Origin of the sequence: Sphingobium sp. OAS761 (genome assembly GCF_024168485.1) — a bacterium.
Taxonomy (GTDB): Bacteria; Pseudomonadota; Alphaproteobacteria; order Sphingomonadales; family Sphingomonadaceae; genus Sphingobium.
Window position 1 is genome coordinate 167,515 of sequence record NZ_JALJVY010000001.1, and the last position, 54,551, is coordinate 222,065.

Sequence of the window (54,551 nt, forward strand, 5' to 3'; positions counted from 1 at the left end):
ACCCCCGACGGGCCGATGAGGGCGATCAGCCGCGCCTCGGCCCGGCATTCCAGGGCAATGGCGCGGCCGCCCAGATCACGGCGCAGGCTGATTTCAAAGGCCATGCGCGACCCGCTTTCGGCCGACACGGCGGGCGAGCATTTCCGAAAGGAGCAGGGCGCCAAGCGACAACAGGATGGACAGGATCGCGAAGCGGGTGACGCTGTCCTCTGCCCCCGGCACCTGGAGCGCGGCGTAGATGGCGATCGGCAGGGTGCGGGTCTCGCCCGGCACGTCCGACACGAAGGTGATGGTCGCGCCGAATTCGCCGAGCGAGCGCGCGAAACCGAGCATCATCCCCGCCAGAATGCCGGGCAGCGCCAGCGGCAGCGATATGGTGAAGAATGTCCGCGCGCGCGAGGCGCCAAGCGTTTCGGCGGCTTGTTCCAGCCTTATGTCGATCGTTTCGATCGACAGGCGGATCGCCCGGACCATCAGCGGCATCGCCATGATCGCGGCAGCCAGCGCCGCGCCGGTCCAGCGGAACAGCAGCGTGATGCCGAAGCTGCGGTCCAGCCAGGCCCCGACCGGCCCGTTGATCCCGAACAGCAGCAGCAGCAGCCAGCCGGTCACCACCGGCGGAACGACCAGCGGCAGATGGACCAGCGCGTCGAGCAGCAGCTTGCCCGGGAACCGCCAGCGGGCCAGCGCCCAGGCGAGCGCGAAGGCGACCGGCAGCATCGCCGCCACCGCGACCAGGCTGACCTTGAGCGACAGGCCGATGACCGACCAGTCCTCCGGCGAGAGGGCAACATCCATGCCCCGGACGGGTGCGGCATATGCGGCGCATCGTCAAGCGGCGGCAAATGGTTAGCGTGGTTGCCCACCCGGCCTGAGCAGTGTAGCGCCGCGTCCAGTCCAGTCCAGGGAGCAGCCGGGCATGAAGCAACTGATCGCATTCGACCTCGACGGAACGCTGGCCGAGAGCAAGCAGCCGCTCGGCGACGCGATGGGGGATGCGATCGCGGACCTGCTGGGTGTCGCCCATGTGGCGGTGATTTCCGGCGGCGACTGGCCGCAATTCGACAAGCAGGTGGCAAGCCGCCTGCCTGAGAGAGCGGATCTTTCCAGGCTGTGGCTGATGCCGACGACCGGCACGAAGCTGTTCACCCATGGAACCGGCGGCTGGTCTCCGGTCTATGCCGAATTGTTCGACGCCGCGCAGAAGGCTCAGATACTGGCGGCCTTCGACGCGGCGCTGGAGGCAACCGGCTTCGTGCCCGAACAGACCTGGGGGGATCGGATAGAGGATCGGGGCAGCCAGATCACCTTCTCCGCGCTGGGGCAGCAGGCGCCGATCCATGCCAAGGAAGTGTGGGACCCGGATTTCGCCAAGCGCAAGATCATTCAGGCCGACCTGCGCACCCGACTGCCTGGCCTGTCGATCAACATGGGCGGCGCGACGTCCATCGACATCACGCGCGAAGGCGTGGACAAGGCCTATGGCCTGAAAAAACTGCGCGACGCCAGTGGTATAGCGCTGGACGCGATGATGTTCATCGGCGACGCCATTTTCCCGGGCGGGAACGACTATCCCGCCAAGCAGCTTGGGCTGGACACGGTCCGGGTGCGCGATCCGCAGGAAACGCTGGCCGTCATCGCGGCGATTGTAGCCTGCCAAAAATAGCCGGGGATCAGGGGGTACCGAACCCGTATCGGGTGAGGAGCGCACGGCCAGCCGAAGACAGCAGAAACCGGCGGAAACCTTCCGCGTCGGAATGGCGACTGGCCTTGAGGCGGGCGAGCGGATAGCGGATCGGCGGATGGCTGGCAGCCGGGAAGGTGCCGACGACGCGCACCTGGCGGCTGGCGCGGGCGTCCGTCGCATAGACGATGCCCAGCGGCGTCGCGCCGCGTTCGACCAGGGCCAGCGCGGCGCGTACATTGTCGGCGCGCGCCACCTTGTTCTCGACCGATGGCCACACGCCGAGGGCGGTCAAAGCCGCCTTGCCATATTTGCCGGCCGGCACGCTGTCGGGATTGGCCATGGCCAGCCGCCCGTCGCCCAGCGCGCGCGCCAGCGGCATGTGGCGGCCGACGCGCAGTCCGACCCTGCGCCCGGCCGGCGCAACCAGCACAAGCCGGTTGCCGGCCATCTCTGCGCGCGATCCGGGGGCGATGAAGCCTGCGCGTTCGACATCGTCCATCCAGTCTTCGTCCGCCGACAGGAAGAGGTCGGCGGGCGCTCCGGCGCGGATCTGGCGGGCCAGCGTCGACGAACCGGCGAAGGACAGGACAGGGCGCGCATGCCCGCGTGCCGCCCACGCATCGGCGGCAGCGACCATCGCTTCCTGCATGCTCGCCGCCGCCAGCAGCAGCGGACCGCGATCGTTCCTGGCCGCATGGGCGGCAGGCGAAAGGAGCAGCATGAGCAGCGCGAGAGCGCGTGAAAGGCGCAAGATCATGGCCGCCCTTCTGCCCGTTGGGCCTGTGTCGAACAAGAGGGGGGCAGGGCCGCTTTTGTCTGTCGCCACAATAAGCTAGTGCCGCACCATGAACGACAGTACCGGGAACAGGCGCTAGGCGAATGGCGATTGTACGGGGCCAGTGCGGACAATGTTCCATGGGATGCGGGCTGCGCGTCCTGACCGGCACGGACCGGACCTTCCGCACCGAAGGCGATCCCGCTCATCCGGCGAACGGGGGCTTGCTGTGCCACCGGGCGGCGGCTTTGAAAACGCAGGCCGATCTGGAAGGGCGCCTGCTCCATCCGATGGTCGACGGGAGGGGGCTCGGCTGGGACAGGGCGATCGCCACCGTTGCCCGCCGACTGGCGACAGTGTTGGCCCGCCATGGGCCGGGCAGCGTCGCCCTGCATGTCGGCGGCGCATTGCTGACGGAAGATTACTATGTCGCGAATAAGCTGATGAAGGGTTTTCTGGGATCGGCCCACATCCATGCGCCTTGGCTTGGGACGGCGCACGTTGTCCAGCGTACCGCTTTCGGCGAGGATGTCATGCCCGCCACTCTGGAGGATATCGATCGCGCCGACCTGATCCTGATCGCCGAGATGCAGGCTGTCGAAACGGCGCCGGTCCTGATGGATCGCATTCAGGCAGCACGCGCCGAACGGGGCACGCGGCTGGTGGTGCTGGGATCGGGACGTCCGGCCCCGAACATGGATGCGGACCTGTGGCTCAACGTCGGGCCGGGCGGCGCCGCGCGCTTGCTGGGCGGGTTGCTGGGGCACGTGGCGACGGCGGAGGGCGGAAACGGCGTTCTTTCAGCAGCGCATGTCGCGCCGTCGTCGCGTGTCGCCGGGCCGTTGGAGCAGGGGCATGATCTGTGGTCGGTGGCGCGCGCCTGCGGGCTTACAGCGGGCGCCGTGCGCGATCTTTACGACCTGTGGATGGCAACGGACAGTTGCGTAACGCTGGTCGGGGATGGGGAGGTGTCGTTGGTAGCGGCCGCCGTCAACCTGCACCTGGCGACCGGGCGGATCGGCCGGCCGGGTTCGGCGCCATTCATCGTCACGGGCGCCGCCAACGGTATGGGCGCGCGGGAAGTGGGATGCACGCCCGACATGCTGGCGGCGCACCGGCCTTTCGACGCAGCCTCGCTGGAACAGGTGACGCGGTTCTGGGGCGCGCGATCCATGGCGGTGGCGCCGGGACTGGAGGGGGAATCTCTGCTGGATGCGATGCGCACGGGCACGATTCGGGCGCTATGGAGCATCGGCGCCGACGAGGAGGCCTTGCCCTGGCTGGACGCCGCCCGCGCGGCAGTTCCGCTCTCGATCCGCTCGACATGCTTCGCCGACGAAGCCGCGGCCGGATGGACCATCGCGCTGCCCTCGCCGGTCTGGATCGAAAAGGACGGAACCGTGACGGGAATGGATCGGCTGGTCAGCCGGCATCGCAGGCTGTTCGACCTGCCGGGCGAAGCGCGGCCCGATTGGTGGGCCGTGACCAAGGTTGCGCAGGCGATGGGCTGGGCCGATGCCTTCCCCCATATCTGGGCGGCGGATATCTATCGGGAGCATGCACGGCTGACCGCCTATGGCAATGACGGGATGCGGATACTGGACCTGAAGCGCCACGCCGCGATTTCCAACCCCGCCTATGACGAACTGACGCCCTGGCGCTGGGGGGACGTGCCGTTCGACGAGGGACGGTTCGCGACGCCGGATGGGCGTGCCAGCCTGGTGCCGATGGACTTTCGCGAAACAGTCGGGGAGGCCGGGTCCTGACGGGATGAGTGCGCTTCGTGCCGTTCAAGGTCGAAGCGGTCGGTCCGGCCGGTCAGCCCGCGGCGATCATGCCCGATCCAAGCAGCAGGAGCAGCTTTACGTCCATCGCATAGCCCTCCGCGCGCCAGCGGGCGATGTGGGCGGCGATATCATCGATCGGGACGCGGTGGACACGAATATCCTCCTCCGCCACGCCGCCGCCTTCGCCCGTCCTTACAAGGTCGTGGGCACGGAACAGGGTGAAACCTTCCGACACCATGCCGGGTGAGCTGAAAAATTCACCCAGTCTTTCCAGGTGGGCGGCGCGATAGCCGGTTTCTTCCTCCAACTCGCGCGCGGCGGCGATGCCGGCATCCTCGCCTTCCTCCTCGTCCCCGACGAGGCCTGCGGGCAATTCGATGCACCGGCGGCCCAGCGGCACGCGATACTGGTCGACGAGCAGGACATGGCGACCGTCCGCCGCTTCGTCGATCGCCAGGATGACGGCGGCATGAATGCCGCGCGCCCGGGCGACATATTCCCATTTGCCCCGTGTTTTGGCGGTGATGAAGCGACCGGTCCACCGGACCTCTTCGGGGGCGGTGCGATCCGGGTCGGTCATAATTCGATCAACCTGTCGGGAAGTTCGTTGATGTCGTCGGCGTCGCGCGGGAAATGCTGGCTCAGGATCAATCCCACCTGTCGTACGGCGGCGGCAAGGCCTTCGCCGGGACGGCCGTCGCGGATCGCATCGATCAGGGTGGCCATGGCATCGCCCCACACCTCAGCCGCAACCTTCGCATCGATGGCGCTGTCCGCGACAAGTTCGGCGCGATGTTCGTCCAGTGAAAGGTAGATGAGAACCCCGGTGCGCCCGCGTGTCCGGGCTTCGGCCGCGGTTCGGAACAGCAGGATGGCGCGGCGCCGGACCCGCCGCGCCTTGGTGGCGCGCGGGGTCACCAGCATCCGCAGCGGCATGACGGCGAGGAGGTAGCGTACGGCAAGGAATTTGACGATCAGGAGGGCCATAAGCCCCATCAGCAGCTTCCAGTCGGCCAGTTCATGCTCCCAGTCGAGCAGGAGGGCCGACAGGAAGCCCCGCAGGTGCCCCGGGAACGCGGCGGCAAAGGCGAGGGCCACGAACACCGCGGCCACGGCCCAGCTCAGCCCAACGTCATGATAGGAATCCGACCGCCGGGCGACGATCGTGACGATCTCGCCCGACGTCTGCGTCTCCGCCTCCGCGACTGCCGCGGATACCAGCGCATGATCGGCCTGTGTCAGATATATGTGCATCACCAGCCCCCCGACGCGCCGCCGCCGCCGAAGCTTCCGCCGCCGGAGAAGCCGCCGCCGCTGCTTCCGCCGCCGCCACCGCCCCAGCCGGACCCGCCGCCAGACCCCCAGTCCGATCCGCTCCCCGGTCCCCAAATGATCACGGGACCGTGGCCACGGCGATAGCGCCGTCCGCCGCGTGCGCGCGACATCATCGGCAGGACGATGAAGAAGATCACGAACAGGATGATCCAGAATGCAGCGATGCCGCCACCGTCGTCCTGGCTTCGCCGCGCATCATCTTCGGCCTTGACCGCCAGCGCCCGCGCCTGATCTGGCGGCAGGGCGAGGAGGGTGGTGATGGCATCGACCCCGGCGTTGATGCCGCCGGCCATGTCGCCGGCCTTGAAGCGTGGGGTGATGTCGCGGCGGATGATCTGGGAGGACAGCGCATCGGTCAGAATGCCCTCCAGCCCGTAACCCACCTCTATGCTCAGCTTGCGCTCGGACGGTGCGACGATCAGCAACGCGCCCTGGTCCTGCTTGTCGCCGATCCCCCAGGCGCGTCCGAGCCGGTAACCGTAATCGGCAATGTCATAGCCCTGCAGGTCCGGAATGGTCGCGACCACAAGCGCCCGGCCGCTTGCTCGCTTCTGTGCGATCAGTTTCTGACTGAGCGCCTGTTTCTGCGCGGGGTTTAGAATGTTTGCCGCGTCGACCACGCCGCTGTCGTCGAATTTCGGAAATTGCTGCGCCTGTGCGGCCGGCGCGGATGCCAGCAGCAGAAGGGTCAGGAGCAGCCGAAACAGCATGGGATCAGCTACCGAAATCGACCTTCGGGGCCTCTTCCGCGCCCGGCGTGGTCGCTTCGAACGGCGCCATCGGCTTGGCCCCGTGGATCAGCTTTGCGCCGATGGCATCGGGAAAGGTGCGGATGCGGACATTATAGGCGCGCACAGCCTCGTTATAATCGCGGATGGCGACGGCGATGCGGTTTTCCGTGCCCTCCAGCTGGGACTGGAGCTGAAGAAAATTCTCGTTGGTCTTGAGGTCGGGATAGGCTTCGACCGAGGCGAGCAGGCGGCCCAGCCCCTGGCTCAGTTGCGCCTGCGCCGCCTGATATTGGGCGACCTTCGCGGGATCGGACAGGTCGTCGGCGCTGACCTGGATCGACGTGGCCTTGGCGCGCGCCTCGGTCACCTTCACCAGCGTATCCTGTTCCTGTTTGCCCGCGGCCTTTACCGTTGCGACCAGATTGCCGATCAGGTTCGCGCGGCGCTGATATTGCGCCTGGACGTCGGCCCATTTGGCGTTTGCCTCTTCCTGCGCCGTCGGGACGCTGTTGATGCCGCAGGCGCTGAGCGCCAGCGCGCCCAGCAGCGGCAGCAGGATGGAGCGGACACGATGCAGCTTAGCCATGGAACATCCCCGATAGTGTTTCGCCGTGGAAATAGGACGTTGCTCCCGGCGGTGCAACGGGCCATGCTGACAATGGCGAATACATGCACGAGGGGCGCGCCCATGGGACTGATTTCGGAATTCAAGACATTCATCAACCGGGGCAACGTGATGGACCTGGCCGTCGGCGTGATTATCGGCGGCGCTTTTGCGACCATCACCAAATCGTTGACCGATGACCTGATCATGCCTGTGGTCGGATATATATTCGGCGGCGCCGACTTCTCCCGCTTTTTCGTCCGGCTCGGCGAGATACCGCCCGATTTCAAGGGCAATCCCGCCAGCTATGCGGATCTGAAGGCGGCCGGCGTCGCGATGTTCGGCTGGGGCGCTTTTCTGACTGCGCTGGTAAATTTCCTGATTCTCGCCTTCATCATCTTTCTGATGGTCCGGGCGATGAACCGCCTCACGCACAAGGAAGAAGTGAAGCAGGAGGCAGCGCCGCCTCCGCCGACGCCCGAAGACATCATGCTGCTTCGCGAAATCCGCGATTCGCTCAAAAAATAATCGTTATGCGACGAAACGAGATGGGGCACGGAACTATCGAGGGCGCGACCGGTTGATCGGCGTCAGGGCCTTGGGGCGCGTAGTGCGCGACCCGGCGGCCTTGTCGCAGACGTTTGCCCAAAAGGGGGCGCAACAGGAGAAACACGCCGTGAAACGCTTCGTCACAGTCCTTGGCCTCACCAGCCTTATCGCGCTCGCCGCTTGCGATTCCGCGAAGGAGAATGCGGTTGAGAATGCGTACGACAATCGGGCGGACGCCATCGACAATCAGGCCGACAAAATGGAAGACATGGCCGACAATCTGAGCGGCAGCGCTGAAAATGCCGCGGAGCATGCCGCCGACGCCCTTGAAAACAAGGCCGATGCGACGCGCGAAGCCGGCGAGAAGGCAGAAGACGCCGTCGAAAACCATATGTGACTTGCACGTCACGTGCAGCATGGAAGGGGTGCCGCGAACGGTCGCGGCGCCCCTTTTTCATGTGCTGCTATGTGGCTTTAACCGGCTCTTAACCACGTCTCGCCATGGTGCCCCGGCGCGCAGCCTATGGGGCCTGGTGGGAATGGACGAGCTACTTCAGGAATTCATCTCGGAAACGCAGGAAACGCTGGAGGCACTGGCGGGGGAGGTCGTGGCCTGGGAGGCTGATCCGTCAGACCGGGACCGGCTGGACGCGATTTTTCGCTTCTTCCACACCGTCAAAGGCAGTTGCGGCTTTCTCAACCTTCCGCGTTTCGAGCGTCTGAGCCACGCGGCCGAGGATGTGTTGTCGGACATACGTGCCGGCGAACGGAAGGCCGACGCCGGCACCGTGACCGCCGTGCTGGGGTTGATGGACCGGATCGGCGAACTGACCGACGCAATCGCCACCGGTGTCGCCCTGCCCAGCGAAAATGACGAATTTCTGATCGCCGCGCTGACCGCGCAGACGAAAATGGCTGAGGAGGCGCCCATGCCCGCTCCGGTGGAAGGGACAGAAAGCTCGGGCACCGGCGTGGCGGTTTCGCGCCAGGGCGGGCAATCGGGACCGCGCACCATCCGTCTGCCCCTGACCCTGATCGACCAGTTGATGAACGGCGTGTCGGACATGGTGCTGGCGCGCAACGAATTGTCGCGCAAGCTGCGCGAACGGAGTGCCGATCCTGAACTCGACAATGTATTCGAGCGGCTGTCTACCTGCGTCGCGGACATGCGCGATGTGATTTCCAAGACGCGGATGCAGCGTGTCGAGCGGTTGTTTGCCGCCATTCCCCGCATGGTGCGCGACATCAGCCGCGATCTTGGGAAGCGGATCGACCTGACCCTGGAGGGTGGCGACGTCGAAATGGATCGCGAGATGGTGGAGATGGTGGTCGATCCGCTCACCCACATCGTGCGCAACGCTATCGACCACGGTATCGAAACGCCCGAGCAGCGCCGGGCGGCGGGCAAGCCCGAAACCGGATCGCTGCGGCTCGAGGCGCGCCAGTCGGGCAACCAGATCGTCATTGTCGTCAGCGACGACGGTCGGGGTATAGACACCGGCCGGCTGGTCGAAAAAGCGTTGGCCGCTGGCCGAATCTCGATGGAGAACGCCGCCCGCATGAGCGCCGATGAAAAGCTGGACCTGATCTTTCAGGCTGGCCTGTCGACGGCGACGCAGGTCACGGCGATTTCCGGGCGTGGCGTCGGCATGGATGTGGTCCGAGCCAATGTAGAACGGATCGGCGGCGTCATCGCGCTGGACAACCACCCGGGCAAGGGCCTGACCATCACCCTGCGCGTACCTCTGACGCTCACCATCATTCCAGGACTGATCTTGCGCGGCGGAGGCCAGCATTTCGCCATTCCACGCGCTGCGGTGGTGGAAATACTGCATGACAACAACGACATGCTGGAAATCGGTTCGGTCGGGGGCGCCAAGATCGCCACGATCCGGGGTATCCGCCATTCCATGGTCGACCTGGAAGATGTTCTGGGTCTCGCAAAGGTCGACCAGACTGGGCCGCGGGCGATCATGGTGGTGCGGTCGGCGACGGGTATACCCTTCGCGATGGGGGTCAGCGCGGTCGATAATCACGAAGAACTGGTCATTCGTCCGGCTTCGCCGCTGGTTATGGCGACCGGCCTGTATGCCGGCATGACCCTGCCCGACAATGGCCGCCCCATGTTGCTGCTGGACGCTGCGGGGCTCGCCAACGCGGCGCGATTGCCGAATATTCTGGATGATCGCGCCGCCCGGCAGTTGAAGGACGAGGTCGATGCGCAGGCGGGTGTCGAAATGGTCGCGGCCCTGCGGTTCGAGGAGATTTCGGGCGAGAGGCGATTGCTCCAGTTGTCGTTGATCGAGCGGGTCGAGGACATCGATGCGCATCTGTTCGGCCGATCGGGCGGTCGCGTCTTCGCCCGCCTTGAAGGGCGGCTGGTGCCCGTCGCCAACGGACTGGTCGAATTCGACCGGGAAAAGGTCTCGGCGCTGCGCCTGCGCGACGGCAGCAGGGAAGCCTGTTACCCCGTCGCGGCAGTGCTCGACATCGTGCAGATGCCGCTGGTGCCCGACATGGTGGCGATGCACGGCTTGCTGAGCGGGGTCAGTGTCATTGACGGCGTTCATCTCGAAGTCGTCAATCCCTTCGCTCTTTTCGCTTCCCTGCCTGATGACCCGGTCTTCGAACGAAGCCGCGGACGCTGCCTTCTGGTGGACGCCGAGGATGGCTGGACACGGGAAATATTGGCGCCGTTGCTGCGCCAGGCCGGGCACGATGTGATGCTGGGTTTGCCGAACGATGCCGCGGTAGATCCGCAGGATGTGATCCTGTGCAGCAACGATGACACGGCGCAGGCCGCCGGCATGATGGGGTGCCGCGTCGTTCGTCTCCGCGCCTCGCCCCGCGCCGCAGGGCCTCAGGATGCAAGCATCTATCGCTATGACCAGGATGGTCTGATGGCGGCTCTTACGGGCACTCGGGGATAAGACATGGATAATCTCTATCTTTTCGCCATGCTTGCCGGAACGCGGGTGGCGGTCGAAGCCAGCGAGGTGGAGGCCGTCGTTCGCCTGTCCGACATCTCTCCGGTTCCTGGCATGGGCGCGCATGTCGCGGGCCTTTCCGCATTGCGCAGCCGGGTCCTGACCGTCGTCGACGTCGCCGCCCTTATCCATGGCCGCGCCACTCCGGCACAGGAACGCGGGCTGGCGATCATCGCCAACATCAGCGGTCACAGCTACGGCCTGATGGTCGAGAGCGTTTCCGACATCTGCAACGTGCTTGAGGGCGAGTTGCCACTGCGCGGACAGATCGACCCGGCCTGGGCGCCATATGCCCGTGCGATAGTCGAATATGACGGCATGCCTTGGCTGCTTGTACCGCTGGCCCGCTTCATCGAGGGCGGTGGGCAGCAACAGGCTGCCTGATTTAACCGCCTTGTTTACCAAATACTTGGTTTTGCAGATTATCCCTGCAAATCCGGGACGCAAGAACCAGAGGAATGTTTCATGAAGAATTGCCTGGTCGTCGACGATTCGAAAGTCATCCGCAAGGTGGCGCGCCATATTCTCGAATCGCTGGACCTGTCGGTGAGCGAAGCTGTCGACGGACAGGATGCCCTGTCCCAATGTCAGGCATCGCCGCCCGATGTCGTGCTGCTCGACTGGAACATGCCGGTGATGAGCGGCATGGAGTTTCTCCAGGCACTGTCGTCCGCGAGGATGGCGGCGCGCCCGAAAATCATCTTTTGTACCACGGAAAATGGCATCAGCCATATCAAGGCCGCGGTAGAGGCGGGTGCCGACGAATATGTCATGAAACCGTTCGATCGCGAAACGCTGGAAAGCAAGCTGTCCATCGTTGGAGTCATCTAACCCGGCAAGCTGCATGGCCTCCGCCCCCGGGGGTCCATATTCCTCGTCTCTTTTCGTGCAGAAAGCCGCATGATGACCGCTACGGTGCCGATCATGACAAATCACAACCGCGATCCGGAAGGGGTTCGCACGTTGGTCGTCGATGATTCGGTCGTCGTGCGGACGGTGATCGAACGCATTCTGAGCGCCGACCGACGTTTCAATGTGGTTCACAAGACCAACAGTGCCGAACAGGCGCTTGCCTATCTTGCGGGCAATCCCGTCGACCTGGTGCTTCTCGACATAGAATTGCCCGGACAAAGCGGCCTCGCCGCCTTGCCCGATATTCTGCGCGCGAGCGCCGGGGTGAAGGTCGTGATCCTGTCGGGCAAGTGCGATGAAGGAAGTGCCGCGGCGATCGAGGCCCTGGCGCTCGGCGCGAGCGACATCCTGTCCAAACCTGGCAGCGGCAGTTTCGGCGAACAATTTCCGCAGGCCCTGATCGATCGTCTCAACCGCCTTATCGAAGGCGGCCAGGCATCGGCGCCTGTTTCATCGTCGCGTCCCACGACGCCATGGTGCCGTCCGGCGACGGCGCCGCTCTCTTGCCTGGGCATTGGAGCATCGACCGGCGGCATCCATGCCCTTAGTCAATTATTCCAGGGCCTTCAGTCGCCGCTGGGCGTACCGGTTCTGTTGACGCAGCATTTGCCGCTCAGCTTCACGGTCTATTTCGCCCAGCAGCTTTCGCGCATGACCAGCCTGCGTGTCCGGGTCGCGGCGACCGGGGACCTGCTTGCACCCGACACCATATATGTCGCGCCCGGTGACGCCAATCTGCTGGTGCGCCGCGGCCTGCACGGGCGCGTGACGATCGCCCTCAACTCCGATCGAACGCCTGCCGGCAATCTGCCTGGAGTAGATCCCATGTTTACGAGTATGGCCGAAGTCTATGAGGATGGCGCGGCCGGAATCGTCCTTACCGGCATGGGACGCGACGGCACGGCGGGCGCGCGCGACATCGTCGCAGGCGGAGGCTGGGTCGTTGCTCAGAATGAGGCCAGCAGCGTCGTATGGGGGATGCCGGGGTCGGTCGTGGCAGCGGGATTGAATTGCGCCATCCTGGAACCGAGCGCGATCATGGATTTCGTGACCCGGCGCGGGCGGGCGGGCTTTTGATGGTGCGGTCGTCCGTCGAAACCGACAGTGCGCTCGAAGGCGCTGCCCGTATTCTCGCGGGATTGCTGGAATCCCGCACCGGACAGGCCCTGACAGAGGCGCGCGCCTGGCGGATGGAGACGGCGCTACGGCCGGTGCTGCGGCAGCATGGCCTGGCGGACATAGACGCGCTGGTAAGCCGTTTGACGCGCAAGGGCGATGCGGCGCTGGAGCAGGCCGTGGTCGATGCGCTTCTGAACAACGAAAGCAGTTTCTTTCGCGATTTCCAGATATTCGACATGATCCAGCGGCAAGTGCTGCCGCACATCCGGACCCAGCGCAAGGACCGCGTTCTGCGTATCTGGAGTGCCGGTTGCTCAACCGGGCAGGAGGCCTACTCGCTGGCGATATTGTTGCGCAACAAATGGCCGGAATGGGCCGGCTGGCGCATCGAGATACTGGCTACCGACATTTCCGCGCATGCTGTCGACCAGGCCCGTTCGGGCATCTTTTCCCAGATGGATGTTCAGCGCGGGCTTGCAGTGGGCGATCTGATCAAATGGTTCGAACCCCATGGAGATAATTGGCAGGCCAATTCGCATCTGCGGCGGATGATCGACTTCCGGCAGGATAATCTTTTCGATCCCACAGCCCCTGCGGGCACATATGATCTGATCCTTTGTCGCAACGTCCTGCTCTATTTCAACAGGGAGCGGCGGCAGGCCGTGTTGAACCTGATCGCCCGGCATAGTCACGAGGGATCGATCCTCCTCATGGGGGCGGGCGAAACGCTGATCGGGCAAGGGGAAGAATTTGTCGCCCATGCCGAATTTCGTGGCGGCTATGTCAGGCAATCGCCGGCATCCGCCCCGCCGCTCGGGCTGGCTCGCCGGGCGTTCTGAACGCCTCATTTCCTCAGCCTGCTTGATTGCCGCGGCGCTGTCGGCCATTGTCGCATACGTCCGGCGCAACGCGGCGGGCCGAAAGGGCATGATGATCGAACAGCAGGCAGCGAACGGCCTTTCCCAATGACCGACAGTCTCATGATCGAAAGACCTTCGCCAAATTTCGACGAGCGGCGGTCGCCCGTGTCCATGCTCGTGCTCCACTATACCGGCATGCCCGATGCGGCGAGTGCGATCGAATGGCTGGCGAACCCGGAATCCAAGGTGTCGGCGCATTATGTCGTGACCGAGGACGGGCAGATCGTTCGCATGGTGGACGAGAGCAAGCGCGCCTGGCACGCGGGGCGATCACACTGGCGTGGCACCGACGACGTCAATTCCGCGAGCATCGGCATAGAGATTGTCAATCCCGGTCACGAATGGGGATATCGTCCCTTTCCTGACGCGCAGATGGGGGCGTTGATCCCCCTGATGCATGAAATCGTCCAAAGGCACGGGATCACACGCGGCAATATTGTTGGCCATAGCGACGTGGCGCCGGCACGCAAACTGGACCCGGGGGAGCTTTTTCCATGGGGACAACTGGCGCGGCTGCGCCTGGCGCTACCGCGTCCGACCAAGCATCTGATGGACCCGTTGTGGAGCGACAGCGCTTTCATGCTGGCGCTTGAACGCTTCGGATACGACATCGCTGAGCCCGATGCTGCCGTGGTCGCATTCCAGCGGCGCTTTCGTCCGGAACTGATCGATGGCGTGATCGATGGCGAATGCCGGGCGATCCTGCTGGCGCTGCTGCTGCCCAAACCGCAGGGCGATCAATAACCGGGATGACGACGCGCGCGCGACCCGCTATAGCGGCGGCGCCAGAGGGTCGGGCGGCCGCGGCGTGGCGGGTAACTTCCACGGCGAGGAAAGTCCGGGCTTCACGAAATGACGGTGCCGGCTAACGGCCGGCTGGAGCGATCCAAGGGACAGTGCAACAGAAAGCAGGTCGCGCAGGTTTCGACCCCGCGAAATTGAAAGGGTGCGGTAAGAGCGCACCGCGCCCCCGGCAACGGGTGGCGGCACGGTAAACCCCACCGGAAGCAAGACCGAATAGGGGCGGCGCGCAGCGGGTTCGCAAGGACCGGCTGCTAGGCATGTTTCGGCCGAGACCGCCCGGGTTGGTTGCTGGAGGAACGGAGCGATCCGTTCCCTAGAGGAATGGCCGCCCATCCCCGAAAGGGGTGGACAGAACCCGGCTTACAGACCCTCTGGCATAGCCGTGTTGCAAAAAGCGACCGGATGGGCTGGCGCTCGACGCGCCAAATCCCTAATCTTGCTGCATGGCACGCAATCGGCGATCTGACGACTGGGGATTTCCCCGCTGGCGCAGCTATGGCTCCGCGCGCGAGGCACAGCAGGTGCGGCTGTGCGACCGGCACGGGTGCGACCGTCCGGGCGATTGCCCCGCACCAAAATCGCCCAACAGTAGGGAGCGCTGGTATTTCTGCGCCGACCATGCTGCGGAATATAATCGTAACTGGGACTATTTTCAGGGCCTGGACGAGGAAGACCGGGCGCGGCGCGCGCATGACGAACGGCGCGACGCGGGGGGCTATCAGTCCAGCGCCTATCATGGCTGGGGCGGGCCGGGCGACGGTAGCCGATCACGCGATGAACTGCATGCGCTCAAGGCACTGGAACTCGAGGATGACGCCGATTTCGAGGCGGTGAAGCGCAACTGGCGCCGCCTGGCCAAGGAAAATCATCCGGACGTCAAACCCGGAGACGCGCAGGCGGCGGTGCGCTTCCAGACGATTCAGGCCGCCTATGAAGTGCTGCGCGCGGCCGAAGAACGGCGAACCTGGAAGCCGCGCGACATGGCGGAGTGACTGGCGCAGTGACGTGGCAGCCGTGAAAGATCATGTTCGTTCCAACTGGCAGAATGCCGTGCTGGTGTGTCGCAAATGCTCGAAGAAAATGGACGGCGGTTTCGGCGTGGACGGCAGCCAGCGTTTGGCCAAGGTGCTGCGCAGGCACCTGACGCTCGGCAAGGGGCGCAAGGCGGCGGCGGGCATCGTTGAGGTGAATTGTCTGGGCGTCTGTCCCAAGGGCGCGGTGACAGTGGTAAATGGAGCGCGCGCGCGGGAATGGCTGTTGGTGCGCCCGGATGCGGATCTGGACGAACTGGCCGAAATGCTGGACCTCCCCTCGACCTGATATCGTTAACAGCTTTGTTACCATCTGTGCCGTATCGGGATGGAATGACTATCCGTTGGCCATTCGGAACGATTTTGCCGCTTATCCTGCAATGCGGGCTCATTCTCTTGGGCATGGTCGCGCTCTACGTCGTTCCGCCAGCCGAAGGGCTGATGTTGCTTGTTCCGATCACGCAGAATAGTCGCGCGTGGCTTGCCAGCGAAGCGGTTGCACATGGTGCGCGGCTGGTCGCCGCCGGGCCATGGGCCGGGACGCTGGTCGTCGAGGGGCGGCGTGATCGGATCGGCGGGCCGATGCTGCGCAGGGGGGTGATCGCGATCGGCGCCCGTGCCACGGCATGTGGAGAACCCGGCTGATGGTTTCGATGTCGAGCCTGGACCGTCTGCGCTTGCAGGGACTGCGCATATTGCTGCTGGGCAACTGGCTCGGCAGCGGCGTGCTGGGGCTGGTCGCCTGGTGGTCCGGACATGCGGATGGCTGGATGGTGCTGCTCCTGTCCGTCCTTGCGAACATGACGCCGACTCTGATGGTGCTGCGCCAGAAGCGCGACCTGGAGGTGCGCCTCGTCTTCGGCACGCTGGCCGCGCTCCAGCCGGCGCTCGGCGTTTTCCTGTTGTCGGGCGATGCCTGGCAGATGGATGGCCACATGTTTTTCTTCGTGGCGCTGGCGGGGCTGGCGCTGCTGTATGACTGGCGCCCGATCGTGCTGGCGTCGGCGCTGGTGGCGCTCCACCATCTGGCGCTCGACCTGCTGATGCCGGCCTGGGTTTTTTCGAGCCGCAGCAATTTGGGCCGGGTTGCGATTCACGCTGTGGCGGTGGTGCTCCAGGCGGGAGTCCTGTGCTATCTCGCAGTTCGGCTCCGATCGATGCTGGTGGCGCTGGAACGGCATGTGGACGATGCCGCCAGGCTGGCGAAAGAAGCGCAGGATGGACGCCAGATAGCGGAAGCGGCGGTTGAAGCAGCGCGCGAAGCGGCCAGGCGAGAGGATATCGCGCAGCAGGAACGGGCGCGCGAAAGGGCGCGGATGGCCGACGAGCGGAGAAACGCGACCCAAATGCTGGCCGCGGAATTTCGTCAGTCCATAGCGGACGCCGTAAGCATCGTCAGCGCGGCGACCGCCGACCTGGAGGCATCCGCCCAGTCGCTCAACGACGTGGCCCGACGAGCGAGCGTCGGGACCGACGATACGGTCGCTGCGGCCGAGCAGTCGTCGGCCCGGGCGGTGCAACTTGCGCAGCAGATCGAGCAGCTTTCCCAATCCATCACTGCGATCGCCGGTGCCGCCCATCAGCAGGCCACGCTGGGCGGCGAAGCGCAACGCAAGTCGAGCGCCGGCCATATGGCGATGCAGGACATGGCGATCCGGGCGGCATCCATCACGGGCTTTGCCGGTTCCATCACCGATATCGCATCGCGCACCAACCTGCTGGCGCTCAATGCCACGATTGAAGCTGCGCGGGCGGGGGAAGTCGGCAGGGGCTTCGCCGTCGTCGCGCACGAAGTGAAACAACTGGCCGGCCAGGCGGCCAGCGCCACGGGCGAAATTCAATCGCTGGCACTTTCCGCTCAACATGGGGCCGGCGTTGCACAGGGCGCCTTGTCCGATGTGGCAGGCGCGGTGGCCGAACTGGCCGAGGCGGCCGACGCAATCCAGCGGGCCGTGGCGGATCAGCGTGATGCGACCCGTGCGATCGGAAACACCGCGCGCGATACGGCGCGCGACGCGACACAGATGGCGGAACGGGTCGAACAGGTGGCTGATATGGCGCGCAGCACCGAAAGCCTGTCCGATCGGGTGTCGAGCGCCGCTTCCGATCTTTCGCGCACGGCGCAGTTGCTACGCGGTGCAGCTGATCGCTTCATCATGCAGATGGAAGAAGCAGCGTGACGTGATAAGGGCGGCGCCTTACGCCGCCGCCCCTTTTATTCTCGTTGTTATCAGGCCGGCTGATCGGCGCGGCTTACGCCTTCCCCGTCCAGGTTCAGGGCCGCGAAATCCCAGTTGATCGCTTCCTTGAGAACCCGTTCCGCATAGTTGGGGCGGGCGTTGCGATAGTCGATATAATAGGCATGTTCCCACACATCGAGGATCAGCAGCGGCGCATGGCCATCATGTGCGACCGGCGTGTCGGCGTCGTGATAGCTGGTCACTTCAAGCTTGCCGTCCTTCAGGACAAGCGCTGCCCAACCGCTGGCGAAATGGCCCACGGCCTCCGCCTTCAGCTTGTCGATCAGTGCGTCAACGGACCCGAACGCTTCCTCGATCTTCGCGAGCAGGTCGCCGGTCGGCGCTGTTTTTGTGGGCGAGAGCGAGTTCCAGTAGAAGGTGTGGTTCCAGATCTGGCCCACCTGGTTGAACAGGCCGCCCTTGGACGATTTGATGAGTTCGACCAGCGACTTGCCCTGAAGGCTCGCATCGGCGGCGACCAGTTCATTGGCCTTTACCACATAGGCGTTGTGATGCTTGCCATGGTGATAGTCGAAGGTTTCGGCGGACAATATGTCGCCGAAGGCATCCTTGGCATAGGGCAGATCGGGCAGAACGAAGGCCATGGTGCTACTCCTCGGGAATATGTTGGGAACGGCGGCTCAACGGTTGGAACTGCCGCTTTGTTCAATGATCGGGACATGGCTGCAAGCCGGCCGCCCCTCCCATATGCGCACGGCGGCAGGGATTGAAAGGGGGATATGCCTATTGCGAAACGATCTCAGAAATTAGCCTTGCGGCGGGGTCGTCTCGCCGATCTCTTCGGATGCGGGCTCCTCGCCCAGCGACAGGCCGTGGCGCATCAGCATCGGGATGTTGGCCGCGGCGAAGACGACAGACACGATCGTGACTCCCCACACCTTGACCGCCAGCCAGGCGTCGAAGCTCATCGATCGCCGCATCGCTTCATTGGCGATAGCCATGGCGACGAAGAAAATCGCCCAGTTGCGCGACAGTTTCAGCCAGCCTTCGTGCGTCAGGCCGTCATAGGCGGCCTGAAGCAGATATTTGAGCAGCGGCTGGCCACGCATCAGGCCCGCAAACAGCATCAGCGCGAAAAAGGCGTAGATGATGGTGGGCTTCAACTGGATGAAGCGCTGGTCGTGAAAATAGATGGTCAGGCCGCCGAAAAAGAGGATCAGCAAAGCCGAGAGCCACAGCATCGGCGACACGCGGCCCAGCTTCACCTTCGACACGACGACGGCCACGATGATGGACAGCATGAACGCGGCCGTGCCGAACGTCATCGCCGTGATGGGATTGGCCGCCCCCCAGAACCAGCCGGCACCCTTGTAGGTCAGGAAAAAGACGAGCAGCGGGCCGAAATCGAGCGCCAGGCTGAGCGTACCGTTATGGGCGGGCTTCCCGGCGTCAGCGGGCATAGGCCATCCCCGCAATGGCCCTGGCCATGTCGCCGGGCTCGAAGGGACGCAGATCCTCTATCTTCTCGCCCACGCCGATGGCGTGGATCGGCAGCTTATATTTCTCCGCCGCCGCGACGAGCATGCCCCCGCGCGCCGTGCCGTCCAGCTTGGTCATGACCAGCCCTGTCACCTGCGCGGTTTCCTTGAAAACTTCGATCTGGTTCAATGCATTTTGTCCCGTGGTGGCATCCAGTACCAGCACAACGTCGTGCGGGGCGGCCGGGTTCAACCGGCCGAGCACGCGGCGGACCTTGGCCAGTTCGTCCATGAGCTCGCTCTTGTTCTGGAGACGGCCGGCAGTGTCGACGATCAGCACGTCGATGCCGGTCGCCGTCGCCTGTTTCACCGCGTCGAACACGACGCCCGCCGCGTCGCCGCCTTCCTTGCCCGCGACGATGGGCACGCCCAGCCGGTCGGCCCATATCTTGAGCTGCCCGATGGCGGCCGCACGGAACGTGTCGCCCGCCGCCAGCATCACGCCATAATCCTGCTCCAGGAAATTATTGGCCAGCTTGGCGATGGTCGTGGTCTTGCCCGATCCGTTGACGCCGATGACCAGAATGACCTGGGGACGCGGGAACGCCTCGATCTCCAGCGGTCTTGCGACCGGGGCCAGCACCTTCTCGATTTCTTCCGCGATAATCTCGCGCAGATATTCCTCTGTGATCTCGCGGTTGTAGCGCCCCGCCGCCAGACGATCACGGACCCGCGCGGCCATGGCCGGGCCCAGGTCGGTCATGATCAGCGCTTCCTCGATCTCGTCGAGGGTCTGGTCGTCGAGCGTCGTCTTGAACAGACCGGACAGATTTTCGCCCAGGCGGTCGGATGTGCGCTTCAGGCCCCCGAAGAGGCGGTCGCGCCAGCTATTGCCAGTGTCTTCGCTCATTATGCCGCCTCTTGCGCGATCAGGACGCCCTTCTCAAGTCCCGTGATGGTCGCGCGGACGATCGAGGACGGGCCTTGCGCGGCGATGAAACGCACCGGTGCGAAATTTTCGGCGTGGCCGCTGGCGCCGCTCCGTTCCACCAGCACGGACTGCACCGTGCCGATCAGGCTGCGCAGCCAGCGGTCTCGCCGCGCCGCGCAGGCATCGCGCAGGCGCGCGGCGCGGGCCTTGACGGTTGCGCGGTCGACCTGCGGCATCCCCGCGGCAGGGGTGCCCTGACGCGGGGAATAGGGAAAGACATGGCCGTGAACGATGTCGCATTCCTCGACCAGTGTCAGGCTGTTCGCGAACATCGCCTCGTCCTCGGTCGGGAAGCCCGCGATGATGTCCGCGCCGATGCTGATGTCGGGGCGGGCGGCCTTCACCCGCTCCACGATGGCAAAAGCATCGGCACGGCTGTGGCGACGCTTCATGCGCTTCAGGATCAGGTCGTCGCCCGCCTGCAGGGACAGGTGCAGATGCGGCATCATGCGCGGCTCATGGGCGATCAGGTCGAACAGCCGGTCGTCAATCTCCACGCTGTCGATAGAGGAAAGGCGCAGCCGGGGGAGGTCGGGCACGCCCTTCAATATGCGCTCGACCAGCAGGCCGAGCGAGGGCGCGCCGGGCAAATCCGGGCCGTAGCTGGTGACGTCGACGCCGGTCAGCACAATCTCGCGGTAGCCGGCATCGACGAGTTGCTTCGCCTTGTCGATCACCGCGCCGGCGGGCACCGACCGGCTGTTCCCGCGGCCATAGGGGATGATGCAGAAGGTACAGCGATGGTCGCAGCCATTCTGCACCTCCAGGAAAGCCCGGGCATAATCGGCGAAGGCGCTGGCCATGTGCGGCGCCGTGTCGCGCACGGCCATGATGTCGGCGACCCGAACCTTCTGACTTGCGGGCGCGAAGGCGGTGGCCTCCCTCTTCTCGCGGTTGCCGATCACCCCGTCCACCTCGGCCATGGCGGCGAAGGTCTGGGGCTCGGTCTGTGCGGCGCAGCCGGTGACCAGAATGCGGGCGTCGGGGCGATCGCGCCGGGCACGGCGGATTGCCTGCCGGGTCTGGCGGACCGCTTCGGCCGTCACGGCGCAGCTGTTGACGACGATCAGGTCGTCCTGTCCTGCCGCCATATCCCGGATCGCCTCACTCTCCGCGATGTTGAGGCGGCAACCCATGGTGATGATTTCAGGACCGGTCATGACGGTCAGAAGCGCGACCAGTCGGCTTCGCCGTCGAAGACGTGGGTAGCCGGGCCGGTCATGGAAATCGTGCCGCCCGGCGTCCATGCGATGATCAGATTGCCGCCGGGCAGGCTGACCGTGACCGGGCCTTTCATCAGCTTGCGGCGGACGGCGGCGACGGCCGTGGCGCAGGCACCGGTGCCGCAGGCGCGGGTAAGGCCGGCGCCGCGTTCCCACACGACAAGGCGGATATGATCGTCGGCGACGACCTGCGCGAAGTTGACGTTCACACGGGCGGGAAACAGCGGGTCATGTTCGATCAGCGGCCCCAGCCGGTCGAAGTTCACACTGTCCAGATCGTCCACGAAGAACACGACATGGGGGTTGCCGACATTGACGGCGGCGGGCGCGGGCAGGTCTTCCCAGCTTGCTCCCATTGTCAGCGTGTCCATGGCATAGGCAAGGGGGATGGCGTCCCAGTCGAAGCGGGGCGCGCCCATGTCGACGCTGGCCCCACCCTCGACTGCCTTCGCGTCGAGCAGGCCTGCCCTGGTGCGGATGGTGACGTCACGGCCGACGAACAGGGGAACGCAGCGGGTCGCATTGCCGCAGGCCTCCACCTCGCTGCCATCGGCGTTGAAGATGCGCATGGAAACGTCGGCATCGTCGGCAGCGCCGATCAGGATCAGCTGGTCGCAGCCAATCCCCGCATGGCGGTCGGCAATGGCGCGGGCGCGCGCTTCGGTCATGTCGACAGGCTGCGCGCGCGCGTCGATCACGACGAAATCATTGCCCAGGCCATGCATTTTCGAAAAGCGTCCCATGATGGGGGCGCATGTAGTGGGGATGGAGCAGAAAGGCGAGTCCGGGCTTATGGTGCCGCGACCTGGAATTTGACAATGAGTTGCTGCACCACAGGCACTGGCCGCCCATCGGCGTCGGCAGTGACTGAGCTATAGAATTGCTTTGCCTGCTGGCATGCGACCTCGACCAGTTTTGCGGACGATTTATCCGGGTTGAACTGTTGGCAAGCGGTCACATTTCCAGTTGGATCGAACTTGGTAGTCAGCGTTACGCGCTCCTCCTGCGCTCCGCCGGGCGAGCGCTTGACTTGCAATGTCATATCAACGGGGGGCACCTAGCGATAGGATGGGCCGCCTAGCTTGCCGGGAAGGCGCCAGGACAGCAGTCCTCTATAAGAGCCGTATGTCGCAGCGGCATTTTCGTCCCTCGCCGCTTTGAAGCGACCGCGTGAAGCGATCATGGCACAGGTTCGTTCGTCCAAATCCGCAAAGCCGCTGGTCTGCGTGATCATGCAGTTGGCAATGCGCCCGTTCGGCGCGATGAGAAGGGAAAATGCGACCGGCCCTTCCTCCTTCCGCTGCAGCGCACCTGAAGGATAGTCGTTGTCGCTCACCCAATATGCGGGCGACTTTGCCGGCATTGCCGGAACAAGTGTCGCGGCCAGTATGGCACTCAATTCCAGTTCCTTATTTTGCGGCGCTCGCCCGCTTCTGCCCATAGAGAAAATACACGACCAGCCCCACGGCATTCCACCCCAGGCAGGCCAATATCGTCTGCATCGGCAGGCTGATGAACAGATAGGCGCAGCCGCCCATCGCGCCCAGCCCGACGAACCAGGCGGCAGGCGTGCGGAAGGGGCGACGCATGTCGGGGAGGCGACGGCGCAGCACCAGCAGGCACAGGCCGACCGACGTGAAGGCGATCAGCGTGCCGGCGTTCGCCAGCGCGGCGATCTCATCGATCGGCAGCAGCCCGGCGATGATCGCGACCAATATGGCCGTGACTAGCGTGATCCGCGCTGGCGTGCCGCGCCTGGAGATTTTGGCGAGGCCCTGCGGCAGGAAGCCGTCGCGCGCCATGACCAGGAAGATGCGGCTCTGACCGTAGAGGAAGCCCAGCAACACGGTCGGCAGCGCGATGACGGCCGCCACCGCAACGACCCGTGCGACCGTGCCCTGCCCCATTTCGCGCAGGATCAGCGCCAGTGGTTCGGGGCTGTCGGCAAAACGGGTGAAGGGCAGGGCGCCGACCGCGGCGGCGGCGACGAGCACGTAGATGAGCGTGCAGGCGATCAATGACCCGACGATGCCGATGGCAAGGTCGCGATCCGGATTCTTGGCTTCTTCCGCCGCCGTCGAGATCGCGTCGAAGCCGTAAAAGGCGAAGAAGATGATGGCGGCCGCCGCCATGACGCCGCGCTCGACTCCGTCCGGCGCCATATGCTTGGCAAAGCCGAAGGGCATGAAGGGCTGAAGATTCTGAGCATCGAACGCGGGCAGGGCGACAGCGACGAACAGGCTCAGGGTCGCGATCTTGATAAGGACGAGGATGGTGTTGAGCCTTGCGCTTTCCTGCGTCCCGAACATCAGCAGGCTGGCGACGACGGCGATGATGAAGATCGCCGGCACGTTCACAAGGCCGCCCAGTTCCGGCCCTTTGGTCAGCAATTCAGGAAAACCCAGCGGCGTCAGCAGCGGCCCGGCATAGCCGGACCAGCCGACCGCCACGGTCGACACCACGAGGCTATATTCCAGGATCAGCGACCACCCCACGATCCAGGCGATGCCTTCGCCCAGCACCACATAGGAGTAGCTGTAGGCGCTGCCCGCCGCCGGCATCATGGTCGAGAGTTCGGCATAGGCGAGCGCCGCGCAGGCGCAGATCGCACCTGCAATGGCGAAGGATAGCAGCACGGCGGGCCCGGCCCGGTCGGCGCCCACGCCGATCAGCGTCAATATGCCGGTGCCCACGATCGCGCCGACGCCCAGCGCCAGCAGATGCGGCCAGGACAGGGTGCGCGCGAGTTTGTGATCCGCCTGCGCAGGCATCATCGCCTCCATCGGCTTGCGGCGTGTCCAGCTCATGACCTTCATGCTCCCCGTCTTTTGCCCCTATTGTGCTGACGCATAGCGGGTCTGGGCGCAACCCGTCCCTTTCGACCAAAGGCATATGCCGCTGCCTGTCGCCCGGCGGTCGAAATTCTGTTACGGCAGGCGTGATAACCTGAGCATCGGGCCGCGCGAAGATCATGTGAGGAGGCATTCGATGCATTCGCGTCTCGAATCGTCCATGGCGCGTTCCGCCGCGAGGACGAACGATCAGGCATTTTTCGTTTTCATGGCGCTGGCGATCGCCGTGACGGTGATCGGCGGTTTCGGTTCATGGGCATTGCGCGGCAATGTCGACGTGGCGACCGTGCCTTATTGGGTGCATGTCCATGGCGCGGTGTTCGTGGCCTGGACGCTGCTGTTCGTCGCGCAGGCACTGCTGGCGCATCGCGGGACGATCGCGCTGCATCGGCGGCTCGGCTGGACGGCGACCGGCCTCGCCGCCGCGATGGTGCCGCTGGGCGTGGTGACGGCGGTGATGGCCGTCAGGCTTGGGCGGGTGCCGTCTTTCTTCACGCCGGAGATTTTCCTGTCGCTCAGCGCGCTGGAACTGATCGCGTTCCTCGCGCTGCTGGTTCCGGCCTTGCGCCTGCGCCGAATCACGGACTGGCACAAAAGGTTGATGCTGTGCGCCATGATCGCGCTGATCGGCCCGGCTTTCGGCCGGGTGCTGCCGATGGACCTGCTGGGGCAGATGGCCGGCCCGGCCGTGATGGGATCGCAACTGGTCTACGTCGCGATCGGGATGGCCCATGACCTGATCACGCGGCGGCGCGTGCATCCGGCCTATGCAATCGGCGCCGCGGTCATCGTCGTGGAGGGGGTGGGCGTGCCGTTGCTCGCCGGAACGCCGCCCCTTATGGCGCTGGCGGCGGCGCTCGCGCCCTGACCGTCTGACAGGCCCATAGTCCAATTCCGGCCGCGCCGCCCATGTCCCGCAAGCCGCAGCGGCAAGCGATCATCGATTATCTCAAAGCGCAATCCTGATCGGTCGCTTGCAGGTTGCAAAGGCGTGCCTGCTGGTTTAAAGGGCGCGTTGCATATCGGGTGGCGTGCCGCCCGACCTTTGACGACTCCATGACGCCCATAAGGGGTATCGGATGGACGCTGGCCGGCGAGGTTTCGCCCGCCGGCGATTTTGTCGTTTGATGGGTGAGCAGGTTTTTAGGGCCTTTCGGCCCGAATGAGGTGATGATGTTCGATTCGCTAAGCGATCGTCTGGGCGGGGTATTCGACAAGCTGCGTGGGCGCGGTGCGCTGACGGAGGACGATGTCCGCGCCGCGATGCGCGAGGTGCGAATCGCGCTGCTGGAAGCTGACGTCGCGTTGCCGGTGGTGCGACAGTTCGTCGATCAGGCGACCGAAAAGGCCGTCGGCAGCGACGTGCTGCGCTCCGTCACGCCGGGGCAGATGGTCGTCAAGATCGTGTCGGATACCCTGACGGAGACGCTGGGCGCCGAAACATCCGACCTGATGATCGATGTGTCCCCGCCGGCCGTCATCATGATGGTCGGCCTTCAGGGGTCGGGCAAGACCACGTCGACCGCGAAGATCGCCAAGCGGCTGAAGGAGAAAGAGCGCAAGAAGGTGCTGATGGCGTCGCTCGACGTCCAGCGTCCCGCCGCGCAGGAACAGCTTGCCGTGCTCGGCACGCAGACCGATGTGGCGACGCTGCCGATCGTCGCGGGGCAGCAGCCGGTCGACATCGCCAAGCGCGCGCTTCAGGCGGCGAAGCTCCAGGGCTTCGACGTGGTGATGCTCGACACCGCCGGGCGCCTGCACGTCGATCAGGCACTGATGGACGAAATGAAGGCGGTCGCCGATGTCGCGACCCCGGCGGAAATCCTGCTGGTCGTCGATTCGCTGACCGGGCAGGACGCGGTCAATGTGGCGACGAGCTTTACCAGCCAGGTTCCGCTGACCGGGGTCGTGCTGACCCGCATGGACGGCGATGCGCGCGGTGGCGCGGCACTGTCGATGCGCGCCGTTACCGGCCGCCCGATCAAGTTCGCGGGCACCGGCGAGAAGCTGGACGCGATCGAGGTGTTCCATCCCGGCCGCGTGGCCCAGCGCATTCTGGGCATGGGCGATGTCGTCAGCCTGGTCGAGAAGGCGGCGGAGACGATCGACGCCGAGGAAGCCGACAAGCTGGCCAAGAAGATGGCCAAGGGTCAGTTCGACATGAACGACCTGCGCAGCCAACTCAATCAGATGCGCCGCATGGGCGGGCTGGGCGCGCTGGCGGGCATGCTGCCCGGCCTCAAGAAGGCGCAGGCGGCAATGGCCAATAGCGGCGCCAACGACAAGACGCTGGTCCATCTGGATGCGATGATCGGCTCCATGACGCCCAAGGAGCGGGAAAAGCCCGCTCTGATCAACGCCAAGCGCAAGATCCGCATCGCCAAGGGGTCCGGCCGCACGGTGCAGGACGTCAACCGGCTCCTGAAAATGCATCAGGAAATGGAAACGGCGATGAAGAAGATCCGCAAGATGGGCGGCCTGAAAGGGCTGGCCAAGATGTTCGGCGGGGGCGGGCTTGACGGGATGCTGGGCGGTGGCGGCGCGCCGCCGCAGGGCATGCCCGGCCTGGGCGCGCCCAACCTGCCGCCGGGCTTTCAGAATTTCATGAAGAAATAAGCAGTTTCAACAGATTGGTTTAGAATAGAAAGGCAAGAACTACCCATGGCAACTTCCATTCGTCTGTCGCGTGGCGGCTCCAAGAAGCGCCCCTATTACCGCATTGTCGTGGCCGACAGCCGCGCGCCGCGTGACGGCAAGTTCATCGAACGCATCGGCAGCTACAATCCCGTCCTGCCCAAGGGCGACGAAAAGCGCGTCATCCTGGATGTCGAGCGGGCGAAGCACTGGGTCGCCGCCGGCGCGCAGCCGACCGACCGCGTTGCCCGCTTCCTGGACGCCGCCGGCGTGAAGGAGCGCGCCGCGCGCAACAACCCCAACAAGGCGGAGCCGGGCCAGAAGGCCAAGGATCGCGCCGAGGATCGCGCCGCCAAGCTGGCCGAGGCCGAGGAAGCCCGCAAGGCTGCCGAAGAAGCCGCCAACGCGCCGGCTGAAGAGCCTGCCGCCGAAGAGGCGCCGGCCGAGGAAGCTGCCGCCGAGCAGGCCGAGGGCTAAACCCCTTGAAGGACCAGCCCGTCACGCTTGCGGCGATCATCGGCGCGCATGGGGTGACGGGCGAGGTCCGCCTGAAGCTGTTTGGCGAGGGGGCTGAAAGCCTCAGAAGCTACACGAGCTTCGATGCGGCCGGGCGAATGCTGACGTTGAAGTCGGTACGGCCCGGCCCCAATGGCGCGGTCGCCCGCTTCGCCGAGATCGGCGATCGCGGCGCGGCCGAGTCCCTGCGTGGCACCCCGCTAACGGTGCCGCGTTCCGCCCTGCCGCCACTGGGCGAGGGCGAATATTATCATGCCGACCTGATCGGTCTTTCCTGCACGTCCAGCACCGGCGAGCCGCTGGGCGACATCGTCGCGGTAGAGAATTTCGGCGCGGGCGACATCATCGAGGTGCAGCGTCCCCCCGTTGGCGACAAGCCGGGCAAGCGTTTCATGGCACCGATGCATGTCGTGACGCTGAACGAACGGGGCGCCGTGATCGAGGCGGCCTTCACGGACTGACACGCCCGGGCCACCTCTTGCGGTAACACGTCAGCGTGCCATGGTGGCAATTCCTGTCCGGGGATATCGTCCATGCGCCCATCCGTCCGCCTGTTTTTCATGACCCTGTCCTGCCTTGGCCTGGGCGTCGCGCCGGCACGCGCGGCCGATGAGCGCAGAATCGAACAGACCGTCCCGGAACTCGACCGGCTGTTCCACGACTTTCAGGTCGACAGCCACAGCCCCGGCCTGATCTACGGCATCGTGGCGGACGGGCATCTGGTCCATGTGAAGGGTTTTGGCGTGCAGGACCTGGTGCATAACCGCCAGGTCACGCCCGACAGCCTGTTCCGCATCGCGTCGATGACCAAGGCGTTCACCGCGCTTTCCATCCTGAAATTGCGGGAACAGGGAAAGATCGGGCTGGACGACCTGGCGGAGAAATATGTCCCCGAGATGCGCGGCTGGACCTATCCCACGAAGGACAGCCCGCATATTCGCATTCGCGACCTGCTGACGCACAGCGCGGGTCTCGTCGACGACAATCCCTGGGGCGATCGCCAGACCCCGTTGCCGGAAGGGGAATTCACCCGGATGCTCGCCGCAGGCATTCCGTTCAGTTCCAGCCCCGCGACGCGATATGAATATAGCAATTTCGGCTTCGCGCTGCTGGGCCGGATCATCGCCACTGTGTCAGGCATGTCTTATCGCCGGTTTGTCGAGCGCAGCCTGTTGACGCCGCTGGAGATGACATCCAGCGGCTATGCGGTGGGCGAATGGCCGGTAGAGCGGCGGGCCATCGGCTATCGCTGGGAGGACGGGCGCTGGAAGGAGGAGCCCACCATGGGCGACGGCGCGTTCGGCGCCATGGGCGGACTTCAGACCAGTGCGAACGATTATGCCCGCTGGGTCGCCTTCCTGCTGTCGGCATGGCCACCGCGTGACGATGCCGACACCGGCCCGGTGTCGCGGGCATCCGTGCGGATGCTGAGCGAAGGCAGCAACCATGTCGCCATCGCCCAGCGCAATGGCAGGAGCGGTGCCACCGCCTGCCGGCTGGCATCGGCCTATGGCTTTGGCATGCGCATCGCGCAGGATTGCGACCTGGGCCTGACCCTGGCCCATGGCGGCGGCTATCCCGGCTATGGCAGCCATATGATGTTGATGCCCGATTATGGCGTGGGGATATTCGTCTTCACCAACCGCACCTATAATGGGGGATCGGGTCCGGCGTGGGACGCGGCCATTGCCTTGAAGCAGGCCGGCGCGCTGATCGCCCGCGCGACGCCCGTGACGCCCCTGCTTGCAGAGGACTATGCCGTTGCCGGACGCATCTACGCAGCGGGCGATGCGCGTGGCGAGCGCGCGGGTCTCGCCATGAACTTCCTGATGGACAGGGATGCCGATGGCTGGGCGCGCAAGCTTGCCGCGCTGCGGGACGAAGCGGGCGCGTGCGACACGAACGCGCCCGTGACCGCGACCGGAAATCTGTCGGGCAGCTTTACCTGGTCGTGCGACAAGGGACGGGTGACCGGCACCCTGCTGCTCGCCCCGACGTCGACGGCGCAGATCCAGGAACTGAAGCTGGAGGCGAAGGCGCCCTGACCGTGCCGTGGCTGGACGCCTTGGATCGTATCGCCTAAGCGGCGTCCATGCCCATCGTCCCGCAAATCCTGCTATGCGCCTATCTGCTGTTCCTGGTCGCGGCGGGATGGCGGCTGTGGCTTGTCGGCTGGACGAAAGGGGTGAAGTGGCTCGTGGCCGTCACGCTGGTCCTTCCCATGCCGCTGATGTTCCTTATCCCGGCAATGATGCACCGGGGCAGTCCATGGTCCGACGTGTTGAGAGGCATCGGCCTGACATTGCTGGTTTGCGGCATCGTCAGCCTGGCCGGCGGCTTTTCCGCCGCTCGCCTAAGGTCGCGGCGCCGGTGAGCTTTGCGGCCCAGATACTGACGCTCTATCCGGAGATGTTTCCCGGCCCGCTCGGCGTGTCGCTGGCGGGGCGCGCGCTGGGCGAGGGGACATGGAGCTGCGATCCCGTTCATATTCGCGATTTCGCCACAGATCGCCATCGCACGGTGGATGATACGCCCGCAGGGGGCGGCGCGGGCATGGTGTTGCGCGCCGACATAGTGGCCAGGGCGGTGGACCACGCGCTGGAGCGTCGTTCCGACCTGCCGATCCTTGCCATGACGCCGCGCGGCCGCCCGATCACGCAGGCGCGGGTGCGCGCGCTGGCGGCAGGGCCGGGCGTTACCATCCTGTGCGGCCGGTTCGAAGGGTTTGACGAGCGGATTTTCGACGCGCGCCCGATCGAACAGGTGTCGATGGGCGACATCATCCTGTCGGGCGGAGAAATGGCGGCGCTGCTGTTGCTCGATGCTTGCGTCCGGCTGCTTCCCGGTGTAATGGGCGCGGCTTCCAGCGGAGTCGAGGAATCCTTTGAAACGGGGCTCCTTGAATATCCGCATTATACCCGCCCGGTGGAATGGGAGGGGCGCGCGATCCCTGAAGTGTTGCGATCGGGGGATCATGCGAAGATCGCCGCCTGGCGGAAACAAAAGGCGGAGGATGATACACGGCTAAGGCGGCCGGACCTTTGGGAGCGCCACATCGGCGTTCGGGACCAGTCGCCCTCTGGTACGCAACGAACGACCAAGGACTGACGTCACATGAACATCATCCAGCAGATCGAGGCGGAAAACATCGCCGCCCTCGGCAAGGACATTCCCGAATTTCGCCCCGGCGACACGCTGCGCGTCGGCGTGAAGGTCGTTGAAGGCGACCGCAGCCGCGTCCAGAATTTCGAGGGCGTGTGCATCGCGCGCTCGAACAAGGGCATGGGTTCGAACTTCACCGTGCGCAAGATTTCGTTCGGCGAAGGCGTGGAGCGCGTTTTCCCGCTCTATTCGCCCAACCTCGATTCGATCACCGTCGTTCGCCGCGGCGTCGTGCGTCGCGCGAAGCTTTACTATCTGCGCGGCCGCACCGGCAAGCGCGCTCGCATCGCCGAGCGTCGCGAGACCCGCGAAGGTTGAAAGGCTGGATGCTGAAGGCGCGGCCAGCGCCTTCTTCACCGCTTCGCAATCGGACATAAAAAATCGGGCGCCGAAAGGCGCCCGATTTCTTTTTGTGTCATGCTGGCTATCAGATCTTCACCTTCAGGCGAGCATACCAGAAGCCGCCATTGGCGCCGAAAGGACCGCCGCTGTTGGGATAGACCTGCCCGTTGGACAGGCTGTTGGTCAGCACGTAGATAGGGTTGGGGACGCTGCCATCAGGCTGAACAATTGACTTGATCTTGTCCGGATAGGTGTTGAACAGGTTGGTCGCACCCACTGCCAACGTATAATGTTCAGCGATGGTGTAGCTGACCTCTATGTCCGTCGTGAACTTCGAACCGAAAGTCTGACCCGGGAAAGCGTCTTCCAGACCAAATGGACCGTAGAAGTTTTCGCGCCCGGTAATCGTGAAGTCGCCGATCGCATAATTTGCGGTGAAGGTCGCGCGATGCTTGGGGATAGTGCCTTCAATATCCTTTTTCTGCGACGGGCTGATGATCTCCGTATTATATTTGGTCACCTTCGTTTCGTTATAGTTGTAGGCGAGCGTCAGGTTGAGCTTGCCATCGCCAAGACCGGTGCGGTAGGTTCCGACAAAGTCGATACCGGCCGTGCGCGAGTCATAGGCGCTGGTGGGATATTGCACGTCGCCACCTACACCCACGGCCAGCAGGGCAGGCTGCTCAGCGATATGCTCCGGCAGCACACTGTATGTCTTCGATGTCCCGATGCGATCCTTGATCTTGATCCAGTAGCCGTCCAGCGTGAACGTCAGCGACGGCATCGGCGTGAAGACGAAGCCAAGGCCGTAGTTGGTCGATTTTTCCGGCTTCAACGCCGTCGCGCCATAATATTGCGAGATCGGGCTGGACACCGGATAGGTGCCGGTCTGCACCTGAAGTCCGTTGGTGAAGGCGGTCGTCAGGATCTGGACGTTGCTCTGCCCCGGCGAAGGCGCGTGGTAGCCGGTGCCGACCGTGCCGCGGACGGAGAGCGTGGGCAGGGCTTTCCAAAGCGCGTTCACCTTGCCGACGGTGGTGCTGCCAAAGGTGTTGTAATCCTCATAGCGACCGGCCACGCCGACCGAGAAGGTATCGGTCAGGTCGGCTTCCACGCTGAGGTAACCGGCGATATTATGCTGCGAATAGCTGCCTGCGGCGTCCGGGCTGGTGCCGCCATAGCCGCTCGCACCGACGGGCATGGTGACCGTGGAATCGGCGACGAACACCCCCGGCGCGGTTTCGACATACAGAGCCTGACTGTAATAGGGCCCGATGCCATAGGATTGCGGATCGCCCTCGGTCGCGGTGTAGGTTTCCTTACGATATTCGGCGCCGAACGCGATCGTTACCGGACTGGAGAGCCCCGCGTCGAGCGAGTAGACGAAATCGGCATTCAGATTGGTTTCCTTCTGAATGAGCGATCCGAACTTGAACGAGGTCTGCGAATCCGGCCCATAGGACGGGCTGAGCGAGTCAAACATCGACAGGGTGAGCGCGTTGCGGCTGAGCGAGCCAGAAACGTCGAACGTCAGATTTTCGAGCAGGTCGCCCTTGATGCCCGCCACGCCGAACGCCTGATCCTTCACACCCACGAACTGCGGCGTGAAACCGGCAGGATAGAGGCTGGAGAAGGAATAGGTATTGCCATCCTTGACGAAGCCGCCTGCCGGGCAGGTGGCGTTGCCAGCCGGACAGGGCGTCAGATAGATCGGATGGGCAAAGGCGCTGTTGCGCGTCTGGGGGCGCACGACGCCGGCGGTGTCCGTCGCGGAAAAGGTTTCCACGGGACGGTAGTTGAAGCTCTGGGTGATCTTCGAATGCGCGAAGTTGCCGAACGCGTAGATCTTGGTCGCGTCGGTCACATCATAGCTGGCGTTGACGGTGGCCTTCCAGCCCTCGGACGGTGAATTGCCGAAGATCTGCACCGGATTTGGATAGTTAGGAAGTTGGGAGGCCAGTTCCGGGTGCGCCTGCTCGAAAAGCACGGCGTTCGGACGGGTCGCGTTGCGGATCGTGCCGTCGTCCTTGTTATATTCACCCGCGAACGAGATGAAACCGCGATCACCGAGCTTGAAGCCGGCATAGCCTGCAATCTGACGCGCCTTGCCGTCGCCGCCGCCATCATAGAACTGGCCGTAACGGGTACTCAACTCGACGCCTTCATCCTCACGCAGCGTATAGTTCAGCACGCCGGCGATAGCGTCGGTACCATATTGTGCGGTCGCGCCTTCGCGCAGGATCTGGAGGTTGCCGAAGGCGATGGTGGGCAGGACCGCAAGGTCGGCGCCTTGCGACAGATTGTTGGTCGGATCGCCCGCCGCGACCTGGACCAGCGCGGACCGGTTGAGACGCTTGCCGTTGATCATCACCAGCGTCATGTCGCCCGCCAGGCCGCGAATGGACGGCGAGCGGACGAAGGTGGACGCATCGGAAATCGCATTTTGCGGGACGTTGAAGCTGGGCACGATGTTCTTGAGAACTTCAAGCATGTCCGCCGCCGGCTGGGTCTTCAGCTCCTGCGCGCCGATAATGTCGATTGGCGAGGCAGAATCGGTCACGGACCTGTCGGTTCGGCGCGTACCCAACACCACGATCGTAGCTCCGGCATCGTCTTCCGCCGCCAGTTCCGGCGCGGCGGGCGTTTGAGAGAAGGCCGGCGCCGTCATGGCGGCAAGAGCTGTAGTCGCTAGCAGCGCCGTGGTCAGCCCACGAGCAAATAAACGGTCGATCATCGATAGCCCCCTACATTAGTGTATGGGCCTTCCATCCATCCCAGCCATATTTAGATTTATTGCTGACATGTGAAACGGACCGCGCAGCTCAACCCGCCAACGATACGCTGTCGGGCGCTGCATGTTTTCTTTAACTGTAACATAAATGATACAGGTGGGTCGACTTTCAGGGAATGCGGTCGAACGACTTCGCATGGAGATTGAAAAGGCGAGAAGGTTGTGCAGCACAGGGCAAATGCCGCTGACCCACCGCCTTGCCACCGCCGCCGACGAACCTGCCCTGCGCGCCCTGATGACCCGCGCCATCGACCAGTTGCAGGCCGATTTCCTGACCCCCGATCAGATCGCGGCCAGCCACGCCTTCATGGGGCTGGACAGCCGCCTGATCGAGGATGGCACCTATTTCGTCGTCGAGGCGGACCGCGCCATCGCCGGGTGCGGCGGGTGGAGCCGGCGGGCAACGGCCTATGGCGGCAACCACAGCGCCGGCCGCGACGACCGGATGCTCGATCCGGCGACCGACGCGGCGAAGGTGCGGGCGATGTACACGCACCCCGATCATGTCCGCAAAGGCGTGGGTACGCTGATCCTGTCGCTATGCGAAACCGCCGCGCGGGCGGAAGGCTTCGCCGCGCTGGAACTGTCCGCCACCATGGCGGGCGCGCCGCTCTACCGCAGCTTCGGCTTTGTCGACGTGCGCCCGTTCAGCGATAGCGGCGTGCCGCTGATCCTCATGCGCAAGCCGATATGACTCAGGGGTGGCGGCTGGTCCACCACAGGCCCGCCAGGCTGATCGCCGCCGCCGCCGCCATGTAAAGTCCGACCAGCGAAACGCCCTGGACCGCGATCAGCCAGGTGGCAACGATCGGGGCCAGCGCACCGCCGATGATCCCGCCCAGATTGAAGGAAAAGGATGCGCCGGTATAACGCAGCCTTACCGGGAAAAGCGCCGGCAGATAGGCGCCCAGCGGCCCGTAGACGAAACCCATGAGCAGGAGCGCGAGCGAGAGGATCAGGAAGATGGGCAGCAGGGCGCCGGTGCCTATCATCGGGCCGAACAACAACCCCATGCCCACCGTGCCGACGCAGCCCCATGCCAGCACCCGTGTCGGGCTGGAGCGATCCGCCCACCATCCCGCTATGACGATGCCGGCCGCCATGAACAGGATGGCACCCAACTGGATCGCCAGGAAAATCTCTCGGTCGATCTTGAGCGCCGTTGTGCCATAGCCCAGCGCGAAAGCGGTCGCGATATAATAGACGGCGAAGCAGGCGACGACGGCGAACGTGCCGGCGATCGCCGCGCCCAGATGATCGCTCAGCAGGGTCGCGAGCGGCAGTGTCGGTGGCGGCGCTTCCGCCTGCGCGGCGGTGAATTCAGGCGTTTCGGTCAGTTTCAGCCTTACCCAGAGGCCCAGTATCACCAGCACCGCGCTGCCCAGGAACGGGAGGCGCCAGCCCCAGGCGAAAAAGTCCGCATCCGTCAGAAGGACGCCGAGCAGCAGGAAAAGGCCGTTTGCGGCGATGAAGCCGACCGGCGCGCCAAGCTGCGGGAACATGCCGAACCGCGCGCGCCACCCGGGCGGGGCATTTTCCACCGCCAGCAGCGCGGCGCCGCCCCATTCTCCGCCCAGCCCCAGCCCTTGGCCGAAGCGCAGCAGGCAAAGGATCAGCGGCGCCCAGTAACCGATCATGGCATAGGTCGGCAGGAACCCGATCAGCAGCGTGCAGCCGCCCATCAGCATGAGCGACGTGACCAGCGTCGCCTTCCGGCCGATCCGGTCGCCATAATGGCCGAACACCGCCGCCCCAACCGGCCGCGCGAAGAAGGCGAGGGCGAGGCTGCCATAGGAGGCCATGAGCTGCGCGGTAGGCGAGGACGCCGGGAAGAAGAGAGATGGGAAGATCAGGCTGGCGGCGGTGGCGTAGATGTAGAAGTCGTAGAATTCGACCGCCGTGCCGATCAGGCTGGCCGCCAGTACGCGTTTGTGCCGCCACATTTCGCCGATGCCGTTCGTCCGTGTCACGTCTTCCCGCCCCCTCTTGTCGTCTTGTCCGCCGCCGGAATGCCCGCTCACCCGCGCCGCTTCTGGTTCAGCAACTCATAGGCCATGACGGCCGTCGCCACCGCCGCGTTCAGGCTGTCCGCCTTTCCCAGCATCGGCATCTTCACCAGCAGGTCGCATTCGGCCTCGTAGCTTTCGGGCAGGCCCTGCGCCTCATTGCCCACGAGCAGGAAGCAGGGGCTGCCATAATGAGGTTCCTGATAATCCCGCGCCGCCTTGAGGCTGGTGCCGATCAGTTCGCCGGGGCCGGCGCGCAGCCAGGCGACGAAATCACCCCAGCGGGCCTGCGTGATCGATTGCGTGAAGAGCGCCCCCATGCTGGCGCGCACCGATTCGACCGAGAAGGGATCGACGCAATCGTCGATCAGGATCAGGCCGCCCGCGCCGACCGCGTCGCCGGTGCGCAATATGGTGCCCAGATTGCCGGGATCGCGCAGCGACTGGGCCACGATCCAGATGTCCGCCTTGCCGCGGTCCAGTGTTTCGAGCGGTGCAAGCCGGTCGCGATAGACGCCGACCACCGCCTGCGCATTGTCCTTGCCGCTGATCTTGGACAATATGTCGGGCGTCGTTTCGATGACATCGCCGCCCGCCGCCTCCATCGCCGCGATCAGCGCGCTCGCCAGAGGATGTGTCGACCCGGCGTGAAACAGCATTTCAGGCAGCACGCCTTCCTCGCGCGCTTCGGTCAGGATGCGCAGTCCTTCGGCGATGAACAGCCCTTCGGCCTTGCGATATTTCTTTTCCCGCAACGACCGCACGCGTTTCACCAGCGGGTTGGAAAATCCGGTGATTTCGCGTGCCACTCTTGCCCGTTCCCTTGCGGATGAAGCGGCTTCTCTACCGGGCGACGGGGTAAAAGGACAGGGGCCAGTGCAATCACCCTTCGGACCATAGATTTATCCGCGGATTTTTGCGAAGGATCGGCCATGAACCACGATTCTCCGCCCCCCGCCATCACCGTTACCACCCGGCTGGAGGACGGCTTTTTCCTGGGCTTCGTGCTGGTCGTCTCGATTGCCTTCGCATTGGTGGTCGAACCCTTTTTCGCCGCTATTTTGTGGGGCGTCATCGCCGCGATCCTGTTCGCGCCGGTCAACCGGCAGATATTGGCGGCGATGCCGAAGCATCCCAATGGCGCCGCGCTGCTGACCCTGCTGCTGATTCTGGGCATCGTGATCGTCCCGGCCTTTGTGCTGGGCGCGGCGCTGTTGCAGGAAGCAGCCTATTTCTACGGCAAGGTGCAGTCGGGCGAAATCAACTTCGCGCGGATCTTCACGGACGTGCAAACCAGCCTGCCGGACTGGGCGCGGCCCTATCTCAGCCGGGTCGGACTTACCAATTTCGATGCCGCGCGCGAAATGCTGAGCCGGGGCCTGGCGAACAGCTACCGGACGCTGGCGTCGCAGGCTTTCCAGATAGGGCAGGGGGCATTCAGCTTCCTGATGGCAATGGGCGTGATGCTCTACCTCGCCTTCTTCCTGTTGAGGGACGGGGACGATCTGGGGCGGCGCATATCGGCCGCCGCGCCGTTGCGCGCCACTCAACGCGAAGCATTGATCCAACAATTCGTGATCGTGATACGCGCAACGATCAAGGGCAGCATCGTCGTCGCCATCGTGCAGGGATTGATCGGCGGCATCGTGTTCTGGGCACTGGGCATCCAGGGCGCGTTGCTGTGGGGCGTCCTGATGGGCGCCTTTTCCCTGTTGCCGGCGATCGGCACAGGCCTCGTCTGGGTGCCGGTGGCGCTGTATCTGCTGATCACCGGATCGATCTGGCAGGGCGTAGTCCTGGTGGCGTGCGGCGTGCTGGTGATCGGCATGGTCGACAATGTGTTGCGCCCGATCCTGGTCGGGCGCGATACCCGCATTCCGGACTATGTGGTGCTCATCTCCACTTTGGGCGGGATCGAGATGTTCGGTTTCAACGGGATCGTCATCGGTCCGGTCATCGCCGCCCTGTTCATCGCGACATGGAATATCTTTACCCGGATGCGGGGCGTGGCCGCAGACGGGCCGGAATAGCGGCCGCTCCGGGCGGCCATTCACTCCTCGCCGAACTTGTCCTCGACCAGGGTGACGAGCCTGCCAAGCGAATCGGCCGCTTCGGGGCCGGAGGCCTTGATCGTGATACTGTCACCCATGGCGGCACCCAGCATCATCAGTCCCATGATCGACGTGCCGGTCACATGATTGCCGTCCTTGCTGACGGTGATGTCTGCCGGCAGGCCGCTGGCGAGCGTCACGAACTTGGCGCTGGCACGGGCATGGAGGCCTCGCTTGTTGCTGATAAGGACTTCCCGGCTGATTTCGTTCATGTGGTGCTGCCCAACAGTTCCGACGCGACGCTGATATATTTCTGCCCCGCCTCGCGCGCGGCGGCGACGGCGGCGCGCACGTCCATCACCTTGCGGGCGCTTTCCAGCCGGATCAGCATGGGCAGGTTGATGCCCGCAATCACCTCGATCTCGCCGGCCTTGAGCAGCGAAATGGCAAGGTTGGACGGCGTCCCGCCGAACAGGTCGGTCAGAAGGATGACGCCGGACCCGTCGTTGACACGCTCCACCGCCGTGGCGATGTCCGCGCGGCGCAATTCCATGTCGTCGTCCGGCCCGATGCAGATCGTCTCGATCTGCTGCTGCGGTCCCACGACATGTTCCATGGCCACGACGAATTCGGTCGCCAGCGACCCATGGGTGACGAGTACGAGTCCGATCATGTGTCTGTGCGGCCCACCTGTTTCATGATTGTGCTTTCGGGCCTCCCGGTCGACGCTTCTCCAGGCTGTCCTGGGGCGCTGATTCTATATTTCGGTGCAGGACGGTGGGCGAAAAGCCAGCGGCTTGCAAGTGTCTCGCAACCCTGTCGGCGACATGGACGGACCGATGCCGCCCCCCGGTGCATCCGAAGGCGACAGTTATATAGGCTTTTCCGCTTTCCGCATAACGGGGCAGTACGGTCTTCAGCAGATCCTCTATCTTGCCGACCGCCTGTTCGTAGGCGACGTCGTCCCCGATATACGCGGCGACATCCGGGTCCAGCCCGGTCCTGGGGCGCAACGCCTCTTCCCAGTGCGGATTGCGCAGGAACCGCATGTCGAACATCAGGTCGGCATTGCGCGGGACGCCGCGCGAAAAACCGAAGGACAGGATCGTCAGCACAGGAGCGGAGAGCCCCTCGCGCGAGAAGCGGCTGCGGATTTCCTGTTGCAGGGCGTTGCTGGAAAAGCTGGTCGTGTCGATCACCTGCGTCGCCCAGCGTCGCAGCGGTTCGGTCAATTCGCGTTCCCGCGCAATGCCGTCGGCCGCCGGACGGTCGAGCGCGAGCGGATGGCGGCGGCGGGTCTCGGCGAAGCGGCGTTCCAGTTCGGTGCCCGAACAGTCCAGGAACAGGGTTTCGACATCATGGCCGTGACGTTCGCGCAGGGTCTTGATCCTCTGCACGATGGCGCCCGCGTCGAAGCCGCGCGTGCGCGCGTCGATGCCCAGCGCCAGCGGCCGGTCGTCGCCGTCCGCATGGCCGGCGGGGAGGGGGGTGCCCAGCAAACGGTCGAGCAGCACCAGCGGAAGATTGTCCACCACCTCCCAGCCCATATCCTCCAGCGTCTTGAGCGCGGTGGTCTTGCCCGCACCCGACAGGCCCGACACCAGCAATATGGTCTTGGGGGCGACCGTGTTCGTCATCCTGTCAGCGCCCGCAGCGCGAGTTCGACCTTGATGGCGGCGGATGCTTCGAACGGCACGATTTGCGCGACCGGTGTCGCAATGCCCGCGATGATGCGACTGGCCCCGCTCACCGGCAGCCGTTCCACCTGATCGGTCAGGTCCACCAGCAGCGTGACGGGAACGTCGCCGACATGCGGCATGGCGACGATGCCGACTCCGCGCACTTCCATTCGACCTGCGATGCTGTCCGGCGAGCAGGCTACGAGCCGCCCGTCGATACGCTTGACCAGCGTGTAATCGTCGCTGACCAGGCTGGCGCCGCGATCGATCAGGCGCAGCGCCAGGTCGGACTTGCCGGCCCCGCTCGGCCCGCACAACAATATCGCCAGGCCGTCGACGGCCACGCTGGTCGCATGAAGCGTTTCGGAGGATAATGCGCGCGCCATCATTCCCTGCTGTCCTAGCGCCAGTCTGCGCGCAAGCAAATGCCGTTCGCTGCGCCCGTCCCGGGCCGGGACGCCAAATAGGTCAGGACGCCAGTCCCGGGTCATGCGCCACCGCCATCGGCAGGCGCACGACGAAGCAGGCGCCGCTCTGCGCATCTTCCCGATCGCCGATGCTGATGCGGCCCTGATGCCCCTCCACGATCGAGCGGGCAATGGCCAGCCCGAGTCCCGAATGCTTGCCGAATCCCTCGCCCTCGGGACGGACACTGTGGAACCGGCGGAACACATGCTCACGTTCCGACTCGGGCACCCCGGGGCCTTCATCCTCCACGCTGACCAGCACCTGATCGTCGGCGACCGTCGCCACGATCCTGACCAGTCCGCCTTCGGGCGAAAAGGACACCGCATTGTCGATCAGATTGTCCAGCACGCGGACCAGCCGCTGCTCCTCGCCCAGGATCACCGCGACATCCTTGCGCGGTCTGGCGAACGCCAGGCGGACGCCGCGCGGCACGCCTCGGACCTCTCGGGCGATCACCATCTTCTCGATCAGCAGGCCAAGGTCGATCGGCTCGAACCGGGTGCGGGACAGTTCGGCGTCGACGCGGGATGCCTCGGCAATGTCGGTAACCAGCCGGTCCAGACGCCGGACATCGTCCTGTGCGATCGCCATGAGCTGCGCACGCAGGTCGGGACGATCCACCCTGTCGAGCGAGTCCAGTGCGGAGCGCAGCGAGGCGATGGGATTTTTCAATTCATGGCTGACGTCGGCGGCGAAGGCGTCGGTTGCGTCGATCCGCTGGCGCAGGGCGTGGCTCATGTCCGACAGGGCGCGGGCCAGCATGCCGATTTCGTCACGCCGTTCAGGCAGGCGTGGCACCGTGACTTCGCGCGCGCGCCCGAGGCGCACACGCACCGCAGCGCGGGCCAGCCGTTGGAGCGGCTGGACGATGGTGCGGGCGAGGAACAGCGAAAGCAGCACCGAAGCCAGGACCGCTGCCCCCAGCACAAGGCCCAGGCGGAAGCGTTCGGCCCGGACTATGCGCGTGATGTCGCGCGCATTTTCCGTGGCCAGAAGGCTGGTGCCGTCCCGCGCCGGAACCGCGGCGGAGATCATGAAGGTCCGGTCGGGCGCATAGCGATTCGCGGCTTCCGTATGGCCGGTAGCGCGGGCGCGCATCAGTTCGGGCCAGGACTCCGCCCGGTCGATGGCGGGTTCTTCGAAATCGGGCGGTCGGTCGGCGGACACCACCCGGTCGACCAGCTTGTCGAGGAAGCGCGCGACATGGCGGCGGAAGGCCTCGTCCTCGGGCGACCGCAATTCGTAGCGCGGGGCGTCCATGGTGAAGCTGTCGGCGATCAGTCGCCCGTCCGCCGCATAGCGGCGCACCCGGTCGCCGGTCTGGCGGGCGTAGGAAGCGATTAGCGCGTCGGCCCTCTGGGGCGGGGCATTGTCGAGGCCGATGGCCAGCAACTTCAATTCCCGGGCGGACTGGATCAGCCGGTCGTCTACGATGCGTGTCCGATAGCTGTCGAGATAGAAGAAGCCCCCGGCCAGCAGCGCCAGCGCGAAGACATTGACCGCCAGGATGCGCGGCGTCAGGCTCAGCCGCCCCGACCAGCGCACCGCGACCGGCACGTCGCTATTCCTCGGAGAAACGGTATCCGGCGCCATAGAGCGTATCGATTGCGTTGAAATCGGAATCCACCTCGCGGAATTTGCGGCGCAGCCGCTTGATGTGGCTGTCGATGGTGCGGTCGTCGACATAGACGTCGTCCTGATAGGCTGCGTCCATCAACTGGTTGCGGTTCTTGACCACACCGGGTCGCGCGGCAAGCGTTTCCAAGATCAGAAATTCGGTGACGGTCAGCGTCACGTCCTTGCCTGTCCATTTCACCCGGTGGCGGGCCGGGTCCATTTCCAGCCGTCCGCGCACGATCGGTTCGGTAACGGGTTCGTCCTGCGCGTCTGGTGTCCTGCTGACCTCGGCGCGGCGCAGGATTGCGCGAATGCGAGCTATCAGCAGTCGCTGCGAAAAGGGTTTCGATATGTAGTCGTCCGCCCCCATGGCAAGGCCCAGGGCTTCATCCAGTTCGTCGGCCTTCGACGTCAGGAAGATCACCGGCATCCGGCTTTTTTCGCGCAGGCGGCGCAGCAGTTCCAGCCCGTCCATCCGCGGCATCTTGATATCGAACACCGCGAGATCGGCGGGATTGTCGAGCAATGCCTTCAGCGCAGCATCCGAGTCCGAATACAGGCGCGTCAAAAAGCCTTCCGCCTGAAGTGCGATCGACACGGAGGTCAGGATATTCTTGTCGTCATCCACCAGGGCGATGGTTGCGGTCATGCAATGTTCCGGGCGAAGCGGCCAAACTAGGGTTCGCGCAAAGCGTTAGACGATGGCCGTCGCCGCCGCAAGGAAGGGCGGTGGCGTGGCCGGATGCAACCGCCTGTCGAAATCCGGGACAAAAGGGTGGCCACCAGTATTTGACGGCCATTGCGCAAAGTCTTATGCCCGAAATCGTCTGCAGTGATGATACCGCGCGAGGGGGTGCGGTGCTTGAGGGGCGGATCGATCGTACGTAACACACGCGCGCGACACGACATTGACAGATCAGGAGTAAAGGCGTGCAGGCCAAATCCTTAGTTTCCCTGGCCGACCAGGGCATCAAGACCAATGCCACACAATATTGGAATCTCGGCACTGCGCCGCTCGTCGAAGCCGCCGTGCGCAACGGTGAAGGTGTTCTGTCGAAGGACGGCCCGCTGGTTGTGAAGACCGGCAAGCACACGGGTCGCAGCGCCAAGGACAAATTTATCGTCAGGGACGCCGAAACGGAAAATACCGTATGGTGGGGCAACACCAACGTCCCGATGACGCCGGAGCATTTCGCTGCGCTGAAGGAAGACTTCTTCAAGGCGCTGGGCGAGAAGGACACGCTCTATGTCGCCGATCTGTTCGGCGGTTCGCAGCCCGAACATCGCGTCAATGTGCGCGTCATCAACGAACGCGCCTGGCACAATCTGTTCATCCGCACCTTGCTCGTGCGTCCGACAGCGGAAGACCTGTCGGGTTTCACGCCGGACTATACCATTATCGACCTGCCCACGTTCAAGGCCGACCCGGCTCGCCATGGCAGTCGCACAGAAACGGTGGTCGCGGTCAACTTCTCCGAAAAGCTGATCCTGATCGGTGGAACCGCCTATGCCGGCGAAATGAAGAAGTCGGTGTTCGGCATCCTCAACTATCTGCTCCCGGTAAAGGGCGTGATGCCCATGCACTGTTCGGCGAATATCGGCGCCAACGGGGACACGGCGGTATTTTTCGGCCTGTCCGGAACGGGCAAGACCACCTTGTCGGCCGACGCCAGCCGCACGCTGATCGGCGATGACGAGCATGGCTGGTCGGACACGGCCGTGTTCAATTTCGAAGGCGGCTGCTATGCCAAGATGATCAACCTGTCGGCCGAGGCCGAGCCGGAGATTTTCGCGACCACCAAACGTTTCGGCACGGTGCTGGAAAATGTGGTGATCGACGAGGAAACGCGCGAGATCGACCTGGACGACAATAGCCTGGCGGAAAACAGCCGGGGTTCCTATCCGATCGATTTCATTCCGAACGCATCGGAGAAGAATCTGGGGCCGGTGCCAAAGAACATCATCTTCCTGACCGCCGATGCCTATGGCGTATTGCCGCCGATCGCGCGTCTGACGCCGGAACAGGCGATGTATCATTTCCTGTCGGGCTACACCGCGCGCGTCGCGGGAACGGAAATCGGCGTGACCGAGCCGACCGCGACCTTTTCCACCTGCTTCGGCGCGCCCTTCATGCCGCGCCATCCGTCGGTCTACGGCAATCTTTTGAAGGAACGGATCAACAAGGGCGGTGTGACCTGCTGGCTGGTCAATACCGGCTGGGCCGGTGGCAAGGCGACGATGCCCGGCATCAAGCGCATGCCGATCAAGGTGACGCGCGCGCTGCTCAACGCTGCTCTGGACGGCAGCCTGAACAGTGCCCAATTCCGCATCGACCAGAATTTCGGCTTTGAGGTGCCGGTCGCGGTGAACGGCGTCGACAGCCAGATTCTCGACCCGCGCGCCATGTGGGCGGACCCGGACGCCTACGACGCGACCGCCGCGACTTTGGTCAAGGCGTTTGTCGACAATTTCGCCCAGTTCGAGGACCATGTCGACGACAGCGTGCGTGGCGCGGCACTGACCGCCGCCTGATCGGCGCCTGGCTGCAGGACAAACAGGGAGCCGGGGTTTTACATCCCCGGCTCTTTTGCTTTGGAGCTGGGCGCGGGACTGCTATTCTGCCCGGAGTGTTTCAAGCGGGAGTATCGGCATGTTCGACGATTTGATCGGCAAGATGGGCGGCCTGGAGGCCGTGGCGGCGCAGATCGGTATGTCGCCCGAGCAGATGCAGGGGCTGATGAACGAGATCGGGGCCCGTATCGGATCGGGTGACACAAGTATTTCCGCGCTGGCGGAAGTGGCGGCCGAACATGGCGTATCGGCCGACAAGCTGGGTGCCCTGATCGGGCAATTTGGCGGGCCGGAAGCGATATTGGGGAAATTGGGCGGTTTTCTGGACCGGGACGGCGACGGCAACCCCCTGAACGAGCTGGGCGGTCTGGCCAAGGGGCTGTTCGGTTGAGATCGGAAGGGGCGCCCGGAAAGGGCGTCCTTGTCCCCGACAAGTTTTTTTGGCCTTGCCTTGACGGAGCGGACGCGCCAATTCGCAAGCATCAGCACTATTGCGAATGATCCGCAACAGGGGCCGGAGACGGCGCCTGGCTAATGCAAGGACAAGATGTTGACCGAAGCGACGACTGACAAGCCGGCCCTGGAGCCGACGGGCGCCCTTTCCGTGGAAACCGTGCTGTCCGTGCGGCATTGGAACGAACATCTGTTCAGCTTTCGTATCAGCCGCCCGGCCAGCTTTCGCTTCCGTTCGGGCGAATTCGTCATGATCGGCCTGCAAGGGGACAATGGAAAGCCTCTGCTGCGCGCCTATTCGGTCGCCAGCCCGTCCTGGGACGAGGAACTGGAATTCCTGTCGATCAAGGTGCAGGACGGTCCGCTGACATCCAGGCTGCAATTGATCCAGCCGGGCGACCAGATCTATCTCGGTCGCAAGCCGACGGGCACGCTGGTCACTGATGCGCTGTTGCCGGGCAAGCGGCTGTTCATGCTGTCGACCGGTACGGGCCTGGCGCCTTTTCTCAGCCTGTCGCGCGACCCGGATGTCTATGAATTTTACGAGCAGGTGGTGATCGTCCACTCCGTTCGCCGTGTGTCGGACCTTGCCTTGCGCGAGGAACTGGAGGCAAAATGGTCGGAAGACCCGCTGGTGTCCGAACAGGCACCTGCCCAGTTCCATTATGTGCCGACGGTGACCCGCGAACCGTTCGAGGGTAATAGCGCGCGCATCGACAAACTGGTCGAGAGCGGCACCTTGTTCGACGGTATTCCCGGACCTGCAGCCTTCGATCCCGAAACGGACCGGATCATGATGTGCGGCAGCATGGAGATGATCAAGCAGTTCGCCGCCTATTTCGAAGAGTCCGGTTTCACCGAGGGTTCCAATGCGGCGCCGGGCCAGTTCGTGATCGAACGCGCCTTCGTCGGTTGAGGCAGGAGCGGGGCCGGGCGGCGCGTCAGGCCGGTTCCACCCGCAAGGTCGCACCGTCCGCGCCGATGATGCGGGCGCGCGTGCCGGTCCCCATGTCCGGCCCGGTCGCGCTCCACACGCTGTCATCGACGCGCACGCGGCCTTCGCCGCCGGCAATCGGTTCGACCACCGTCACCACCCGGCCGATCATCCGCGCGGCGCGGTCGTTCAGCAGCGGGTCGCTCGATGCCACGGGATGGTCGACATACCAGCGCCGGCCGGCCCAAACCGACAGGATGCTGAAGCCTGCGAACAGCAGCAATTGAACCGGCAGGTCGATGGGCAGCGCGAGAGCCAGCAGCCCCGTGACCGCCGCCGCAATCGCGATCCATATCAGGAACACGCCCGGGATCAGCACTTCGGCAATGCCCAGCAGCGCCGCGAAGATCAGCCAGCCCCAATGATCCGCCAGTAGCGATGTGAGCATCATGGTCCGGTCCTCTTGCGATCAGCGTGCCGTTTTCGGCGTGGGCATGCGGGTCACCCCTGGCTCTGGCCGAAGGGACCGCGACGGGCGGGTGTGGGCGGCGTGGGCGTCGGCGGGCCGTCCGTGCCCAGCGCTTCCTTTGCCAGCGCGCCAATCCCGCCAAGGGTGCCGATAAGCTGCGTCGCCTCGACCGGGAAAAGGATGGTCTTGGCGTTGGGCGACACGGCGAATTGCTGCACGGCATCGGTATATTTCTGCGCGATGAAATAATTAAGCGCCTGCGGATTGCCGGCCGATATGGCGTCGGAAACCATCTGCGTCGCCTTGGCTTCCGCTTCGGCCTCGCGCTCGCGCGCCTCGGCATCGCGGAAAGCGGCTTCGCGACGGCCCTCGGCTTCGAGGATCTGGCTCTGCTTCTGCCCTTCGGCGCGCAATATCTCCGCACTTTTCAGGCCTTCGGCCTCCAGGATGTTGGCGCGCTTCTCCCGTTCCGCCTTCATCTGCCGTCCCATGGCGTTGACGATGTCGGCGGGCGGGCGGATGTCCTTCAACTCCACGCGGGTAATCTTTATGCCCCAGGCGTTGGTCGCGTGATCGACCACCGACAACAGGCGGGCGTTGATCTCGTCGCGCTTCGACAGGGTTTCGTCCAGGTCCATCGATCCCATGACGGTGCGCAGGTTGGTGGTGGCGAGTTGCATGATCGCGACGTAGAGTTCCGACACCTCATACGCCGCCTTGGCCGCGTCCAGCACCTGGAAGAAGACCACGCCGTCAACCGACACCATGGCATTGTCCTTGGTGATGATCTCCTGCCCCGGAATGTCGACCACCTGTTCCATCATGTTGATGCGGCGGCCGACCGCGTAGAAGAAGGCGGGGTAGAAATTGAGGCCGGGACGGGCAACCTCGGTGAACCGGCCGAACCGTTCGATCGTATATTGATAGCCCTGGCGGACCACCTTCACGCTGACGGCAAGGTAAAAGAGCACGAGCCCGGTAAGAGTGAGCGCGAAAGTCGTCAGCATGGTCAAGGGCCTTCCCCGTTGGCGGACTTGGATTATGCGCCTTATTCGTTAACGGGGAAAGTCAAACCGGAAGGGAGAATGCCCGATGTTGCTGCGCCACGCCCGTTCGCTGCTGTTCCTGCCAGCATCCAACCCGCGCGCTATCGCCAAGGTGCGGACCCTGCCGTGCGACATGGTGATACTGGACCTGGAGGATGCGGTGCCCGACGACAGGAAGGGCGAGGCGAGGGACGGTGCGCTGGCCGCAGTGAGTGAGGGTTTCGACGGACGGCTGGCGGCGGTTCGCATCAATGTGGAGGGCACGCCATGGCACGGGCCGGAGATGGTCGCGCTCAAGGGCACGGCCTGCGACTATGTGGTCCTGCCCAAGGTCGAGCATCCCAAGCAGGTGAAGGACGTGTTCTCCGTCAGCCAGAAGCCGGTGATCGCGATGATAGAAAGCGCGAAGGGGGTACTGGCGGCGGGCGCGATCGCCGCGGGCGAAGGGTGCGCGGGCCTGTTCATGGGAAATAACGACCTGCGCAAGGATCTGGCCATTCCGCCTTCGGCCGGTCGGATTGGCCTGTCCCATGCGATGCAGACCGTCGTGCTGGCGGCGCGGGCGGCGGGTATCGCCGTGTTCGACGGCGTCTTCAACCGGCTGGACGACGAGGCGGGACTCGAAGCGGAATGTGCCGAGGGTCATGCGCTGGGTTTCGATGGCAAGACCCTGATCCACCCGTCGCAGGTGACGGTCGCCAATCAGGTCTTCGGCCCCGACGCGCAGGCGGTGGCGGACGCACGCCGTCTGATCGAGGCGGCGACGGGCGGGGCGGAACGCTTCGAAGGCCGTATGATCGAATCGATGCATGTCGAGGAGGCAAAGGCACTGGTCGCGCGGGCACAGGCCATAGGGCAATAGACGGCGCCGCGCCTCCACCGCCGTGTTGCCAATGTGTGACAGGTTGAAAAAAATCTGGCCATTTTCGCTCTGTTCGTCGCAGCGCGGGTTGATCTGGCGCGTCAATCCCAGCCTTCTTGGCGCTTCGCGTTCTTTACGAACGTCCAACAAAACAGGGGTTTGACAATGGTCTTTCGGCAACACCGGCTTTCGCGCGCGCTGTTGGCAGCGACAGCTCTGACTTCCGCTACGGCAACACCGCTTTTTGCTCAGGAAGGGCCTGCGGCCGATGATGGCGAGACCATTGTCGTCACCGGCAGCCGCATTCAGCAGCGCAGCAGCTATGATCTTGCGAATCCGCTGGTTGCTGTGACGGCCGAAGAATTGGAACAGTCCGGTAACGTCCAGTTGGTCGACACGCTGCGCCAGAACCCGGCATTGATTTCCTCGTTCGGCGGCGCACAGACATCCGGTTCGAACAGTGATTTCGGCGCGGTTGGCGTCCAATTGCTCAACCTTCGCGGACTGGGCGAGGACCGCACGCTGGTGCTCGTCAACGGGCGCCGTCATGTCGCCAGCCTGTCCGGCACCGCCGCTGTAGACATCAACACTATCCCCAACGACCTGATCGAAAGCGTGGACGTGCTGACGGGGGGCGCATCGGCCATTTATGGAGCGGACGGCGTGTCGGGCGTGGTCAATTTCCGGCTGAAGCGCGATTTCGACGGTTTCAAGGCCAACGGCCAGATCGGCATTTCCAGCCGGGGCGATGCCGGCCAGCGCTACGGATCGCTGACCTATGGCAAGAATTTCGCGGACGGACGCGGCAACATCGCTCTGTCCTACGAATTTCGCGAGCAGGATCGGCTGAGCAGCTTCGACCGCGAGCGGACGGGCAACCCTCTCAAGACCTACGGGATCGTGCGTAATCCGGCAGATTTCCCCGACGATCCCAATGTGCCCGACCGCCTGCCGTTCAACGACCTGCGCTATGCGGACAGTTCGCTAGACGGCGCGATCGATTTCGACTTTGACGGCATTCCCGAATATACCGGCTCCGGCAAAGTCTATGATCGCGGTATGTTGCTGCCGTCGTCGGGCGGCCTGACGCAGGGCGGCGACAGCACGCCGCTGGCGGGGTATCAGGGCGATTTGCAGGCCTATAACCGGGTGCATAATTTCAACCTGTTGTCCCATTATGACTTCAGCGACGCGTTCAAGGTCTTCTTCGAGGCCAAATATGTGAAGAACCGGACCTTCACGCTGGCGCAGCCGTCCTTCGATTTCTATACCTACCTCACGCCGGACAATCCCTATCTTCAGGATCGGTTCGCGGGTATTGCGGATACGTCCGAAGGCGCGCTGATTTCGCGCGACAATTTCGACCTGGGCGTGCGCGGTGAACGGAACGATCGCGAAACAATGCGCTTTGTCGGCGGGTTTGAAGGCGATATTTCGGATCACGCCAAATATGAACTGTCCTATACGTTCGGCCAGACCAAGTCCAAGATCCTGTTGACCGACTATCGCATCGGCGACCGCTACTTCGCCGCGGTGGATGCGGTGCGCGATCCGGCGACCGGGCAGATCGTCTGCCGGTCGGACCTCGATCCGACGGCGAATATCGATCCGAACAATTATGATGCGCCCGCCACCACCTTCACGCCCGGCGCCGGCAGCGGATGCCGTCCGCTCAACCTGCTGGGCAATGGCGTGCGGGATCAGGCGGCGCTCGACTGGGTCAATGCGGACATCGTCAACCGCGCCAAGGTTCAGCAGCATGTCGTGTCGGGATCGATCTCCGGCGATTTCGGCCAGTTCTTCGAGCTGCCGGGCGGTCCGGTCGGTTTCGCGCTGGGCGCCGAATATCGCAAGGAAAAGAGCAGCTTCGTCCCCGACAAATTGCTCCAGCAGGGCGCGCTCGCCGACTTCTCGCTCCAGTTGCCGGAACAGGGCAGCTTCGATGTGAAGGAAATCTTCGGTGAATTGTCCGTGCCGGTGCTCAAGGACATGCCGTTCGCCTATAATCTGACTTTCGGCGCGGCGCTGCGCCTGTCGGATTATTCCACCGTGGGCAAGACTACCACGTGGAAGGTCGACGGGACCTATGCGCCCATCCCCGACATCAGTTTCCGCGGCACCTGGTCGGAAGCGGTGCGTGCGCCCAACATCACCGAACTGTTCGCACCGCGCAACGGGGGCTTTTCCTTCATCAGCGATCCGTGCGACCCGGTCTATATCGACGAAGGCACGCAATATCGGGTCGCCAACTGCAAGGCGGCCCTTACCGCCCTGGGCCTGACGCCTGACCAGATCGCCGCGTTCAACCCGGAAAACGACCCGCAGGCGACGGTCAGCCTGCCGGGCAATTCCGGCGGCAACCGCAACCTGCGGGAGGAAACCGCGCGCACTTGGACGGCCGGCGTCGTACTGCGCCCCGGCTTTATCCCGGGCCTGATCGCTTCCTTCGACTGGTATGACATCAAGCTGAAGAACGCGATCAACACGCCCACCGCGGAGGAACTGGCCGAGTTGTGCGTCGACCAGCCCACGCTTGATAATGTCTATTGCCAGAACGTCAGCCGTGCACCGGACACAGGCTACATCAACGGCTATTTCGTTTCGCCGCAGAATGTCGCCAATTTCCGGACTTCCGGCGCGGACATCAAGCTGAATTACCAGTTCGCCACAGCGAAGGCGGGCAGTTTCAGCCTCTCGCTGGTCGGCGGCTATCTCGACAAGCTGGAATTCATCGCGACGCCGGGCGCCGACGTCAATGTCGACCGTGAGGAGGCCTATTATCCCAAGTGGAACGCCACTGGCGACATCACCTGGAAACTGGACAAGCTGACGGTGAACTACGGCATCAGCTGGTTCAGCAAGACGCTTCGCTACACCACCGAGCAGACGGACGCGAACCCGGACATCGCCGAGTCCAAATATCTGAAGTACAAGGAAAAGTGGCAGCACGACCTCTACGTCGCCTATGACGTGGACGACCATTTCCGCTTCTATGTCGGCGCGAACAACCTGTTCGACCAGCAACCGTCGATCGCATCGAGCAACTATCCGATCAGCTATGTCGGCCGCTACATGTATGCCGGGGCCAAGATCACCATGTGACCGGCGTCATACCGGACATGAAAGAAGGGGGCGGTCTTTCCGCCCCCTTTTTCGTTCTCCCAGCCGGCAGCGGCGCTGAAAAGACGCGCGCACGCAAACAAGCGCCCGATCCGGTTCGATCGGGCGCTTGCGAAAGCCTGTCATGACCGGAGCCTTTCGGCCCCGCGCTATCAGCCCTGGCGGGCCTTGAAGCGGCGGTTGGTCTTGTTGATGACGTAGGTGCGGCCGCGACGGCGGATCACGCGGTTGTCCCGGTGGCGGCCCTTGAGCGACTTGAGCGAGTTGCGGATCTTCATGGCAGTCGGCCTTTTAAGAATCTGTCGGTTCGGAAAATCGAAGCGCAGCCCCTATGGGGCGGACGGTCCAAAGTCAAGGCCGCCGGGCCGTCTTTTGCCCTCGTTCATCGCCGGTGCAGCCAGATGATGGCTTTGCGCGTTGGAAGGAAATAGACTGGTCGTGCCGTGTATCGGTCAAAGCCTCGCTGGAGTGAAGTCCCATGCCGTTCCGTCCCCTGTTGGCCGCCTGCCTCATCCTGCCGCTTGCCGCCTGCGCGACGGCGATCCCCCCGGTCGAAGTTACGCGGTTCCACATCGACGATGTCGTCCGGTCGGGCACCGTCGCGGTGGAAGAAATGCCCGGTAATCCGGATGTCAGCCTGGAATTTCGCGCCTATGCCGCCGCGGTGGCGCAGGAACTGGAGCAGGTCGGCTTCGCCAGCGTCGAACCGGGCGCCGGGAGCGATTATGTCGCCCTGGTCAGTTTTCGCCGGGGTTTTCGTCCGACCGGCTATCAGCGCGACGACAAGCCGGTCAGCGTCGGCGTGGGGGGCGCGCTGGGCAGCGGCGGCTATTCCGGCCTTGGCGTCGGCATCGGCATCAATCTGTCGGGCAAGCCCAAGGACATCGTGACCACCGAATTGCGGGTGCAGTTGCGGCGGCGGGCGGACGCGACCACCCTATGGGAAGGCCGCGCCATGACGGAAGCGCGACAGGGAACGCCGGCGGCCCAGCCCGGCCTTGCCGCGCAGAAACTCGCCGCATCCTTGTTCCAGGGCTATCCGGGCGAATCGGGGCGCACTATAGTCGTCAAATGACCATTTCGATCACGAGCGCCTTCGACAGCGGCAATATCCGCGTTCTTTCCATCATCGACGTGCCGCAGGGCGTGCGCGCCGAGCTGGAAATCGTGAAGGACCACCGGAGCGATTTCTTCCAGTGGTTCCATTTCCGCGTCGCGGGCATCGCCGGGCGCGAAGTCGAACTGGTCATCGTCAACGGCGCGACATCGGCCTATCCCGATGGCTGGCCCGGCTATCGCGCGCGCTTCAGCGAGGACCGGCAATCCTGGTTCCAGGCCGACACCGGCTATGCCGATGGCAAGCTTACCGTCCGGCTTTCGCCCGACGCCAACGCCGTATGGCTGGCCTATTTCGCGCCCTATTCGATGGAACGGCACCATGACCTGATCGCCTGGGCGGGCAGCCAGCCGGGCGTCGCCCATCGCGAGCTGGGCCTGACCCTGGACGGCCAGCCGCTGGACCTGCTGACGATCGGCGACGGACCCAAGGCGGTCTGGCTCTATGCCCGCCAGCATCCGGGCGAGACCATGGCCGAATGGTGGATGGAAGGCGCGCTCGACCGCCTGCTGGACGAGGAGGATGCGGTCGCGCGGCTGCTGCGGAAGAAGGCAACCCTGCACATCGTGCCCAACATGAATCCCGACGGCAGCCGACGCGGGCATCTGCGCACCAACGCGGCGGGCGTCAACCTGAACCGGGAATGGCATGAGCCCAGCATGGACCGCAGTCCCGAGGTTTTTCTGGTCCGGGCGGCGATGGACGAAACCGGCGTCGATTTTGCCATGGACGTGCATGGCGACGAAGCGATCCCGGCCGTCTTCATCGCGGGGTTCGAGGGCATACCGTCCATCACCGATCGCCAGCTGGCGCTCTACCACCGCTATCGCGACACGCTTGCCTGTCGCACGCCGGATTTCCAGACGCGACGGGGTTACCCGGTGGCGGGCGCTGGCAAGGCCAATCTGTCCATGTCGACCAATCAGGTCGCTCACCGTTTCGGTGCGGTATCGATGACCCTGGAAATGCCGTTCAAGGACAATGACGACCTGCCCGACGTCGATTTCGGCTGGTCTCCCGCCCGGTCGATGCAACTGGGCAAGGATTGCCTGGCCGTGCTGGCGGAAATGATCGACGAGATCTGAACCGCAATCTGTCGTTCAATCGAACAGTTCGCTCAGGAAATCGCTCATGGCGCGGAAGCTGCGCCGATCGGCGTCTGCGTCGTAGGCCATGCCCCGTTCCGGCATTTGCGCGTCATGATCGGTGAAGGCGTGGCCGGTCTTCCCATAGGCATGGATCTGCCAGTCGCACCCTGCGTCGGTGAGTTCCGTCGCGAGCGCTACGGTGGCTTCGGGAGGTGCGATCGGGTCGTCCCAGCCATGGCAGACCAGCAGCTTCGCGCGGATGGCGGCGCGGGGAAAGAGCGGGGCATCATAGACGCCGTGAAAGCTGACGCCGCCGGCGATGTCGGCACCCGATCGGGCAAGATCCAGGACGCATTTTCCGCCAAAGCAGAAGCCGATCGCGGCGGTTCGGGCCGCGTCCACCTGCTCCATATCCTTCAGCAGCGTGTGGGCGGCGTGCAGCCGGTCGCGCAGCAGGGTGCGGTCGTCGTTCAGTTCGACCATGTAGCGGCCCATGTCGGTGTCGGCGCGGGTGGTGCGCTTGCCCTGGCCATAAAGGTCGGTGACGAGCACGGCGAAACCCATTGCGGCGACTTTTTCCGCATACCGCACATCCGCCTTCTTGGCGCCGAGCGCATTGGGGAAAAGCAGGATGCCGGGACGGGGGCCGGGCGCGGCATCGTCGAACACCAGGGTACTTTCGAACGGCGCATCGGCGGTGCCGTGCATGACGGTGCGGGGGACAATGGCCATGATCTTCTCTCCTGCTGTTACAGACTGCCGAAGCCAGGTGCCTCGCCGCGCGCGCCTTGCCGCAGCCGCCGGGGGCGTTTCCAGCCGATCGAGGGTCGCTTGCGCAGGCGCAACGTGGGCCAGTCCCCGCTGTCGGTGCGCTCGGCCAGTCGCATCCCCTGCGCGCGATACGCGGTCAGCACGGCATCGGCCTGACGGTCGAGCAGGCCGGCGAGGATGATCGTGCCGCCTTCTTCCACCAGGGCGCAAAGGGCAGGGGCGAGTTCGATGAGAGGTCCGGCGAGAATATTGGCGATCAGCAGATCATAGGGCGCGCGACCGACAAGCGCGGGGTGATCGGCGCCGGCCGCGGTCACCAGTGCCAGCCGGCCCGGTCCACCGCCCAGCGGCACGCCGTTGGCACGGGCATTGTCGGCGCTGATGTCGACGGCGACCGGATCGATGTCGGACGCAACGGCATTGGCGCGCGGCCACAGCCGCAGCGCGGCGAAGGCCAGCAATCCCGTCCCGGTGCCGATATCCGCGATGTTGCGGGTTCGCATGCCCAGACGCCGCATGCGGTCGAGCATGGCGAGGCATCCGGCGGTCGTTTCATGCTGGCCGGTGCCGAAGGCGCGTCCGGCTTCGATCAGCAGGTTGATATGGTCCGGCAATTCGGGGTCGTCGGCGATGTTGCGGACGTGGAAGCGGCCGGCGGTGACCGGTTCCAGCCCCTGTTGGCTGAGCGTGACCCAGTCTTGGTCCGGCAGGGCTTCGACCAGCGGCCTGGTGCCGGCGGCGCTGGGAACCAGTGTCTTGAGAATACGGATGGCGGCCTGGCTCGGCTTGCCCTCGAAATAGGCGTCGAGTTGCCATTTATCCTCGTCATCCGGCGCGGCCTCGCTCGTCATGAGGACGGGCGGGCGGT

General features: G+C 64.4%; 60 protein-coding genes and 1 other RNA gene (2 of these 61 only partly in view). 32 read left to right on the forward strand and 29 right to left on the reverse strand.

Features of this window, described 5'->3' with window-relative positions:
- Together J3E64_RS00845 and modB are read right to left on the reverse strand one after the other, a co-directional pair.
- Nucleotides 1–104, reverse strand: partial view of an ATP-binding cassette domain-containing protein gene (locus J3E64_RS00845; protein ID WP_253338611.1) — the beginning only. It extends 514 nt beyond the left edge of the window; 104 of the gene's 618 nt are visible here — the first part of the coding sequence; the start codon lies at nucleotides 102–104; its stop codon lies off the left edge, out of view.
- Nucleotides 94–798, reverse strand: coding sequence for a molybdate ABC transporter permease subunit (gene modB, locus J3E64_RS00850; RefSeq protein ID WP_253338613.1), 705 nt, complete (start codon nucleotides 796–798; stop codon nucleotides 94–96). The genes J3E64_RS00845 and modB overlap by 11 nt, the downstream gene beginning before the upstream one ends.
- A 121-nt stretch (nucleotides 799–919) precedes the next feature.
- Between modB and J3E64_RS00855 the strand changes: the two genes are divergently transcribed.
- Nucleotides 920–1,666 carry an HAD-IIB family hydrolase gene (locus J3E64_RS00855; protein WP_253338615.1) on the forward strand — a complete coding sequence of 249 codons (747 nt, stop codon included), beginning with the start codon at nucleotides 920–922 and terminating at the stop codon, nucleotides 1,664–1,666.
- A gap of 7 nt (nucleotides 1,667–1,673) precedes the next feature.
- On the opposite strand, the gene modA is transcribed toward J3E64_RS00855, so the two are convergent.
- The gene (gene modA / locus J3E64_RS00860; RefSeq protein WP_253338617.1) at nucleotides 1,674–2,444 is read right to left on the reverse strand and encodes a molybdate ABC transporter substrate-binding protein; all 771 of its coding nucleotides are present in this window, start codon (nucleotides 2,442–2,444) and stop codon (nucleotides 1,674–1,676) included.
- A gap of 122 nt (nucleotides 2,445–2,566) precedes the next feature.
- On the opposite strand from modA, the gene J3E64_RS00865 reads away from it, so the two are divergent.
- On the forward strand, nucleotides 2,567–4,228 hold the full coding sequence (locus J3E64_RS00865) for a molybdopterin oxidoreductase family protein (RefSeq protein ID WP_253338619.1): 1,662 nt from the start codon (nucleotides 2,567–2,569) through the stop codon (nucleotides 4,226–4,228).
- Nucleotides 4,229–4,280: 52 nt separating this feature from the next.
- Here J3E64_RS00865 and J3E64_RS00870 read toward each other — a convergent pair whose 3' ends face one another.
- The 4 genes from J3E64_RS00870 to J3E64_RS00885 are packed head-to-tail and all read right to left on the reverse strand — an operon-like array spanning nucleotide 4,281 to nucleotide 6,901.
- Nucleotides 4,281–4,829, reverse strand: a complete 549-nt coding sequence (locus J3E64_RS00870; protein ID WP_253338621.1) for an NUDIX hydrolase — start codon at nucleotides 4,827–4,829, stop codon at nucleotides 4,281–4,283.
- The gene (locus J3E64_RS00875) at nucleotides 4,826–5,503 is read right to left on the reverse strand and encodes a TPM domain-containing protein (RefSeq protein ID WP_253338624.1); all 678 of its coding nucleotides are present in this window, start codon (nucleotides 5,501–5,503) and stop codon (nucleotides 4,826–4,828) included. The genes J3E64_RS00870 and J3E64_RS00875 overlap by 4 nt, the downstream gene beginning before the upstream one ends.
- Nucleotides 5,503–6,294, reverse strand: a complete 792-nt coding sequence (locus J3E64_RS00880; protein ID WP_253338626.1) for a YgcG family protein — start codon at nucleotides 6,292–6,294, stop codon at nucleotides 5,503–5,505. The genes J3E64_RS00875 and J3E64_RS00880 overlap by 1 nt, the downstream gene beginning before the upstream one ends.
- Before the next feature lie 4 nt (nucleotides 6,295–6,298).
- Nucleotides 6,299–6,901 carry a LemA family protein gene (locus J3E64_RS00885; RefSeq protein ID WP_253338628.1) on the reverse strand — a complete coding sequence of 201 codons (603 nt, stop codon included), beginning with the start codon at nucleotides 6,899–6,901 and terminating at the stop codon, nucleotides 6,299–6,301.
- 102 nt (nucleotides 6,902–7,003) lie between these two features.
- On the opposite strand from J3E64_RS00885, the gene mscL reads away from it, so the two are divergent.
- The 13 genes from mscL (at nucleotide 7,004) to J3E64_RS00950 (ending at nucleotide 17,421) form a co-directional block, all read left to right on the forward strand.
- Nucleotides 7,004–7,447 carry a large conductance mechanosensitive channel protein MscL gene (gene mscL / locus J3E64_RS00890; protein ID WP_253338630.1) on the forward strand — a complete coding sequence of 148 codons (444 nt, stop codon included), beginning with the start codon at nucleotides 7,004–7,006 and terminating at the stop codon, nucleotides 7,445–7,447.
- Between the two features lie 148 nt (nucleotides 7,448–7,595).
- Entirely contained in the window at nucleotides 7,596–7,865 is a 270-nt protein-coding gene (locus J3E64_RS00895; protein ID WP_253339364.1) for a hypothetical protein, read from the forward strand.
- A gap of 142 nt (nucleotides 7,866–8,007) precedes the next feature.
- Entirely contained in the window at nucleotides 8,008–10,398 is a 2,391-nt protein-coding gene (locus J3E64_RS00900) for a chemotaxis protein CheA (RefSeq protein ID WP_253338632.1), read from the forward strand.
- A gap of 3 nt (nucleotides 10,399–10,401) precedes the next feature.
- Nucleotides 10,402–10,839, forward strand: coding sequence for a chemotaxis protein CheW (locus J3E64_RS00905; RefSeq protein WP_253338634.1), 438 nt, complete (start codon nucleotides 10,402–10,404; stop codon nucleotides 10,837–10,839).
- A gap of 81 nt (nucleotides 10,840–10,920) precedes the next feature.
- Complete coding sequence (locus J3E64_RS00910) at nucleotides 10,921–11,286, forward strand: response regulator (RefSeq protein ID WP_253338636.1); 366 nt, start codon at nucleotides 10,921–10,923, stop codon at nucleotides 11,284–11,286.
- A gap of 72 nt (nucleotides 11,287–11,358) precedes the next feature.
- Entirely contained in the window at nucleotides 11,359–12,444 is a 1,086-nt protein-coding gene (locus J3E64_RS00915; RefSeq protein WP_253339366.1) for a chemotaxis protein CheB, read from the forward strand.
- The gene (locus J3E64_RS00920) at nucleotides 12,444–13,325 is read left to right on the forward strand and encodes a protein-glutamate O-methyltransferase CheR (RefSeq protein WP_253338638.1); all 882 of its coding nucleotides are present in this window, start codon (nucleotides 12,444–12,446) and stop codon (nucleotides 13,323–13,325) included. The genes J3E64_RS00915 and J3E64_RS00920 overlap by 1 nt, the downstream gene beginning before the upstream one ends.
- 126 nt (nucleotides 13,326–13,451) lie before the next feature.
- The gene (locus tag J3E64_RS00925) at nucleotides 13,452–14,150 is read left to right on the forward strand and encodes an N-acetylmuramoyl-L-alanine amidase (protein WP_253338640.1); all 699 of its coding nucleotides are present in this window, start codon (nucleotides 13,452–13,454) and stop codon (nucleotides 14,148–14,150) included.
- 41 nt (nucleotides 14,151–14,191) lie between these two features.
- Nucleotides 14,192–14,589: RNase P RNA component class A (rnpB, locus tag J3E64_RS00930), an RNA gene on the forward strand.
- 64 nt (nucleotides 14,590–14,653) lie between these two features.
- Nucleotides 14,654–15,202, forward strand: coding sequence for a J domain-containing protein (locus J3E64_RS00935; protein ID WP_253338642.1), 549 nt, complete (start codon nucleotides 14,654–14,656; stop codon nucleotides 15,200–15,202).
- A gap of 22 nt (nucleotides 15,203–15,224) precedes the next feature.
- The gene (locus J3E64_RS00940) at nucleotides 15,225–15,530 is read left to right on the forward strand and encodes a (2Fe-2S) ferredoxin domain-containing protein (RefSeq protein WP_253339368.1); all 306 of its coding nucleotides are present in this window, start codon (nucleotides 15,225–15,227) and stop codon (nucleotides 15,528–15,530) included.
- Nucleotides 15,531–15,574: 44 nt separating this feature from the next.
- A complete protein-coding gene (locus J3E64_RS00945) occupies nucleotides 15,575–15,886 on the forward strand; it encodes a hypothetical protein (RefSeq protein WP_253338644.1) in 312 nt (103 codons plus the stop codon).
- Complete coding sequence (locus J3E64_RS00950) at nucleotides 15,886–17,421, forward strand: methyl-accepting chemotaxis protein (RefSeq protein ID WP_253338646.1); 1,536 nt, start codon at nucleotides 15,886–15,888, stop codon at nucleotides 17,419–17,421. Before J3E64_RS00945 ends, J3E64_RS00950 begins: the two co-directional genes overlap by 1 nt.
- 50 nt (nucleotides 17,422–17,471) lie before the next feature.
- Here the strand turns inward: J3E64_RS00950 and J3E64_RS00955 are convergent, their stop codons facing one another.
- From J3E64_RS00955 to J3E64_RS00990, 8 genes are all read right to left on the reverse strand, one after another.
- Nucleotides 17,472–18,086, reverse strand: coding sequence for a superoxide dismutase (locus tag J3E64_RS00955; protein WP_253338648.1), 615 nt, complete (start codon nucleotides 18,084–18,086; stop codon nucleotides 17,472–17,474).
- Nucleotides 18,087–18,248: 162 nt separating this feature from the next.
- Nucleotides 18,249–18,902, reverse strand: a complete 654-nt coding sequence (gene ispZ / locus J3E64_RS00960) for a septation protein IspZ (protein WP_253338652.1) — start codon at nucleotides 18,900–18,902, stop codon at nucleotides 18,249–18,251.
- Nucleotides 18,892–19,830 (reverse strand): signal recognition particle-docking protein FtsY, encoded by a 939-nt coding sequence (gene ftsY, locus J3E64_RS00965; RefSeq protein ID WP_253338654.1) that lies wholly within the window; start codon nucleotides 19,828–19,830, stop codon nucleotides 18,892–18,894. Before ftsY ends, ispZ begins: the two co-directional genes overlap by 11 nt.
- A complete protein-coding gene (gene mtaB / locus J3E64_RS00970; RefSeq protein ID WP_253338656.1) occupies nucleotides 19,830–21,071 on the reverse strand; it encodes a tRNA (N(6)-L-threonylcarbamoyladenosine(37)-C(2))-methylthiotransferase MtaB in 1,242 nt (413 codons plus the stop codon). Before mtaB ends, ftsY begins: the two co-directional genes overlap by 1 nt.
- A gap of 5 nt (nucleotides 21,072–21,076) precedes the next feature.
- Nucleotides 21,077–21,877, reverse strand: a complete 801-nt coding sequence (dapF, locus tag J3E64_RS00975) for a diaminopimelate epimerase (RefSeq protein WP_253338658.1) — start codon at nucleotides 21,875–21,877, stop codon at nucleotides 21,077–21,079.
- 47 nt (nucleotides 21,878–21,924) lie between these two features.
- The gene (locus J3E64_RS00980) at nucleotides 21,925–22,176 is read right to left on the reverse strand and encodes a hypothetical protein (RefSeq protein ID WP_253338659.1); all 252 of its coding nucleotides are present in this window, start codon (nucleotides 22,174–22,176) and stop codon (nucleotides 21,925–21,927) included.
- Between the two features lie 15 nt (nucleotides 22,177–22,191).
- The gene (locus tag J3E64_RS00985) at nucleotides 22,192–22,470 is read right to left on the reverse strand and encodes a TonB family protein (protein ID WP_253338661.1); all 279 of its coding nucleotides are present in this window, start codon (nucleotides 22,468–22,470) and stop codon (nucleotides 22,192–22,194) included.
- A 73-nt stretch (nucleotides 22,471–22,543) separates the two neighbouring features.
- Nucleotides 22,544–23,941, reverse strand: coding sequence for an amino acid permease (locus J3E64_RS00990; protein WP_253338663.1), 1,398 nt, complete (start codon nucleotides 23,939–23,941; stop codon nucleotides 22,544–22,546).
- Nucleotides 23,942–24,122: 181 nt separating this feature from the next.
- On the opposite strand from J3E64_RS00990, the gene J3E64_RS00995 reads away from it, so the two are divergent.
- The 8 genes from J3E64_RS00995 to rplS all read left to right on the forward strand — a co-directional run bounded on the left by J3E64_RS00995 (nucleotide 24,123) and on the right by rplS (nucleotide 30,616).
- Complete coding sequence (locus tag J3E64_RS00995; protein WP_253338665.1) at nucleotides 24,123–24,854, forward strand: hypothetical protein; 732 nt, start codon at nucleotides 24,123–24,125, stop codon at nucleotides 24,852–24,854.
- Between the two features lie 302 nt (nucleotides 24,855–25,156).
- On the forward strand, nucleotides 25,157–26,602 hold the full coding sequence (ffh, locus tag J3E64_RS01000; RefSeq protein ID WP_253338667.1) for a signal recognition particle protein: 1,446 nt from the start codon (nucleotides 25,157–25,159) through the stop codon (nucleotides 26,600–26,602).
- A 45-nt stretch (nucleotides 26,603–26,647) separates the two neighbouring features.
- Nucleotides 26,648–27,097: a 30S ribosomal protein S16 gene (rpsP, locus tag J3E64_RS01005; protein ID WP_253338669.1), complete on the forward strand. Its 450-nt coding sequence runs from the start codon at nucleotides 26,648–26,650 to the stop codon at nucleotides 27,095–27,097.
- A gap of 5 nt (nucleotides 27,098–27,102) precedes the next feature.
- A complete protein-coding gene (rimM, locus tag J3E64_RS01010; protein WP_253338671.1) occupies nucleotides 27,103–27,597 on the forward strand; it encodes a ribosome maturation factor RimM in 495 nt (164 codons plus the stop codon).
- 72 nt (nucleotides 27,598–27,669) lie between these two features.
- On the forward strand, nucleotides 27,670–29,181 hold the full coding sequence (locus J3E64_RS01015; protein WP_253338673.1) for a serine hydrolase: 1,512 nt from the start codon (nucleotides 27,670–27,672) through the stop codon (nucleotides 29,179–29,181).
- Between the two features lie 47 nt (nucleotides 29,182–29,228).
- Entirely contained in the window at nucleotides 29,229–29,510 is a 282-nt protein-coding gene (locus J3E64_RS01020; RefSeq protein WP_253338675.1) for a hypothetical protein, read from the forward strand.
- Nucleotides 29,507–30,244 carry a tRNA (guanosine(37)-N1)-methyltransferase TrmD gene (trmD, locus tag J3E64_RS01025; RefSeq protein ID WP_253338677.1) on the forward strand — a complete coding sequence of 246 codons (738 nt, stop codon included), beginning with the start codon at nucleotides 29,507–29,509 and terminating at the stop codon, nucleotides 30,242–30,244. Before J3E64_RS01020 ends, trmD begins: the two co-directional genes overlap by 4 nt.
- 6 nt (nucleotides 30,245–30,250) lie before the next feature.
- A complete protein-coding gene (gene rplS / locus J3E64_RS01030) occupies nucleotides 30,251–30,616 on the forward strand; it encodes a 50S ribosomal protein L19 (RefSeq protein ID WP_253338679.1) in 366 nt (121 codons plus the stop codon).
- Nucleotides 30,617–30,725: 109 nt separating this feature from the next.
- Here rplS and J3E64_RS01035 read toward each other — a convergent pair whose 3' ends face one another.
- On the reverse strand, nucleotides 30,726–33,374 hold the full coding sequence (locus tag J3E64_RS01035; RefSeq protein ID WP_253338681.1) for a TonB-dependent siderophore receptor: 2,649 nt from the start codon (nucleotides 33,372–33,374) through the stop codon (nucleotides 30,726–30,728).
- 235 nt (nucleotides 33,375–33,609) lie between these two features.
- Between J3E64_RS01035 and J3E64_RS01040 the strand changes: the two genes are divergently transcribed.
- The gene (locus tag J3E64_RS01040; protein ID WP_253338683.1) at nucleotides 33,610–34,125 is read left to right on the forward strand and encodes a GNAT family N-acetyltransferase; all 516 of its coding nucleotides are present in this window, start codon (nucleotides 33,610–33,612) and stop codon (nucleotides 34,123–34,125) included.
- A gap of 1 nt (nucleotide 34,126) precedes the next feature.
- Here the strand turns inward: J3E64_RS01040 and J3E64_RS01045 are convergent, their stop codons facing one another.
- A complete protein-coding gene (locus J3E64_RS01045; RefSeq protein WP_253339370.1) occupies nucleotides 34,127–35,374 on the reverse strand; it encodes an MFS transporter in 1,248 nt (415 codons plus the stop codon).
- Between the two features lie 74 nt (nucleotides 35,375–35,448).
- Nucleotides 35,449–36,246 (reverse strand): RNA methyltransferase, encoded by a 798-nt coding sequence (locus J3E64_RS01050; protein WP_253338685.1) that lies wholly within the window; start codon nucleotides 36,244–36,246, stop codon nucleotides 35,449–35,451.
- Between the two features lie 123 nt (nucleotides 36,247–36,369).
- Between J3E64_RS01050 and J3E64_RS01055 the strand changes: the two genes are divergently transcribed.
- Nucleotides 36,370–37,467, forward strand: coding sequence for an AI-2E family transporter (locus J3E64_RS01055; RefSeq protein ID WP_253338693.1), 1,098 nt, complete (start codon nucleotides 36,370–36,372; stop codon nucleotides 37,465–37,467).
- A gap of 20 nt (nucleotides 37,468–37,487) precedes the next feature.
- Here J3E64_RS01055 and J3E64_RS01060 read toward each other — a convergent pair whose 3' ends face one another.
- The 6 genes from J3E64_RS01060 to J3E64_RS01085 form a co-directional block, all read right to left on the reverse strand.
- Complete coding sequence (locus J3E64_RS01060) at nucleotides 37,488–37,760, reverse strand: HPr family phosphocarrier protein (RefSeq protein ID WP_253338696.1); 273 nt, start codon at nucleotides 37,758–37,760, stop codon at nucleotides 37,488–37,490.
- Nucleotides 37,757–38,161, reverse strand: coding sequence for a PTS sugar transporter subunit IIA (locus tag J3E64_RS01065; RefSeq protein ID WP_253338698.1), 405 nt, complete (start codon nucleotides 38,159–38,161; stop codon nucleotides 37,757–37,759). Before J3E64_RS01065 ends, J3E64_RS01060 begins: the two co-directional genes overlap by 4 nt.
- Nucleotides 38,162–38,183: 22 nt before the next feature.
- A complete protein-coding gene (rapZ, locus tag J3E64_RS01070; RefSeq protein ID WP_253338700.1) occupies nucleotides 38,184–39,125 on the reverse strand; it encodes an RNase adapter RapZ in 942 nt (313 codons plus the stop codon).
- Nucleotides 39,122–39,553 (reverse strand): HPr kinase/phosphorylase, encoded by a 432-nt coding sequence (locus tag J3E64_RS01075; protein WP_253339372.1) that lies wholly within the window; start codon nucleotides 39,551–39,553, stop codon nucleotides 39,122–39,124. Before J3E64_RS01075 ends, rapZ begins: the two co-directional genes overlap by 4 nt.
- Before the next feature lie 82 nt (nucleotides 39,554–39,635).
- A complete protein-coding gene (locus tag J3E64_RS01080; RefSeq protein ID WP_253338702.1) occupies nucleotides 39,636–41,228 on the reverse strand; it encodes a stimulus-sensing domain-containing protein in 1,593 nt (530 codons plus the stop codon).
- Nucleotides 41,197–41,901 carry a response regulator transcription factor gene (locus J3E64_RS01085; protein ID WP_253338704.1) on the reverse strand — a complete coding sequence of 235 codons (705 nt, stop codon included), beginning with the start codon at nucleotides 41,899–41,901 and terminating at the stop codon, nucleotides 41,197–41,199. The genes J3E64_RS01080 and J3E64_RS01085 overlap by 32 nt, the downstream gene beginning before the upstream one ends.
- A 281-nt stretch (nucleotides 41,902–42,182) precedes the next feature.
- On the opposite strand from J3E64_RS01085, the gene J3E64_RS01090 reads away from it, so the two are divergent.
- The 3 genes from J3E64_RS01090 to J3E64_RS01100 all read left to right on the forward strand — a co-directional run bounded on the left by J3E64_RS01090 (nucleotide 42,183) and on the right by J3E64_RS01100 (nucleotide 45,192).
- The gene (locus J3E64_RS01090; RefSeq protein WP_253338706.1) at nucleotides 42,183–43,784 is read left to right on the forward strand and encodes a phosphoenolpyruvate carboxykinase; all 1,602 of its coding nucleotides are present in this window, start codon (nucleotides 42,183–42,185) and stop codon (nucleotides 43,782–43,784) included.
- A gap of 112 nt (nucleotides 43,785–43,896) precedes the next feature.
- The gene (locus J3E64_RS01095) at nucleotides 43,897–44,214 is read left to right on the forward strand and encodes a hypothetical protein (RefSeq protein ID WP_253339374.1); all 318 of its coding nucleotides are present in this window, start codon (nucleotides 43,897–43,899) and stop codon (nucleotides 44,212–44,214) included.
- A gap of 159 nt (nucleotides 44,215–44,373) precedes the next feature.
- Nucleotides 44,374–45,192 (forward strand): ferredoxin--NADP reductase, encoded by an 819-nt coding sequence (locus tag J3E64_RS01100; RefSeq protein ID WP_253339376.1) that lies wholly within the window; start codon nucleotides 44,374–44,376, stop codon nucleotides 45,190–45,192.
- A gap of 25 nt (nucleotides 45,193–45,217) precedes the next feature.
- On the opposite strand, the gene J3E64_RS01105 is transcribed toward J3E64_RS01100, so the two are convergent.
- Together J3E64_RS01105 and J3E64_RS01110 are read right to left on the reverse strand one after the other, a co-directional pair.
- Nucleotides 45,218–45,661: an NfeD family protein gene (locus tag J3E64_RS01105; protein WP_253338708.1), complete on the reverse strand. Its 444-nt coding sequence runs from the start codon at nucleotides 45,659–45,661 to the stop codon at nucleotides 45,218–45,220.
- A 50-nt stretch (nucleotides 45,662–45,711) separates the two neighbouring features.
- The gene (locus tag J3E64_RS01110) at nucleotides 45,712–46,686 is read right to left on the reverse strand and encodes an SPFH domain-containing protein (protein WP_253338710.1); all 975 of its coding nucleotides are present in this window, start codon (nucleotides 46,684–46,686) and stop codon (nucleotides 45,712–45,714) included.
- An 85-nt stretch (nucleotides 46,687–46,771) separates the two neighbouring features.
- Here J3E64_RS01110 and J3E64_RS01115 point away from each other — a divergent pair, with 85 nt between their 5' ends.
- Nucleotides 46,772–47,587 carry a CoA ester lyase gene (locus tag J3E64_RS01115; protein ID WP_253338712.1) on the forward strand — a complete coding sequence of 272 codons (816 nt, stop codon included), beginning with the start codon at nucleotides 46,772–46,774 and terminating at the stop codon, nucleotides 47,585–47,587.
- A gap of 165 nt (nucleotides 47,588–47,752) precedes the next feature.
- Nucleotides 47,753–50,689: a TonB-dependent receptor gene (locus tag J3E64_RS01120; RefSeq protein WP_253338714.1), complete on the forward strand. Its 2,937-nt coding sequence runs from the start codon at nucleotides 47,753–47,755 to the stop codon at nucleotides 50,687–50,689.
- Between the two features lie 170 nt (nucleotides 50,690–50,859).
- On the opposite strand, the gene ykgO is transcribed toward J3E64_RS01120, so the two are convergent.
- On the reverse strand, nucleotides 50,860–50,985 hold the full coding sequence (ykgO, locus tag J3E64_RS01125) for a type B 50S ribosomal protein L36 (RefSeq protein WP_004210176.1): 126 nt from the start codon (nucleotides 50,983–50,985) through the stop codon (nucleotides 50,860–50,862).
- A 200-nt stretch (nucleotides 50,986–51,185) separates the two neighbouring features.
- Between ykgO and J3E64_RS01130 the strand changes: the two genes are divergently transcribed.
- A complete protein-coding gene (locus tag J3E64_RS01130) occupies nucleotides 51,186–51,782 on the forward strand; it encodes a hypothetical protein (RefSeq protein WP_253338716.1) in 597 nt (198 codons plus the stop codon).
- On the forward strand, nucleotides 51,779–52,909 hold the full coding sequence (locus J3E64_RS01135; RefSeq protein WP_253338718.1) for a M14-type cytosolic carboxypeptidase: 1,131 nt from the start codon (nucleotides 51,779–51,781) through the stop codon (nucleotides 52,907–52,909). The genes J3E64_RS01130 and J3E64_RS01135 overlap by 4 nt, the downstream gene beginning before the upstream one ends.
- A 15-nt stretch (nucleotides 52,910–52,924) precedes the next feature.
- Here the strand turns inward: J3E64_RS01135 and J3E64_RS01140 are convergent, their stop codons facing one another.
- On the reverse strand, nucleotides 52,925–53,644 hold the full coding sequence (locus J3E64_RS01140) for a dienelactone hydrolase family protein (protein ID WP_253338720.1): 720 nt from the start codon (nucleotides 53,642–53,644) through the stop codon (nucleotides 52,925–52,927).
- A 17-nt stretch (nucleotides 53,645–53,661) separates the two neighbouring features.
- On the reverse strand, nucleotides 53,662–54,551 hold the 3' portion of the coding sequence (locus tag J3E64_RS01145) for a 50S ribosomal protein L11 methyltransferase (protein ID WP_253338722.1). Its footprint extends 109 nt past the window's final position; 890 of the gene's 999 nt are visible here — the last part of the coding sequence; the start codon falls outside the window, past its right edge; the stop codon is at nucleotides 53,662–53,664.

Bases quoted from the DNA above. Each gene is read 5' to 3' on its own strand.
- J3E64_RS01140 (WP_253338720.1), bottom strand. From the start codon at position 53,644: ATGGCCATTGTCCCCCGCACCGTCATGCACGGCACCGCCGATGCGCCG.
- J3E64_RS00950 (WP_253338646.1), top strand. From the start codon at position 15,886: ATGGTTTCGATGTCGAGCCTGGACCGTCTGCGCTTGCAGGGACTGCGC.
- dapF (WP_253338658.1), bottom strand. From the start codon at position 21,877: ATGGGACGCTTTTCGAAAATGCATGGCCTGGGCAATGATTTCGTCGTG.
- J3E64_RS01015 (WP_253338673.1), top strand. From the start codon at position 27,670: ATGCGCCCATCCGTCCGCCTGTTTTTCATGACCCTGTCCTGCCTTGGC.
- J3E64_RS00990 (WP_253338663.1), bottom strand. From the start codon at position 23,941: ATGAGCTGGACACGCCGCAAGCCGATGGAGGCGATGATGCCTGCGCAG.
- rapZ (WP_253338700.1), bottom strand. From the start codon at position 39,125: ATGACGAACACGGTCGCCCCCAAGACCATATTGCTGGTGTCGGGCCTG.
- J3E64_RS01075 (WP_253339372.1), bottom strand. From the start codon at position 39,553: ATGGCGCGCGCATTATCCTCCGAAACGCTTCATGCGACCAGCGTGGCC.
- ftsY (WP_253338654.1), bottom strand. From the start codon at position 19,830: ATGAGCGAAGACACTGGCAATAGCTGGCGCGACCGCCTCTTCGGGGGC.
- J3E64_RS00875 (WP_253338624.1), bottom strand. From the start codon at position 5,503: ATGCACATATATCTGACACAGGCCGATCATGCGCTGGTATCCGCGGCA.
- J3E64_RS00945 (WP_253338644.1), top strand. From the start codon at position 15,575: ATGACTATCCGTTGGCCATTCGGAACGATTTTGCCGCTTATCCTGCAA.
- ispZ (WP_253338652.1), bottom strand. From the start codon at position 18,902: ATGCCCGCTGACGCCGGGAAGCCCGCCCATAACGGTACGCTCAGCCTG.
- J3E64_RS01045 (WP_253339370.1), bottom strand. From the start codon at position 35,374: ATGTGGCGGCACAAACGCGTACTGGCGGCCAGCCTGATCGGCACGGCG.
- J3E64_RS00955 (WP_253338648.1), bottom strand. From the start codon at position 18,086: ATGGCCTTCGTTCTGCCCGATCTGCCCTATGCCAAGGATGCCTTCGGC.
- J3E64_RS01110 (WP_253338710.1), bottom strand. From the start codon at position 46,686: ATGCTGACGACTTTCGCGCTCACTCTTACCGGGCTCGTGCTCTTTTAC.
- rplS (WP_253338679.1), top strand. From the start codon at position 30,251: ATGAACATCATCCAGCAGATCGAGGCGGAAAACATCGCCGCCCTCGGC.
- modB (WP_253338613.1), bottom strand. From the start codon at position 798: ATGGATGTTGCCCTCTCGCCGGAGGACTGGTCGGTCATCGGCCTGTCG.
- J3E64_RS01085 (WP_253338704.1), bottom strand. From the start codon at position 41,901: ATGACCGCAACCATCGCCCTGGTGGATGACGACAAGAATATCCTGACC.
- J3E64_RS00885 (WP_253338628.1), bottom strand. From the start codon at position 6,901: ATGGCTAAGCTGCATCGTGTCCGCTCCATCCTGCTGCCGCTGCTGGGC.
- J3E64_RS00915 (WP_253339366.1), top strand. From the start codon at position 11,359: ATGACCGCTACGGTGCCGATCATGACAAATCACAACCGCGATCCGGAA.
- J3E64_RS00870 (WP_253338621.1), bottom strand. From the start codon at position 4,829: ATGACCGACCCGGATCGCACCGCCCCCGAAGAGGTCCGGTGGACCGGT.
- mscL (WP_253338630.1), top strand. From the start codon at position 7,004: ATGGGACTGATTTCGGAATTCAAGACATTCATCAACCGGGGCAACGTG.
- rpsP (WP_253338669.1), top strand. From the start codon at position 26,648: ATGGCAACTTCCATTCGTCTGTCGCGTGGCGGCTCCAAGAAGCGCCCC.
- mtaB (WP_253338656.1), bottom strand. From the start codon at position 21,071: ATGACCGGTCCTGAAATCATCACCATGGGTTGCCGCCTCAACATCGCG.
- J3E64_RS00905 (WP_253338634.1), top strand. From the start codon at position 10,402: ATGGATAATCTCTATCTTTTCGCCATGCTTGCCGGAACGCGGGTGGCG.
- J3E64_RS00995 (WP_253338665.1), top strand. From the start codon at position 24,123: ATGCATTCGCGTCTCGAATCGTCCATGGCGCGTTCCGCCGCGAGGACG.
- J3E64_RS00910 (WP_253338636.1), top strand. From the start codon at position 10,921: ATGAAGAATTGCCTGGTCGTCGACGATTCGAAAGTCATCCGCAAGGTG.
- J3E64_RS00980 (WP_253338659.1), bottom strand. From the start codon at position 22,176: ATGACATTGCAAGTCAAGCGCTCGCCCGGCGGAGCGCAGGAGGAGCGC.
- J3E64_RS00865 (WP_253338619.1), top strand. From the start codon at position 2,567: ATGGCGATTGTACGGGGCCAGTGCGGACAATGTTCCATGGGATGCGGG.
- J3E64_RS01020 (WP_253338675.1), top strand. From the start codon at position 29,229: ATGCCCATCGTCCCGCAAATCCTGCTATGCGCCTATCTGCTGTTCCTG.
- J3E64_RS01115 (WP_253338712.1), top strand. From the start codon at position 46,772: ATGTTGCTGCGCCACGCCCGTTCGCTGCTGTTCCTGCCAGCATCCAAC.
- J3E64_RS00925 (WP_253338640.1), top strand. From the start codon at position 13,452: ATGACCGACAGTCTCATGATCGAAAGACCTTCGCCAAATTTCGACGAG.
- J3E64_RS01065 (WP_253338698.1), bottom strand. From the start codon at position 38,161: ATGATCGGACTCGTACTCGTCACCCATGGGTCGCTGGCGACCGAATTC.
- J3E64_RS00920 (WP_253338638.1), top strand. From the start codon at position 12,444: ATGGTGCGGTCGTCCGTCGAAACCGACAGTGCGCTCGAAGGCGCTGCC.
- J3E64_RS00900 (WP_253338632.1), top strand. From the start codon at position 8,008: ATGGACGAGCTACTTCAGGAATTCATCTCGGAAACGCAGGAAACGCTG.
- J3E64_RS01135 (WP_253338718.1), top strand. From the start codon at position 51,779: ATGACCATTTCGATCACGAGCGCCTTCGACAGCGGCAATATCCGCGTT.
- ffh (WP_253338667.1), top strand. From the start codon at position 25,157: ATGATGTTCGATTCGCTAAGCGATCGTCTGGGCGGGGTATTCGACAAG.
- J3E64_RS01130 (WP_253338716.1), top strand. From the start codon at position 51,186: ATGCCGTTCCGTCCCCTGTTGGCCGCCTGCCTCATCCTGCCGCTTGCC.
- J3E64_RS00880 (WP_253338626.1), bottom strand. From the start codon at position 6,294: ATGCTGTTTCGGCTGCTCCTGACCCTTCTGCTGCTGGCATCCGCGCCG.
- J3E64_RS01105 (WP_253338708.1), bottom strand. From the start codon at position 45,661: ATGATGCTCACATCGCTACTGGCGGATCATTGGGGCTGGCTGATCTTC.
- J3E64_RS01060 (WP_253338696.1), bottom strand. From the start codon at position 37,760: ATGAACGAAATCAGCCGGGAAGTCCTTATCAGCAACAAGCGAGGCCTC.
- J3E64_RS01120 (WP_253338714.1), top strand. From the start codon at position 47,753: ATGGTCTTTCGGCAACACCGGCTTTCGCGCGCGCTGTTGGCAGCGACA.
- J3E64_RS00935 (WP_253338642.1), top strand. From the start codon at position 14,654: ATGGCACGCAATCGGCGATCTGACGACTGGGGATTTCCCCGCTGGCGC.
- J3E64_RS01035 (WP_253338681.1), bottom strand. From the start codon at position 33,374: ATGATCGACCGTTTATTTGCTCGTGGGCTGACCACGGCGCTGCTAGCG.
- ykgO (WP_004210176.1), bottom strand. From the start codon at position 50,985: ATGAAGATCCGCAACTCGCTCAAGTCGCTCAAGGGCCGCCACCGGGAC.
- modA (WP_253338617.1), bottom strand. From the start codon at position 2,444: ATGATCTTGCGCCTTTCACGCGCTCTCGCGCTGCTCATGCTGCTCCTT.
- J3E64_RS01040 (WP_253338683.1), top strand. From the start codon at position 33,610: ATGCCGCTGACCCACCGCCTTGCCACCGCCGCCGACGAACCTGCCCTG.
- J3E64_RS00855 (WP_253338615.1), top strand. From the start codon at position 920: ATGAAGCAACTGATCGCATTCGACCTCGACGGAACGCTGGCCGAGAGC.
- J3E64_RS01055 (WP_253338693.1), top strand. From the start codon at position 36,370: ATGAACCACGATTCTCCGCCCCCCGCCATCACCGTTACCACCCGGCTG.
- J3E64_RS01080 (WP_253338702.1), bottom strand. From the start codon at position 41,228: ATGGCGCCGGATACCGTTTCTCCGAGGAATAGCGACGTGCCGGTCGCG.